67 protein-coding genes, 1 rRNA gene and 1 riboswitch (1 of these 69 running past the window's edge) are annotated in these 54974 nt (G+C 54.0%); of the genes, 61 read left to right on the top strand and 7 right to left on the bottom strand.

The features are described from left to right. The 3 genes from citC to priA form a co-directional block, all read left to right on the top strand. Positions 1-17, top strand: partial view of a [citrate (pro-3S)-lyase] ligase gene (gene citC, locus ACTQY5_RS02680; protein WP_441368776.1) — the 3' end only. It extends 1033 nt beyond the left edge of the window; 17 of the gene's 1050 nt are visible here — the last part of the coding sequence; the start codon falls outside the window, past its left edge; it ends in the stop codon at positions 15-17. 58 nt (positions 18-75) lie between these two features. After that, positions 76-184, top strand: a riboswitch (SAM riboswitch). Between the two features lie 53 nt (positions 185-237). Next, positions 238-1416 (top strand): methionine adenosyltransferase, encoded by a 1179-nt coding sequence (gene metK, locus ACTQY5_RS02675; RefSeq protein ID WP_022487114.1) that lies wholly within the window; start codon positions 238-240, stop codon positions 1414-1416. A 1-nt stretch (position 1417) separates the two neighbouring features. Continuing rightward, on the top strand, positions 1418-3811 hold the full coding sequence (gene priA, locus ACTQY5_RS02670; RefSeq protein ID WP_441368775.1) for a primosomal protein N': 2394 nt from the start codon (positions 1418-1420) through the stop codon (positions 3809-3811). Between the two features lie 141 nt (positions 3812-3952). Here priA and ACTQY5_RS02665 read toward each other — a convergent pair whose 3' ends face one another. The 4 genes from ACTQY5_RS02665 to ACTQY5_RS02650 all read right to left on the bottom strand — a co-directional run bounded on the left by ACTQY5_RS02665 (position 3953) and on the right by ACTQY5_RS02650 (position 6337). Then, positions 3953-5029 (bottom strand): tyrosine-type recombinase/integrase, encoded by a 1077-nt coding sequence (locus ACTQY5_RS02665; protein ID WP_441368774.1) that lies wholly within the window; start codon positions 5027-5029, stop codon positions 3953-3955. Positions 5030-5241: 212 nt separating this feature from the next. After that, positions 5242-5697: a hypothetical protein gene (locus ACTQY5_RS02660; protein ID WP_441368773.1), complete on the bottom strand. Its 456-nt coding sequence runs from the start codon at positions 5695-5697 to the stop codon at positions 5242-5244. A 14-nt stretch (positions 5698-5711) separates the two neighbouring features. Further along, positions 5712-5969: a hypothetical protein gene (locus tag ACTQY5_RS02655; RefSeq protein ID WP_441368772.1), complete on the bottom strand. Its 258-nt coding sequence runs from the start codon at positions 5967-5969 to the stop codon at positions 5712-5714. 5 nt (positions 5970-5974) lie between these two features. Continuing rightward, on the bottom strand, positions 5975-6337 hold the full coding sequence (locus tag ACTQY5_RS02650; protein ID WP_276803789.1) for a helix-turn-helix domain-containing protein: 363 nt from the start codon (positions 6335-6337) through the stop codon (positions 5975-5977). A 143-nt stretch (positions 6338-6480) separates the two neighbouring features. Between ACTQY5_RS02650 and ACTQY5_RS02645 the strand changes: the two genes are divergently transcribed. The 4 genes from ACTQY5_RS02645 to ACTQY5_RS02630 all read left to right on the top strand — a co-directional run bounded on the left by ACTQY5_RS02645 (position 6481) and on the right by ACTQY5_RS02630 (position 8708). Next, the gene (locus tag ACTQY5_RS02645; protein WP_441368771.1) at positions 6481-6678 is read left to right on the top strand and encodes a helix-turn-helix transcriptional regulator; all 198 of its coding nucleotides are present in this window, start codon (positions 6481-6483) and stop codon (positions 6676-6678) included. A gap of 43 nt (positions 6679-6721) precedes the next feature. Beyond that, on the top strand, positions 6722-7540 hold the full coding sequence (locus tag ACTQY5_RS02640; protein WP_441368770.1) for a helix-turn-helix domain-containing protein: 819 nt from the start codon (positions 6722-6724) through the stop codon (positions 7538-7540). 118 nt (positions 7541-7658) lie between these two features. After that, positions 7659-8378: an AAA family ATPase gene (locus ACTQY5_RS02635; protein ID WP_441368769.1), complete on the top strand. Its 720-nt coding sequence runs from the start codon at positions 7659-7661 to the stop codon at positions 8376-8378. Positions 8379-8393: 15 nt separating this feature from the next. After that, entirely contained in the window at positions 8394-8708 is a 315-nt protein-coding gene (locus ACTQY5_RS02630; protein WP_441368768.1) for a hypothetical protein, read from the top strand. Here the strand turns inward: ACTQY5_RS02630 and ACTQY5_RS02625 are convergent. After that, complete coding sequence (locus tag ACTQY5_RS02625) at positions 8668-9219, bottom strand: DUF2441 domain-containing protein (protein ID WP_337543022.1); 552 nt, start codon at positions 9217-9219, stop codon at positions 8668-8670. The two genes, ACTQY5_RS02630 and ACTQY5_RS02625, sit on opposite strands and share 41 nt — an antisense overlap. 175 nt (positions 9220-9394) lie before the next feature. Between ACTQY5_RS02625 and ACTQY5_RS02620 the strand changes: the two genes are divergently transcribed. The 6 genes from ACTQY5_RS02620 to ACTQY5_RS02595 all read left to right on the top strand — a co-directional run bounded on the left by ACTQY5_RS02620 (position 9395) and on the right by ACTQY5_RS02595 (position 11885). Then, the gene (locus ACTQY5_RS02620) at positions 9395-9736 is read left to right on the top strand and encodes a hypothetical protein (RefSeq protein WP_441368767.1); all 342 of its coding nucleotides are present in this window, start codon (positions 9395-9397) and stop codon (positions 9734-9736) included. A 129-nt stretch (positions 9737-9865) separates the two neighbouring features. Then, positions 9866-10108, top strand: a complete 243-nt coding sequence (locus ACTQY5_RS02615; RefSeq protein ID WP_441368766.1) for a hypothetical protein — start codon at positions 9866-9868, stop codon at positions 10106-10108. Continuing rightward, a complete protein-coding gene (locus tag ACTQY5_RS02610; RefSeq protein ID WP_441368765.1) occupies positions 10105-10329 on the top strand; it encodes a hypothetical protein in 225 nt (74 codons plus the stop codon). The genes ACTQY5_RS02615 and ACTQY5_RS02610 overlap by 4 nt, the downstream gene beginning before the upstream one ends. A 178-nt stretch (positions 10330-10507) precedes the next feature. Beyond that, positions 10508-10906, top strand: a complete 399-nt coding sequence (locus tag ACTQY5_RS02605; RefSeq protein ID WP_441368764.1) for a DUF3310 domain-containing protein — start codon at positions 10508-10510, stop codon at positions 10904-10906. Between the two features lie 16 nt (positions 10907-10922). Next, the gene (locus ACTQY5_RS02600; RefSeq protein WP_441368763.1) at positions 10923-11456 is read left to right on the top strand and encodes a hypothetical protein; all 534 of its coding nucleotides are present in this window, start codon (positions 10923-10925) and stop codon (positions 11454-11456) included. Between the two features lie 231 nt (positions 11457-11687). Then, positions 11688-11885 carry a hypothetical protein gene (locus tag ACTQY5_RS02595; protein WP_441368762.1) on the top strand — a complete coding sequence of 66 codons (198 nt, stop codon included), beginning with the start codon at positions 11688-11690 and terminating at the stop codon, positions 11883-11885. On the opposite strand, the gene ACTQY5_RS02590 is transcribed toward ACTQY5_RS02595, so the two are convergent. After that, entirely contained in the window at positions 11848-12228 is a 381-nt protein-coding gene (locus ACTQY5_RS02590; RefSeq protein WP_441368761.1) for a DUF2513 domain-containing protein, read from the bottom strand. The two genes, ACTQY5_RS02595 and ACTQY5_RS02590, sit on opposite strands and share 38 nt — an antisense overlap. A gap of 52 nt (positions 12229-12280) precedes the next feature. Here ACTQY5_RS02590 and ACTQY5_RS02585 point away from each other — a divergent pair, with 52 nt between their 5' ends. From ACTQY5_RS02585 to ACTQY5_RS02465, 25 genes are all read left to right on the top strand, one after another. Then, complete coding sequence (locus ACTQY5_RS02585; protein WP_441368760.1) at positions 12281-12742, top strand: terminase small subunit; 462 nt, start codon at positions 12281-12283, stop codon at positions 12740-12742. Beyond that, positions 12735-13988, top strand: coding sequence for a PBSX family phage terminase large subunit (locus tag ACTQY5_RS02580; RefSeq protein ID WP_281739203.1), 1254 nt, complete (start codon positions 12735-12737; stop codon positions 13986-13988). The genes ACTQY5_RS02585 and ACTQY5_RS02580 overlap by 8 nt, the downstream gene beginning before the upstream one ends. Before the next feature lie 4 nt (positions 13989-13992). Beyond that, complete coding sequence (locus ACTQY5_RS02575; protein ID WP_281739202.1) at positions 13993-15420, top strand: phage portal protein; 1428 nt, start codon at positions 13993-13995, stop codon at positions 15418-15420. Then, positions 15413-15580 (top strand): hypothetical protein, encoded by a 168-nt coding sequence (locus ACTQY5_RS02570; protein WP_441074169.1) that lies wholly within the window; start codon positions 15413-15415, stop codon positions 15578-15580. The genes ACTQY5_RS02575 and ACTQY5_RS02570 overlap by 8 nt, the downstream gene beginning before the upstream one ends. A 56-nt stretch (positions 15581-15636) precedes the next feature. Further along, positions 15637-16257, top strand: coding sequence for a phage scaffolding protein (locus ACTQY5_RS02565; RefSeq protein WP_441368759.1), 621 nt, complete (start codon positions 15637-15639; stop codon positions 16255-16257). Positions 16258-16270: 13 nt separating this feature from the next. Then, the gene (locus ACTQY5_RS02560) at positions 16271-17239 is read left to right on the top strand and encodes a major capsid protein (protein ID WP_441368758.1); all 969 of its coding nucleotides are present in this window, start codon (positions 16271-16273) and stop codon (positions 17237-17239) included. 15 nt (positions 17240-17254) lie between these two features. After that, positions 17255-19054, top strand: a complete 1800-nt coding sequence (locus ACTQY5_RS02555; RefSeq protein ID WP_441368757.1) for a minor capsid protein — start codon at positions 17255-17257, stop codon at positions 19052-19054. Positions 19055-19298: 244 nt separating this feature from the next. Then, positions 19299-19679: a hypothetical protein gene (locus ACTQY5_RS02550; RefSeq protein ID WP_441368756.1), complete on the top strand. Its 381-nt coding sequence runs from the start codon at positions 19299-19301 to the stop codon at positions 19677-19679. Then, entirely contained in the window at positions 19676-20044 is a 369-nt protein-coding gene (locus ACTQY5_RS02545; protein WP_441074179.1) for a hypothetical protein, read from the top strand. The genes ACTQY5_RS02550 and ACTQY5_RS02545 overlap by 4 nt, the downstream gene beginning before the upstream one ends. Next, positions 20045-20419: an HK97 gp10 family phage protein gene (locus tag ACTQY5_RS02540; RefSeq protein ID WP_441074181.1), complete on the top strand. Its 375-nt coding sequence runs from the start codon at positions 20045-20047 to the stop codon at positions 20417-20419. A gap of 5 nt (positions 20420-20424) precedes the next feature. Then, the gene (locus tag ACTQY5_RS02535; protein ID WP_441368755.1) at positions 20425-20898 is read left to right on the top strand and encodes a phage tail terminator family protein; all 474 of its coding nucleotides are present in this window, start codon (positions 20425-20427) and stop codon (positions 20896-20898) included. 13 nt (positions 20899-20911) lie between these two features. Further along, a complete protein-coding gene (locus ACTQY5_RS02530; RefSeq protein ID WP_441368754.1) occupies positions 20912-22042 on the top strand; it encodes a phage tail sheath C-terminal domain-containing protein in 1131 nt (376 codons plus the stop codon). A 14-nt stretch (positions 22043-22056) separates the two neighbouring features. After that, the gene (locus ACTQY5_RS02525; RefSeq protein ID WP_278673884.1) at positions 22057-22512 is read left to right on the top strand and encodes a phage tail tube protein; all 456 of its coding nucleotides are present in this window, start codon (positions 22057-22059) and stop codon (positions 22510-22512) included. Positions 22513-22571: 59 nt separating this feature from the next. Continuing rightward, positions 22572-22934: a phage tail assembly chaperone gene (locus tag ACTQY5_RS02520; RefSeq protein WP_441368753.1), complete on the top strand. Its 363-nt coding sequence runs from the start codon at positions 22572-22574 to the stop codon at positions 22932-22934. Positions 22935-23112: 178 nt separating this feature from the next. Further along, on the top strand, positions 23113-25968 hold the full coding sequence (locus ACTQY5_RS02515; RefSeq protein WP_441368752.1) for a phage tail tape measure protein: 2856 nt from the start codon (positions 23113-23115) through the stop codon (positions 25966-25968). Next, the gene (locus tag ACTQY5_RS02510; protein WP_441368751.1) at positions 25965-26678 is read left to right on the top strand and encodes a hypothetical protein; all 714 of its coding nucleotides are present in this window, start codon (positions 25965-25967) and stop codon (positions 26676-26678) included. The genes ACTQY5_RS02515 and ACTQY5_RS02510 overlap by 4 nt, the downstream gene beginning before the upstream one ends. Continuing rightward, complete coding sequence (locus ACTQY5_RS02505) at positions 26675-27739, top strand: XkdQ/YqbQ family protein (protein WP_441368750.1); 1065 nt, start codon at positions 26675-26677, stop codon at positions 27737-27739. Before ACTQY5_RS02510 ends, ACTQY5_RS02505 begins: the two co-directional genes overlap by 4 nt. A gap of 2 nt (positions 27740-27741) precedes the next feature. Then, positions 27742-28137 (top strand): DUF2577 family protein, encoded by a 396-nt coding sequence (locus ACTQY5_RS02500; protein ID WP_278763245.1) that lies wholly within the window; start codon positions 27742-27744, stop codon positions 28135-28137. 12 nt (positions 28138-28149) lie between these two features. Then, positions 28150-28575, top strand: a complete 426-nt coding sequence (locus tag ACTQY5_RS02495) for a DUF2634 domain-containing protein (RefSeq protein WP_441368749.1) — start codon at positions 28150-28152, stop codon at positions 28573-28575. Further along, entirely contained in the window at positions 28568-29596 is a 1029-nt protein-coding gene (locus tag ACTQY5_RS02490) for a baseplate J/gp47 family protein (RefSeq protein ID WP_441368748.1), read from the top strand. Before ACTQY5_RS02495 ends, ACTQY5_RS02490 begins: the two co-directional genes overlap by 8 nt. Continuing rightward, the gene (locus ACTQY5_RS02485; RefSeq protein WP_441368747.1) at positions 29593-31476 is read left to right on the top strand and encodes a putative phage tail protein; all 1884 of its coding nucleotides are present in this window, start codon (positions 29593-29595) and stop codon (positions 31474-31476) included. The genes ACTQY5_RS02490 and ACTQY5_RS02485 overlap by 4 nt, the downstream gene beginning before the upstream one ends. Positions 31477-31492: 16 nt before the next feature. Continuing rightward, positions 31493-32641, top strand: a complete 1149-nt coding sequence (locus ACTQY5_RS02480) for a phage baseplate protein (RefSeq protein WP_441368746.1) — start codon at positions 31493-31495, stop codon at positions 32639-32641. Positions 32642-32731: 90 nt separating this feature from the next. Continuing rightward, positions 32732-33391 (top strand): hypothetical protein, encoded by a 660-nt coding sequence (locus ACTQY5_RS02475; RefSeq protein WP_441368745.1) that lies wholly within the window; start codon positions 32732-32734, stop codon positions 33389-33391. Further along, positions 33384-33515, top strand: a complete 132-nt coding sequence (locus ACTQY5_RS02470) for a hypothetical protein (protein ID WP_281739270.1) — start codon at positions 33384-33386, stop codon at positions 33513-33515. Before ACTQY5_RS02475 ends, ACTQY5_RS02470 begins: the two co-directional genes overlap by 8 nt. Continuing rightward, a complete protein-coding gene (locus ACTQY5_RS02465; protein WP_441368744.1) occupies positions 33512-34210 on the top strand; it encodes a phage baseplate protein in 699 nt (232 codons plus the stop codon). The genes ACTQY5_RS02470 and ACTQY5_RS02465 overlap by 4 nt, the downstream gene beginning before the upstream one ends. A gap of 825 nt (positions 34211-35035) precedes the next feature. Here ACTQY5_RS02465 and ACTQY5_RS02460 read toward each other — a convergent pair. Further along, the gene (locus ACTQY5_RS02460) at positions 35036-36004 is read right to left on the bottom strand and encodes a tyrosine-type recombinase/integrase (protein WP_441368743.1); all 969 of its coding nucleotides are present in this window, start codon (positions 36002-36004) and stop codon (positions 35036-35038) included. 58 nt (positions 36005-36062) lie between these two features. Here ACTQY5_RS02460 and ACTQY5_RS02455 point away from each other — a divergent pair, with 58 nt between their 5' ends. The 23 genes from ACTQY5_RS02455 to ACTQY5_RS02345 form a co-directional block, all read left to right on the top strand. Further along, positions 36063-36344: a hypothetical protein gene (locus ACTQY5_RS02455; RefSeq protein ID WP_441368742.1), complete on the top strand. Its 282-nt coding sequence runs from the start codon at positions 36063-36065 to the stop codon at positions 36342-36344. Beyond that, positions 36317-36670 (top strand): hypothetical protein, encoded by a 354-nt coding sequence (locus tag ACTQY5_RS02450; protein ID WP_441368741.1) that lies wholly within the window; start codon positions 36317-36319, stop codon positions 36668-36670. Before ACTQY5_RS02455 ends, ACTQY5_RS02450 begins: the two co-directional genes overlap by 28 nt. Continuing rightward, the gene (locus tag ACTQY5_RS02445; protein WP_441368740.1) at positions 36630-37226 is read left to right on the top strand and encodes a peptidoglycan recognition protein family protein; all 597 of its coding nucleotides are present in this window, start codon (positions 36630-36632) and stop codon (positions 37224-37226) included. Before ACTQY5_RS02450 ends, ACTQY5_RS02445 begins: the two co-directional genes overlap by 41 nt. Before the next feature lie 12 nt (positions 37227-37238). Next, positions 37239-37697, top strand: coding sequence for a peptidase M24 (locus ACTQY5_RS02440; protein ID WP_441368739.1), 459 nt, complete (start codon positions 37239-37241; stop codon positions 37695-37697). A 131-nt stretch (positions 37698-37828) separates the two neighbouring features. Next, on the top strand, positions 37829-38032 hold the full coding sequence (locus tag ACTQY5_RS02435) for a hypothetical protein (protein ID WP_441368738.1): 204 nt from the start codon (positions 37829-37831) through the stop codon (positions 38030-38032). A 216-nt stretch (positions 38033-38248) separates the two neighbouring features. Next, positions 38249-38725 (top strand): peptide deformylase, encoded by a 477-nt coding sequence (gene def, locus ACTQY5_RS02430; RefSeq protein WP_154487681.1) that lies wholly within the window; start codon positions 38249-38251, stop codon positions 38723-38725. Beyond that, entirely contained in the window at positions 38722-39660 is a 939-nt protein-coding gene (fmt, locus tag ACTQY5_RS02425; protein ID WP_441368737.1) for a methionyl-tRNA formyltransferase, read from the top strand. Before def ends, fmt begins: the two co-directional genes overlap by 4 nt. A gap of 3 nt (positions 39661-39663) precedes the next feature. Continuing rightward, the gene (locus ACTQY5_RS02420; protein WP_022487118.1) at positions 39664-40437 is read left to right on the top strand and encodes a DUF116 domain-containing protein; all 774 of its coding nucleotides are present in this window, start codon (positions 39664-39666) and stop codon (positions 40435-40437) included. After that, positions 40434-41774, top strand: a complete 1341-nt coding sequence (gene rsmB, locus ACTQY5_RS02415; RefSeq protein ID WP_441368736.1) for a 16S rRNA (cytosine(967)-C(5))-methyltransferase RsmB — start codon at positions 40434-40436, stop codon at positions 41772-41774. Before ACTQY5_RS02420 ends, rsmB begins: the two co-directional genes overlap by 4 nt. Positions 41775-41782: 8 nt before the next feature. Beyond that, positions 41783-42844, top strand: coding sequence for a 23S rRNA (adenine(2503)-C(2))-methyltransferase RlmN (gene rlmN, locus ACTQY5_RS02410; protein ID WP_022487120.1), 1062 nt, complete (start codon positions 41783-41785; stop codon positions 42842-42844). After that, positions 42841-43572, top strand: a complete 732-nt coding sequence (locus ACTQY5_RS02405; RefSeq protein WP_022487121.1) for a Stp1/IreP family PP2C-type Ser/Thr phosphatase — start codon at positions 42841-42843, stop codon at positions 43570-43572. The genes rlmN and ACTQY5_RS02405 overlap by 4 nt, the downstream gene beginning before the upstream one ends. Beyond that, positions 43557-45533: a Stk1 family PASTA domain-containing Ser/Thr kinase gene (gene pknB, locus ACTQY5_RS02400; protein ID WP_022487122.1), complete on the top strand. Its 1977-nt coding sequence runs from the start codon at positions 43557-43559 to the stop codon at positions 45531-45533. The genes ACTQY5_RS02405 and pknB overlap by 16 nt, the downstream gene beginning before the upstream one ends. Then, positions 45530-46417, top strand: a complete 888-nt coding sequence (gene rsgA, locus ACTQY5_RS02395) for a ribosome small subunit-dependent GTPase A (protein WP_308664472.1) — start codon at positions 45530-45532, stop codon at positions 46415-46417. The genes pknB and rsgA overlap by 4 nt, the downstream gene beginning before the upstream one ends. Beyond that, positions 46414-47055, top strand: coding sequence for a ribulose-phosphate 3-epimerase (gene rpe / locus ACTQY5_RS02390; RefSeq protein WP_022487124.1), 642 nt, complete (start codon positions 46414-46416; stop codon positions 47053-47055). Before rsgA ends, rpe begins: the two co-directional genes overlap by 4 nt. A gap of 6 nt (positions 47056-47061) precedes the next feature. Beyond that, positions 47062-48393, top strand: coding sequence for a hypothetical protein (locus tag ACTQY5_RS02385; RefSeq protein ID WP_022487125.1), 1332 nt, complete (start codon positions 47062-47064; stop codon positions 48391-48393). A gap of 56 nt (positions 48394-48449) precedes the next feature. Then, positions 48450-49406, top strand: coding sequence for an ABC transporter substrate-binding protein (locus ACTQY5_RS02380; RefSeq protein WP_441368735.1), 957 nt, complete (start codon positions 48450-48452; stop codon positions 49404-49406). 1 nt (position 49407) lies between these two features. Further along, on the top strand, positions 49408-50235 hold the full coding sequence (locus ACTQY5_RS02375) for an ABC transporter ATP-binding protein (protein ID WP_441368734.1): 828 nt from the start codon (positions 49408-49410) through the stop codon (positions 50233-50235). Positions 50236-50239: 4 nt separating this feature from the next. Next, positions 50240-50878 (top strand): MotA/TolQ/ExbB proton channel family protein, encoded by a 639-nt coding sequence (locus tag ACTQY5_RS02370; protein ID WP_022487128.1) that lies wholly within the window; start codon positions 50240-50242, stop codon positions 50876-50878. Further along, entirely contained in the window at positions 50875-51297 is a 423-nt protein-coding gene (locus ACTQY5_RS02365) for an ExbD/TolR family protein (RefSeq protein WP_022487129.1), read from the top strand. The genes ACTQY5_RS02370 and ACTQY5_RS02365 overlap by 4 nt, the downstream gene beginning before the upstream one ends. Further along, positions 51284-52078 carry an energy transducer TonB gene (locus ACTQY5_RS02360; protein ID WP_441368733.1) on the top strand — a complete coding sequence of 265 codons (795 nt, stop codon included), beginning with the start codon at positions 51284-51286 and terminating at the stop codon, positions 52076-52078. The genes ACTQY5_RS02365 and ACTQY5_RS02360 overlap by 14 nt, the downstream gene beginning before the upstream one ends. Positions 52079-52160: 82 nt before the next feature. Beyond that, positions 52161-52904 (top strand): RsiV family protein, encoded by a 744-nt coding sequence (locus ACTQY5_RS02355; RefSeq protein WP_279127098.1) that lies wholly within the window; start codon positions 52161-52163, stop codon positions 52902-52904. A gap of 18 nt (positions 52905-52922) precedes the next feature. Beyond that, the gene (locus ACTQY5_RS02350; RefSeq protein WP_329777649.1) at positions 52923-54008 is read left to right on the top strand and encodes a M48 family metallopeptidase; all 1086 of its coding nucleotides are present in this window, start codon (positions 52923-52925) and stop codon (positions 54006-54008) included. 484 nt (positions 54009-54492) lie between these two features. Further along, a 16S ribosomal RNA gene (locus ACTQY5_RS02345) occupies positions 54493-54974 on the top strand; the annotation flags it as partial.

Raw genomic sequence — 54974 nt, 5'->3', positions numbered from 1 at the left:
ACGTGGTCCATTACTGAGGACCCGTCTTGTATTTTCCTACTGTATCTGTTATAATTACAAAGCAAAATCGAATACAGCTCATCAAGAGTGGCGGAGGGAATGGCCCTGTGAAGCCACAGCAACCATGGCCCTGGGCCAACGGTGCTAATTCCTGCAATGCGGTTTGTCGATTGTAAGATGAGAGTCCCATAGGTACTCTCATTTTGGGAGTATTTTTTTTTGTGTAAGGAGGAAATAATGAAGAAAGTATTTACGTCTGAATCTGTCACGGAAGGCCATCCTGACAAAATCGCCGATCAGATCTCTGATGCGGTGCTGGATGCCATCCTGGAACAGGACCCGGATGCCCGGGTTGCCTGCGAAACCCTGGTGGCCACCGGCCAGATCCATATTGTGGGGGAAATTTCCACCAGCTGCTATGTGGACATTGCCAAGATTGCCCGGCAGACGGTGATCGACATTGGCTACGACCGGGCCAAATATGGTTTTGACGGAGCCACCTGCGGGGTGCTGATCTCCATCGATGAACAGTCCCCGGACATTGCCCAGGGGGTGGATGAATCCGATGAATCCAAACAGGGCGCCCAGGGAGAAGAAGAAAAAATCGGCGCCGGGGATCAGGGGATGATGTTCGGCTATGCCACCGATGAAACGCCTGAATACATGCCCCTGCCCATTTCCCTGGCCCACAAGCTGTCCCGCCGGCTGGCCCAGGTCCGGAAGGACGGCACCCTGCCTTATCTCCGTCCTGATGGGAAGACCCAGGTCTCCGTGGAATATGATGACGACAAACCGGTACGGGTGGACACCATTGTGGTTTCTGCCCAGCACAGCCCGGAAATCACCATGGAACAGCTGCGGAAGGACATCCTGGAACAGGTGATCCGGCCGGTGGTGCCGGCGGATCTGCTGGATGAAAAGACCATTTACCACATCAACCCCACCGGCCGGTTCGTCATCGGCGGGCCCCAGGGGGATTCCGGCCTCACCGGGCGGAAAATCATCGTGGATACCTACGGGGGCATGGCTCGTCACGGAGGCGGTGCCTTCTCCGGGAAGGATCCCACAAAAGTGGACCGGAGTGCTGCCTATGCGGCCCGGTATGTGGCCAAGAACGTGGTGGCTGCCGGCCTGGCCAGGAAATGCGAAATCCAGCTGGCCTATGCCATCGGGGTGGCCCGTCCGGTGTCCATCAGCGTGAACACCTTTGGCACCGCTGCCATTCCGGAAGAAAAGATCGTGGAACTGATTGAAAAGAACTTCTCCCTGACCCCGGCGGGTATTATCCGGAGCCTGGATCTGCGCCGGCCCATTTACCGCCAGACTGCTGCCTATGGCCATTTCGGCCGGACGGATGTGGATTTGCCCTGGGAACGGCTGGATAAAGTGGATGTGCTGAAAAAAGCACTGGAATAAGATGGAATACGCAAAGGTTGCCATCAATCTGCCTGCCAAAAACATTTTTCGGCAGTTCACCTACCATGTGCCCCAGGCCCTGGATTTCCTGGGCCAGGGCTGGCGGGTGGTGGTGCCTTTCGGCCAGCAGCTGCTGGAAGGTTTCATTGTGGAAGAGGACCGGAGCCCGGATCTGTCCCGGGAACTGAAGGACATTGCCGATGTGGTGGGGACGGAACCCTGGTTCGACAGTGAAATGCTGGCCACCGCCTACTGGCTGTCCCAGTACTACCTGTGCACCCTGGCGGAGGCCCTGCGGCTGTTCATCCCGGGCCGGAAAAGCCTGGCGGCAGTGGGGAAATACGTCCCAGTGCCTGAAGTGGCCGGGCTTACTCCTGAGGAACAGGAACTGTACGATTTCCTGACCCTGAAGGGTCCCCAGTCCCGGCGGGCCATCCGGAATCTCCCGGGAGGAGAGACGGCCCTGAAGGGACTGATCGCCCAAAAGGCGGTGGTCCTTTCCTACGATGTGAAATACAAACTGCGGGAAAAAACAGAGCGGACCTTTACAGCAACACCGGAAGGGTTGGCCGCACGGGAAAACGGAGAGGTCCGGGGCAAAAGCCAGCTGGCTGCCCTGGACTTTTTGCTGTCCGGGAACACCGCCAGCGCCGGGGAGCTGGAAGGAAAAGGCATCTCCTCCGCAGTGCTCCGGAACCTGGTCCAGAAAGGCTGGCTGCTGGAAGGCCGGCGGCGGGTCCTCCGGGACAGCTACCAGGGGCTGGAAGCCCGGAAGGAAACCCTGGAACTGACGGAAGAACAACAGGCGGCCATCCAGGCAGTGGACCGGGCCCGGGAAAACCGGGATCCCCGGACCTTCCTGCTCCAGGGGATCACCGGCAGCGGCAAGACGGAAGTCTATCTCCGGCTCACCGACAGGGCCCTCCGGGCAGGCCAGCAGGTAATGGTGCTGGTGCCGGAAATCGCCCTTACCGGACAGATCGTGAAACGGTTCAAGGCCTGGTTCGGCGCCGGTGTGGCGGTGGCCCACAGCCGGCTTTCCCCCAGCGAGCGGGGAGACGTGTGGAGCCGGATGCGGTCCGGCCAGGCCCGGGTGCTGATCGGGGTCCGGTCGGCGGTGTTCTGTCCCTTTGCAGACCTGGGACTGATCCTGATGGATGAAGAGCATGAAGGGACCTACAAGCAGGAGGAACGGCCCAGCTACCATGCCCGGCTGGTGGCCCAGTACCGGGCCCATTACCGGAAGGTGCCGGTGGTGCTGGGGTCCGCCACCCCGGACCTGGAGTCTTATTATCTGGCGGAACAGGGGGTCTACACCCGTCTCCGGCTTACCCACCGGGCCAAGACCGGCAGCCACCTGCCCCAGGTGTCCATTGTGGACATGCGGGAGGAACTCCGCCAGGGGAACCGGACGGTGCTGTCAGAAGCTCTGCGGAGGAAGCTGGAAGACGTGGTGAAGAACGGGGAGCAGGCCATTGTACTGCTGAACCGCCGGGGGTTTTCCACCTTTGTGCTGTGCCGGGACTGCGGGGAATCCCTCAGCTGTCCCAACTGTGCGGTGTCCCTGGTGTACCATGCCCGGGAGCAGCTGATGGAATGCCATTACTGCGGCCATACGGAACCGGTGCCCACCAAATGTCCCTACTGCGGCAGCCCCCGGATCCGGTTCTTCGGCACCGGCACGGAAAAGGCGGAACGGGAAATCCGGGACCTGTGCCCGGGGGTGCGGCCCCTGCGCATGGACCAGGATTCCACCAGCGGAAAGTTTGCCCATGAGCAGATCCTCCAGGCCTTCCGCCGGGGGGATTACAATGTGCTCCTGGGGACTCAGATGGTGGCCAAGGGCCATGATATCCCCAATGTGACCCTGGTGGGAGTCCTGAGTGCGGATTCCCAGCTGAACCTGCCGGATTTCCGCAGCGGAGAGCGCTGCTTTGCCCTGCTGACCCAGGCCGCCGGCCGGGCAGGACGGGGAGAGAAGCCGGGGCAGGTGATCTTCCAGGCCTATGATGCGGAAAATCCCATTCTCCAGATGGCCGCCCGGCAGGACTATGAAGGGTTTGCCGAAAGGGAGCTGGCCCAGCGGAAGGAACTGGGGTATCCGCCCTTTACCCGGATGCTGAAGGTCACCGTCCATCACAAAAGGGAAGAGGAGGCCCTGGCCACAGCCCAGAAACTGGTGAATGCCCTGGAAGCCTGGCAGCTGGAAACCGGCCATCCCCTGGAGATCCTGGGTCCCTTCCCGGCTATCGTGGCCAAAGTGAACCAGATCTACCGGATCAACGTGCTGCTGAAAAGCCCCCGGATGAAGCCGGTAAAAGATTGGCTCCGCCAGTCCGAATACAGGAATATGGCCAATGTGTATTTCGACGTGGATCCCATGAGTGTGGTGTAGGGCCGCGACCGGGGGTGTGAATTTTTTCACACCCCCCTTTTTTTTATCTCCTATGGTATAATAGAGAGTAAAAAGGTATAAGCCTAGAAGCCACGTGTTTCCGGGCTTTTTCTTCGTGACGGCAAAAATACGGCAAAAAAATTAAAGCAGGCACTCCATTTCTGCCGCCGCTCTGTCCCTGATGTCCTGGGTATAATCCAGGTAGGTCTCTGACACTGTGGCTACCGTATCTCCCAGGACGGCCGCCACCAGGTTAACGTCCCCTGTGGCTTCCAGCAGGAGGGTGGCGAAGGTATGCCGGAAAGAATGGAAAGATCTCCCAGGGAAATCTTTCTGGATGTAGTAGTTGAGCTGGTGAGAAAAATTGTAGGCGTCCAGACCGCCGAAAATCCGGCCGTCTATGCTCAATGACTGCTGTTTTTTCCACGTCCGGAGAGCGGAAAGAATGGTGCTGCTTACATGTATCGTGCGGACGCTGTTCCTCGTTTTGGTTGGCTTTAAAGCGTACTTTCCACGGGCCACGAGGCCCCACTGCTTTGTGACGGAAACGGTCTGGTGGAGGGCGTCCACGTCCGCCCAGGTGAGTCCCATGACTTCGCCATATCTCATCCCGGTTCCAGCAGCTATGAGCGCAGCCAGATAGGCGGCCTGGTTCGGCAGGGCCTTGAGTGCAGCGAGCAGCCTGGCCAGCTCCTCCCGGCTGAATGCCCGAAGCTGGCGGACCCTAGCGTCCTTGATCTGCTTGACGTCCCTGGCCGGGTTGACGCCGATCAAGTGATAGATCACCCGTGCGTGTTCCAGGATGATCTTCAGCACCCTTAGAGAGTAGTTGACCGAAGCCGGAGATGTGGGAATCTGGTGGAGAGCATTGACGATGGCGGCAGGAGTCAGGTCTACGATGGGGATGTCCAGGATGGATTTAAAAGCCAGCAGGCCGGATCTGTATGACTTGATGGTGTTGTACGTAAGATTGCTACGGCGGTCCCGGGCGAACAACTCCCAGAACTGCCGAAGTGTGACTTTCTTTAAATCCGGATCGGCAGGTCCCAGACCGACATCTTCTCTGGCCTGTTCCAGCAGCTCATCCTGGTAGCGTCTGGCTTCCCGCTGCGTTTTGAAGCCCTGCTTCGTCTTCTGCTTCCAGCGGCGGCCGACCTTGTATGAAAGTATCAGGCAGATAGACCCGTTTTTCTCCCGGTACGAAAATCTGTATTCCATAAAATAAGCCTCCTTTTCTGGCAAAGAGGGGGCTGGCATGGTATAATAATCATGCAAACTCCCATTGACCATGTGCGTTTGTAGAGACGTTCGGTGTCCTCAGCACCGGGCGTCTTTTTTTTATTTCTTTTGCAGGACCGGATGGACGAAGATGCCCTTGCCCTGGACGTTGGCCAGGTTGATAGCTGCGACGTTGTCCCAGTTCCATCCCTTCACGATTTCGGCCGGCAGAGTTCCATGGATTCCTTGCCGTTCCGGGTGTCCGTGAGCGACGTCCGGCAGATCGTGGTGACGTTGGTAATCTTGTACGGGCTTCCGCTGGTATAGGCGGCTTTGGCGATGGTTTTAGTCAGCCCCATGCACTCCTGGAGCATGATCTTTGGATCATCGATATGAGCCAGGTCAACGGTCACATTGACGTTGGTGCTTTCACCGGACAGGGATTGAGCCACTTGGATTTCAGAGATGGAGTCATGTCCTGTCTTTAATGCGGCCACGGCATCAGCGATTTTCTGCTGGAGTTTCCCTTCGTCCGTGCTGGTATCGATCTTGATGGACGTGACGGCAGCAGGCTTTGACTCCTGCTTTTTGTCGTCTCCACAGCCGGATACAAGCAGGGAGCAGGCCAGCAGGGCGGACAACAGAATGGTCAGTGCTTTGATTTTCATAATTTTTACTCCTTTCAGTCTTTATAAAATATCTCAATATCGGATGGCATCTGAAATTCTTCTGACTCATGACACAGAAGTTCGGCAACCCCGGCATCTGGACAGACAAAGTCGTTCCTGGAAATGTGCCGGATTTCATGAGCGACGGCCTTCTTCCGTTCTTGATCGTCCAGGGAACGGTTGACGATGATGGTGAAGCTGCCGTCACCATTGGCCACGGCGAGAGAGTTGGTTTTCTTCGGCAGATTTTGATAAGTGACAACGACAGTCATAAGGATCATCTCTTTTCTTTAGCTTTCAGGCCTTCGATGACGGCCATCACGACCTTAATGTCTTCAGGGGAAAGGTCACGTGCGGCGTCAAAAAGGACTCTCTGACCCGGGGTGTCTTTGATTTCCTGGGCGATTCTAGCAGTCTCCGGGTTGAGATAGTAAGTACTGTTTTCGTTCTTTCCTAACAAGTAATTCATATCAACGTTAAAAAAGTCAGCGATCATTTCCAGGACCTCAAAGTTCGGTTCCCGTTTCCCGGACTCGTACATACTGATTGCACTTCTGGTGAGGCCTGTGGCTTTGGCAAAATCATCCTGAGTCAATCCCCGTGATGTTCTCAGTTCTCTCAATCTATCCTTAAATTTCATGGCCATCCCTCCTGTCATGGCTCTATTATATCACGAAACGTGATAGAAAAGTAGAAGAAATAACACGAAACGTGTTGACACAAAACGTGTTATAAGCTATACTATGCTTGTGCCACGAAACGTGGAGAAAGGAGGTGAGTGAAGTGCCGGAACCGAAAGAAATTGGTGAACGCTTACGGAAGCTCCGTGGTGAAATCGACCGTAGTACCGTGGCTCAGGGATGCGGCATTAGCGTTTCTGCTGTGTCCATGTATGAAAATGGGATAAGGGTGCCACGAGACGAAATCAAAGTTAGATTGGCAAAATTTTACGGTAAGACGGTCGAGTCGATTTTTTATTAACCAAATCGGCCACGTAATGTGGCAAACAGAAAGGAGGCCGCTCATGGAAAAGTTAGTTATGAAGGCCGACGAGGCGGCAGAGGTCCTCAACGTGGGGAAATCAACGGTCTATGATCTCTGTGACCGTGGGATTCTTCCCCGGATCAAAAAGCTTCCGGGGCTCCGTTTCCGGGCTCAGGATGTCTATGCTCTGGCCGGGAAGGATTTATCAGAGTACAGCCCATACCAGTGCCGGAATTTGAAATCGGAGCTGGCACAGACGAAGGCGCAGCTGGCCAGAATCAAGGCGGCGGCCATGGCTCTGATTAAGGCCTGCTATCCCAAGTTCACGGACGTGCAGGGGGAAGCCTATGCCCAGCTGACGGCTGACATCCCAGAGGGAGTCCTGGCCCAGGCTGTGAAGAACGTGATCAAGACCAGCCGGTACCAGCCGACGGTAGCGGAAATCCGGGACGAAGCCGCAAGGATCGTCAAGGCAGCCACCGGCACCCGGGCACCCATGGCGGAAGAAGAGTGGGAGAAGGTGCTGCGGGCTGTGGGAAGCGTCGGTCCCTACCGGATCCCTGTCATGAAGGACAAGGAACCCCTGGCAGCCAATGAAGCCCCTGTGTGGGAGAACTGCCTCACAGAAAGCGCCGTGAAGAAAATCGGCTGGATCACCCTGTGCGGAACGGAAACCGCCTCCATGGGTTACCTGCGGGGGCAGTTCATTGCCACCTGGGAGAAGCTGGCTGCACAGGAAAAGGCTCAGCGGCGGATGAAGAACACGCTGCGGGGACAGCGGGGCCGCCAGTTGGTCAGCCATCTTGCGGAACGGTTGACAGCAGCGGCCCCCAGGAGACTGGAAGGAGGAGAAAAATGAGCGAACTGAAGGAAATGCGGGAACGGGTCCGGCTGCGGGCCCGGGCAGATGCCCTGGAAATCCAACTGGACCGCCGAAAAAAAGGTGGGCCCAGAGAGAAGAGGTTCTGAAGCAGCAGGTGGATGACCTGACCCGGCGCTGGGAGGAAGAACATGCCCAGCGGATTCATGCGGAACAGGAGGCCAACCGGCAGCGGCACCTTTACCAGGACATGACCCACATCGCCCAGCAGCTGATGCGGCAACCGGACGAAATGGGAGCCTATGACCGATGGGAACTGAAGCTGAACAAGAAGACCACGGCCCAGACGGCTGCCATCGTCAAGGAATGGGCGGATGCACTGCTGTTCATCAACTACAAGACGGTGGTGGTAGCAGATGATAACGGCAAAAAGAAAGGGGTAGGAGGCAAACGGGTCATGTATACCCAGCATGCCAGCACCTGGGATGCAAAGAACCGATGGGGTCTGCCTATGGAAATGCCGTTTGAATTTGCATCTATTGCAAAATTCATCCCAGGGAACGAAGGTCCGGCGGCTCCGGAACCTGCTGGGGAAATACAGCAGAAAACTCCGAAAATGTCCAACCCGCAGCCGCCCAAGACGGCTACGGCAGAAAAAATGATTGCCTCTGACCCTCGGCAGGCTACCATCCACAAGGTGTTTGACCTGCTGAAGACGGAGGGAGTCACGGAGGACAAAGTCCGGAAGGCTGTGGCGGCCAAAGGCTACTATCCGGAGGATGTCAGCATCATGGACTACGACACGGGCTTCCTGGAAGGAGTCATCCTGGGTGCATGGCCACAGATAAAAGCGTTTATCGACCAAAACAATCAATAACAGGAGGAATGAAAAATGGCTTTTGAAGAAATGGGAACTATTGTAAATCAAAATCAGGAACACGAAACTCAGGAAACAAAACCAACTTTTGGCAATGGGAAAGTTACTTCGCTGGAATTGGAGTCTGGAATTAAAAGAATCAACGGATTGGTATCGGCGAGAAACGATGTTGCTAACGGAAAAGAACTGACAGAAATCCCTACGATGTTGCAAGAAAAATATGATGACCTGAATACCCTTATTACTCAGATCATCATATTGGAAGCTGCTTATATCGGCAGAGAATGTTTCACCTTAACTCCGGATGACTTGAAAATATATCATCCGTAACTGGACCATAATCTTTTATCACGAAAACTTCACCTTGAAAAAGGACTTCTTCGTGGATGCAAGATTTGGAAACCCATTCTCCTGACCAATATTTCACAGCATCTTCCCTGTATGTTGGAAGGAAACCGAACCTTGGCGTTAAAAAGGCATCATCAGCTACATGAATGTTTCCTGTACATGAAAGCTTATAAAGATGCTTCTCGGGTGAAAGTTCTTCCCTCCAATATGTTACTTTGTCCATTAAAGAGTCTGCTCGAAGCAACCAAAGACAGGTCTTCCGAGATGGCAAAGAAGGGAAGCTTGCCAGACGGATATCTTCAAAAATTCGTTCCCTAGCATACAGTTGATATTCTTTTAACAATTCAACACACTGGTTCCATCCTATAGCTCCGGTATATCCGAAGTTATCAAAGCTTTTGAAGAATGGATTCACTTTTTTCCCTATAACTTCTCGTTGTCCTTCTTTAAAAGTTCCAATGTGATAAAAGATTTCGTCTTTTACTTGATCCAAAATATTCACCTCCCTTCTCCTGGTCATTATACCAGAAAGAAAGGTGGAAGGAAGAAAGGAGTGATCTGTATGGAGTGCTTGACATGTTCTGTTAAAGAGGCAGCCAAGATCCTGGGAGTATCGCAAGATTATATCCGGAAACTAAAAATGGTTTACGAAAGGAGGAAGACGCCTAATGGTCAACGGAAAGAAAAAGGGAAAGAACGGGGAACTGGAAGTGGTTCGGCTTTGCCGGGCACAGGGCTATGAAGCCAGGCGCTCTGCTCAGTATTGTGGGAACAACGAAGAGGGCGCAGCTGATGTGGTGGGGTTGCCCGGCATCCACATCGAGGTCAAGCGGGTAGAACACCTGAACCTGGACGATGCTCTGGCCCAGGCTTCCAGAGACGCAGTGAAGACTACTGGAAACATCCCGGCTGTGTTCCACCGGAAAAACGGGACCAGCTGGAAGGTGACTATGGGAGCCGATGACTGGTTCCGGCTCTACCGGGAATGGGAAGCGGGAGGGAAGCCATGAATCAATGCTGGAAATGGATGCCCATAATAGCTGCAGCAGCCGTTGCGCTGCTTGTCCTATGGTTTATCATTATGGACTTTCTGGTCCTTTTCCTTTTGTTTGGCGGAAAATGAAGGAGGCGCTGTCATAATGGAACAGGGAATCAGGATCCCCGGCGTGAGCCGTCAGGAGCTGAAGCGTATCAAGGCCATGAGCCTGCCAGCGTTCCGCTTCTGGCTGCTTGAGTATAGCAGCCAGATCTACAACCTGGGCATCAGTGATTGTCGGGATGCCCTGAGGGCGGAGTTCGGGTTCGGGGACGTCCGGCTTAAGAGAATGACTGACCATATTGCAAAGGTTATGACTGAATTTGCAAAGGAGGAAAATAAATGAATGATACCCTTCTGGAAATCAAAGCCAAATTTCAAAACATCAGCAATGAATTGGGGACTGCGGAAGCAGAGTTTGCCTATCTGTCTATGAAAATCAACCCAACGGCCACCAGGAGCCAGGAACATGACGTGCTAGTCCAGGCACTGGACCGGATCAGTAAGCTGCGGGAACGGTTGAAAAATGAGGAGAATGTCATCTCAAGGGAGTTGAGCTGCTTATGAGTGAAAACCCTTACAAGCTGAGCTATGTGGGTACTTTCCACCAGTGTGCCAACTGCCAATTGACCTACTTCGAAGGTACTACAGGAAAATGGCCCTGGAGGATTTACTACATGCGCCAGGTAAAAAGATTCTGCACCTACCGGTGCATGCGGGATTTTATGAGGAGGAACCATATCCGATGAACACTGAACAGGAACGCTGTATGAAATGTGACTACTGTGACCTTGAAGATTACTTCTGGGACGGCAAGAGGCTCTGCGTACTCTATCGCTGTCGGATTTATCGGGACACCATCCAGAAGGCTGCGGCCAAATGTCCCTACCATCTCAAGATGAAAAAGCCCATGGGAGATTTAATCCGGCACCCGGACCACTACACTTTCAGGGGCAGGGAAGCTATCGAAGCCGTCCGGATCATGACGGGGAAATCTGAAGGCCAGGCTGCCTACCTAGAAGGCTGTGCCGTGAAGTATCTTTACCGGTATCCTCGTAAAAACGGGAAGCAGGATTTGGACAAAGCCATCCAGTGTATCAAGATGCTGCGGGATTATTTGTACGGCAAAGAAGACAAAAAATAGGAGGTGTAATCCCCGGATGGTACAGGAGAAATATCGAAAGAGAATCAAGTATGCCCTGGAATGCAGCTATGAACTGCAGGCCAATCTGGAGATCCTCAAGGAGGAAATCATCCAGGATACGGCTGCACTCCATACTATCCCGGGACCGAAAACAACCAGATATGGCCCTGACAGTGAAAGTGGCGGAGGTTCAAAGGCCAGCCCGGAAGAAGCATTCTGCCTGCGCCAGGAGGAACTGGAAACCCGGCTGGAAGCCAAAAAGGCAAGGTTTTATGATCAGCAGCTACTGATGGAAAGGGTAGACAAAGGGCTACAGCGGATGCCGGGCGACTATGCCAGGATTCTTCGGTGGAAGAGCGGATACAAGACCCGCCGGCTGACCTGGGTACAGATCGCCAACCGGCTGGGGGAAGATGATTCCAGCTACTGCCGGAGAAAGTACAGTAAAGCCCTGGACATTTTAACGGGAATCGTTTACGGGGCAGAGGCTTCTCCCATTCAGGGAGTCTTGGAATTGGATACCAGCGAGGAACAGGGAGAGATTTTGTAGTTCCACATTTCGACAGAAATCGACAGAAATACCACTTTTAACATGGTACAATAGTAGTGTGAAAGTTTGGGGGCAGTAGACTTGAAATCTGCCGAGCTCCTGCACTTCCTACTCAAAGCCTCCTGAGATACCTATCTGGGAGGAAAGGGGCCGCCTCTGGCCCCTTTTCCATATGTTTATTGAAGACGTCCGTCAGGGCGTCTTTTTTATTTCCTTGACGGGAGAGATGGAATGATGGACAAAATGAAAGCAGAGCAATGGCTGACAGCCAAATGCTCCGGTAAACGAATTGGCATTCTGCTGGATATGAGTGAAGCTATAGCCAGATATCCATTGGTTGATGATGAACTGAGGAAACAATACGAGAAACTGCAAACTCTCATCCTGGAAATCATTGAAGCTGAAGGTAAGAAGATAGGGAAGATTTGATGACTGCTTTGGCAACGGTGGAGACAACATCCAGGGCGGCGTTTGTCCCTATCTTGGTCAGAGTATCTTTGGTTTTTAACCATATCGATTTGTCACGGATATCTCCCAGAAAGTCACACCCATTATTGGTCAGCCAATAAATCCGGTATTCCGGCAACATGCTACCCATAACGTCAATCTGGGATGCTTCTATCATTCCTGCCTCATACATGAGATGGAGATTGTAGCGTAATTCTTTTTCATTGTCAGTTAAATCTTTAAAGTCATCTGCATAGAACGAGTCCTTGTCAGAAGCTTCAATCCTGAGCATAATCTGGCGGATGAGATCTAAATTCCTTTTCATAACATGCACATCCTTTCTGTGCCAATTATACCAACACAAAGGTGGTGATGTAATGGCTCATAAGTTAACTGAAAAACAGACCAGATTTGTGGACTATTACATTGAAACCGGTGGGAATGCCACGGAAGCAGCAAGGATGGCAGGGTATTCGAAAAAGACTGCTGAAGCAATTGGATTGGAGAACCTAGGAAAACCTAGGATTAAAGCCGCCATTGACGCCCGCCTGGCCGAATTGAAGAGCCAGCGGACTGCCGACGCTACAGAAGTGCTGGAGTACTTGACTTCCGTCATGAGAGGCCAGCAGGAAGATGAAACCATTGTGGTGGAGGGTGTCGGAGACGGGTGCAGCGAAGCCAGACGTATGAGCATCAAGGTGGCTACCCGAGACCGGAACAAGGCAGCAGAATTGCTGGGCCGGGTCTACGGGATTTATAACGACAAGCTGAAGCTGGAAAACGCTCCTGTGCCAGTGATTGTCGATGATATCGACGAAGGAGGCGGCAGCCATGAGTGAAACCGCGCATGTCAGTCTGTCCAGCCTTCTGGCTCCCTCCTTCTATGGCCTGCATAGGGCAGTGAAACACCATGATTACACCCATTACTGGCTGAAAGGTGGACGTGGCAGCACAAAGTCTTCTTTCATCTCTGTAGAAATCATCCTTCAGATGATGCAGCACCCCAATGTAAACGGAGTGGCGTTCCGGAAGGTGGGAAACACGGCCCGGAACTCCATCTATGAACAGCTGCTCTGGGCCATCCAGCAGCTGGGAGTAGCAGCTTACTGGAAAAAGACCTTTTCACCCTTGGAACTGACCTATCTGCCTACTGGGCAAAAAATCCTGTTCCGGGGCCTGGATGAAGAGAACAAAGGGAAATCCATCAAGTGTTCTAACGGCTATTTCGGCATTGTGTGGTTCGAAGAGCTGGCGGAATTCAACGGGCCTTCGGAAATCGACACCACCCTGCGGTCCCTGCTCCGGGGCGGGCCAGAATACTGGGTTTTCTATAGCTACAACCCGCCAAAATCCAGGGATTCCTGGGTGAACCAGGATGTGCTGATGGATACTCCGGACCGGATTGTCCATACTTCTTCTTACCTGGATGTTCCCAGGGAATGGCTGGGAGAACAGTTCTTCCTGGAAGCGGAAAAGTTAAAGCTGAAGAATGAAACCCTCTACAGGCATGTTTACCTGGGAGAAGTGACCGGTACCGGTGGGGCTGTGTTCGACAATGTGGAAGCCATGACGATGACAGCGGAACAGATCAGCCAGTTTGATCGCCGATATTTCGGCTTGGACTTTGGCTTTGCCGTGGACCCTCTGGCATTCGTGGCCATGCACTACGACGCTAAGCACGAAGATCTGTACATTTTCGATGAAATCTACCAGCAGAAGCTGACCAACCGGAATGCAGCGGAACTGATTAACCGGAAGTACCCTGCTGTGAGAGTCCTGGGAGACTCTGCAGAGCCGAAAAGCATTTATGAGATGCGGGAGTACGGGGCCAATGTAAACGGGGCTAGGAAGGGCCCTGACAGCGTCAGATTCGGTATCAACTGGCTCCAGTCCCGGGCACATATCTATATAGACCGGAACCGCTGTCCCAATGCCTGGCGGGAATTCAGCGGCTATGAATATGAAAGAAACCGGGACGGGCAGTTCATTAATGCCTTTCCGGACAAGAACAACCACGCCATCGATGCGGTGCGTTACGGGCTCCAGCCCTGCATGCCTCATGGCCGGGCCAGGATACTGAGGTGATTCTATGAACATCGAAGCTGCCAAACAGCTCATCAAAAAATATACAGCCGGGCATGCTGCTTTCATTGCCCAGGCTATGACGGCAAGGCGGTATTACCTGGTCAACAACGATATCCTGTATACTCCCAAAAAGAAGAAGCAGGAAGTCAGGAACGGGGAATCAGCCATGGAGAACCCGCTGCGGAATGCGGATAACCGGATTCCTTTTTCTTTTTACCAGCTGCTGGTGAATCAGAAAGCATCTTACATGTTCACGGCACCGCCCCTCTTTGATGTGAAAGACGAAGGGGCCAATGAACAGATTGTTATGGATCTAGGAGATGCTTACAAGAAAAAATGCATGGAACTATGCGTCAACGCCTGCAATGCCGGGATAGGCTGGGTCCACTACTGGAAAGGGCCTGACAGTGAATTCCACTGGGGTGTGGTTCCTTCGGAAGAGGTGATCCCGGTATGGTCTTCTGATTTGGACCATAGTCTGGTTGCCTGTCTGCGAGCTTACCAGGATATTGACGAAGATGGCCACATGTGGGACCTGTACGAAATCTGGGATGACCGGCAGTGCCAGACCTATCGGAAAAGGAATGATGAAGGACTGGACAGTTTAGTCCCCTGGGCACGGTTTGCTACCGGGGCTTTCCTGATCGACCTGCCGGATGGTGATGCCAATGTGTTTAATCACGATCTCGGCCGGGTACCATTTATTCCCTTCCAGAACAACAGCCATGCCACCAGCGACCTGGCCCAGGTCAAAAAGCTGATCGACTGCTATGACCGGGTATTTTCTGGGTTCCTCAATGACCTGGAAGATATCCAGGAAGTGATCTTCGTCTTGACCAATTACGGTGGGGAAGACCTGGGGAAATTCCTGAAAGATCTGAAGTACTACAAAGCCATCAGCCTGGAAGATGGTGGTACTGGTTCCGGTGGCAACGTATCCACCCTGACCATCAATATCCCGGTAGAAGCCCGGGACAAGATGCTGGAAATCACTCGGAAGGCTATCTTCAGCATGGGACAGGGTGTGGATCCGGAGCAGCAGGGCATGGACAAGACTTCCGGCGAGGCTATGAAGTTCCTGTATGCTCTCCTGGAGCTGAAAGCCGGTATGACGGAAACGGAATTCTCTTTGAGCTTCAACGAGCTAATCCGAGCTATCCTCCGGTTCCATGGAAAAGAGAACCTGTCCCGGACCCAGGGCGGGATCATCCAGACCTGGACCCGGACGGCCATCCGGAACGATGCAGAACTGGTGGATATGTGTGCTAAATCAGAAGGAATCGTAAGCCGGAAAACGCTCTTGAAAAACCATCCTTTTGTAGAAGATGTTTCCGATGAAGAAAAAGAGCTGGAAGCTGAAGAGAAAGCCCAGAATGACAAACTGGATCCTTATGATGATTTGAAGGACGAAGGAGGTGATGGAAATGCTTAAACTGCTGCTGGCTTACATTGAGCAATTTGGAGCGGATTTCCCGATTTCCAAAGTCAAGGACCGGAATGAGTATGAAATCTGCCGGATGGTCCAGGAATGCCTGGAAACCAACAAAGCCTATGGAGTGACGGAAACCGCGGCTGCGGAAACCGGAAAATAAGCTGAAATCCCCTCTCGAGGCAGGTGAACCTCGGTAAAAACCGGAAGGAGATATCTATGAACATTGAAGAATTGCTGAGACAGCTGGGCATTGCGGAAGAACAGATGGAAACCGCCAGGGATCATGTGAAAAGCTTCCTGGACGGGGCTTATATCCCAAAGTCCCGTTTCAACGAAGTGAATGAGAAAAATAAAGACCTGGCAGCTCAAATCGCTGACCGGGACAAACAGCTGACCACCCTGAAAAAGGCAGTGGGAGACAACGAACAGCTGAAAGCTCAGATCGAAGAACTCCAGAAAGCCAACAAGGAACAGAAGGAAGCCGCGGACGCGCGGCTCAAGGATCTCCAGATGGACAGTGCCATCAAGCTGGCCCTGGGAGATTCTGCCCAGGATCTGGATATTGTTTCCGGCCTGATCAAACGTGATGCCATCGTCCTGGGAGAAGACGGAAAAGTCTCCGGCCTGAAGGAACAGGTGGAAACCCTCATGAAAGAGAAACCCTTCCTGTTCAAACAGGAAAAAACGAAACCTTACCAGCCCCATGGCGGTACGGGTCCGCAGGTTGACAATCCCTTTGCCAAAGAGACCTTCAACCTGACGAAACAAGGCCAAATGCTGAGAGAAAACCCCGAACAAGCCCGGGAAATGGCCGCCGCGGCCGGGGTAAAGATTTAAGGAGGAATGATTTATGCCTGGTACGACTCTTGCGGACGTTATCGTCCCTGAACTGTTTACCCCTTATGTGATCAACCATACGGCAGAACGCTCTGCCCTGTTCCAGTCCGGTATCATCCAGCGGACTGCGGAATTCGACGCCCTGGCCAGTGAAGCAGCCCGGACTCACAATATGCCTTTCTTCGAAGATCTGAATGGCGATGCCCAGAACATCGTGGAAGGCACGAAAATCGAACAGAACAAAATTACATCCAACAAAGATGTATCCACCACCATCATGCGGCAGAACGCATGGAGCGCCACCAACTTATCCGGCGCCCTGGCTGGATCTGATCCTATGGCAGCTATTGGGAACCTGGTGGCAGATTACTGGGCCCGCCAGTACCAAAAAGAACTGCTGGCTATCCTGGCTGGCGTATTCGCCTCCACTTCCATGAAGAGCCATGTGCTGGATCTGTCTAGCGGTACCGGCAAGGCGGCCAACATCTCTGCTTCTGCCTTTATTGACGGCTTGCAGCTGATGGGAGATGCCCAGGACCGGCTGACGGCGGTAGCCATGCATTCCGCTACCAAAGCCTACCTGAAGAAGCAGAACTTGATCGTAACGGAACGGGATTCCAACTCTGTGGAATTCGATACCTACCAGGACCGTCGGGTGATCGTGGATGATGGCTGCCCTGTGGCAGATGGCGTTTATACTACTTATCTCTTTGGCCAGGGTGCCATTGCTTTCGGGGAAGGGACTCCTGTGGACTTTGTGCAGACGGAAGTGGATCGGGATCCGAACCTGGGCGCTGGCGTCAATATCCTGTACAACCGCCATGCCTTCATCATGCATCCCCGGGGCGTTGCCTGGACCAATAAGGCCCGCGCCGCTGTAGAATCTCCTACCCGGGAAGAACTGGCCAACGGGACCAACTGGAACCTGGTATACGAACCGAAGCAGGTGCGCCTGGCAGCCATTAAACACAAACTGGGCTGATGGGAGTGATTCTGGATGAACAGCGAAAAGTACTGGGCCAGGCGGGCCGATGCAAGGGAACGGGCCTGGCACAAGAAGTCCCAAGAGACCATTGAAAAAGAACTGGCCCGGTACTATGCTAGGTCGCTGGCTGAAATCCAGAAAGATATCCAGGCCCTTTACGGACGATTCGCTGCTGACAATCATCTGAGTCAGGTGGAAGCCAGGAAACTTCTCCAGGGGCAGGAATTCCGGGAATGGCGCTACACTATCCAGGAGTATGTAAAACAGATCAATGCCGGGAATACTGGGCTCCTGAAGGAGCTCAACACTCTGGCCATGCGCAGCCGGATCAGCCGGCTGGACAAACTGTATTCAGATACGGTGATGGAGCTGGACAGCCTGGGCCGGAAAACCAGTGCTTCCATGAGAAAGTTCCTTTCTGACGCCTACAAAGACAACTATTTCCAGAGCTGCTATGAGATCGGCCGGAAGGTGGGATTAAAATCCCCCCGGGTGGTGGTCTCCCGAAAAAGCCTGGAAGATGTGCTGCGAGACCGTTGGAGCGGAAAGAACTATTCGGAGCGGATCTGGAAGAACCAGAAACTGCTGGGGCAGACCCTAAAGCAGGAGATGGTTACTGCCGTGCACCGGGGAGAATCTGTGGAAGCCATTTCCAAACGGATTGCCCAGCGCATGAACGTGGCATCGAAAAACGCCACCAGGCTGGTGCGGACGGAGCTTAACTATGTAGAGAACCGCGCTGCACTGGAAAGCATCAAAGATGCCGGCATGGATTACTACCGGTTCATTGCCACCCTGGACAACCGTACAACGCCGATTTGCCGGGAACATGATGGACGTATCGTGAGCGTGGAAGAAGCCTCTCCTGGGGATAATTTGCCGCCCCTGCACCCCAACTGCCGGTCTACCATAGCTGGCAGCCTGTACGGTCCGGAAGACGGGCACAAACAGGAAGGCAAGCGGATTGCCAGGAACGAAAAAGGCCGGAACTACTATGTGCCTGCGGACATGAATTATAAACAATGGCATGAAAAGTATGTGGTGAAAGCCCAGGCTCTCCCCAAGAATCCTCATGCCGGCAAGGCTGTTCTGGTGGATATCACACCGGAAAGCAATGGCGGAGATACGGTGAAGGTGTATGAAGGGGAGAAGATTCCACATAAGCTGGCTTCTGGCAGTAAACTGAAGGATCCTATTCACTTTAATCTTACTGATCCAAGGTATTTACCTGTGGAAAAACCTGATGACGTTGAACGTGTGAAAAAATACGTGAAAGATGTTATGAAGGTCAATACTTTCGAGGCCAAGGCATTAAAAAATGCTGATGTGATTGAACCTTTCTTGAAATACTTTCAAGAGGTAAATGAATCCTATGGTAATAACGGAGGATTAAATAAGATTAGTGTGTTGGATTTAGGATTTTCTGACTTTGCGGAAGTTAATGGGCGACATTTGATTTTGAATGCTGTTTACTTTAATTCTAAAGGCCTGGCCAATGATGTGATCAAAGCGTTTATACAGCGGGGGATTTTACCACGAAAAGCAAATCTAAAATATATTGCAGCACATGAATGGGCTCATTTAATGACTCAAGATATTATAGATTTTGATCGTAAATCTAAATTTTGGATATTCTATAAACGAAACTTAGACAAAGCTATATGCAGTACATCTATATTAGATGCATATGAGTTTGCTGCTGATGCATTGGCTGCATATGTAACAAGTATTCGTTGTAGTTACAGCATAAAAGTGGTAAGATATTTTCAGGGAAAGGGGGTATTGAAATGTTTCGATTTGCCAAATGTATGACTTGTAAGCATTACCATACAAAAGCAAAATGGAAGAATGACATACCCATTTTTACTTGCGATGCCTTTCCAACAAGAATTCCTTTCGAGATTTTTGCTGAAGAAGTAAGCCATGATAAGCAATATCCTGGTGACCATGGAATTCGGTATGAACCCGCTAATCCAGATGCCAAATAAGACCAAATAAGCAAGCACCTAGCAGAAATGCCTGGTGCTTTTTTCATGCCTGAAATGAGGTGATATTTATGACTACGTTCCTGGAACCAGCCGCTGCGGAAGCAGAAATCCAGAGCAATGTGGCTACCATCCGTGGAAAACCTGCGGAAGGAGCGGATGCCGCCCGGCTGCTGCTGTATGCCAAATATTTTGTGGCGGAAGTCCTGGATTACTGCAACCGGGATGATTTCCCCCAGGCCCTGTGTATGACAGGAGCCGAAATTATCGGCCGGTGGTTGGATGATCTGGAAAACGGGGGCCGTTCTGCGCTGAAATCCATCAAACAGGACGATACGGAATACCAGTTTGCCGTGGCTGATGCTTCTCAGGCCGGCAGTACGCTGGAAAGTGATCTGGCGGCACTGCGTCCCCGACTGAACCTGTATCGTAAACTGAGGTGGCCTCAATGACCCCGCCCTGGTCCCGGTGCCGGAAACTGCTGGCACGGTATATGTATAAGGACCGGGTCACAGTAACCCGGCAGGTGAATGCAGTAGATGAAGACGGGGCTGATACATATGAACTGCAGGACGTCTATAAAGATGTACCCTGCAAGCTGAGCCAGTACGGCAAGGAACTGCAGAGCGGGCAGGAAGCCAGGGCCTTCACCATGAGCAATGATCTGCGGCTGTGCGTGGATCCGGATATCAAGATCCTGCCAAACGACATTCTGACCATTACCCATGAGGGAGACCAGTTCCAGCTGAATGCGGCAAAGCCTTTCCCTTACCCTGACCATGTGGAAATCAGCGCAAGGCGGAAGGAGGAAACCTGAATGGGAATCCATTTTTCCAGCTTCGACAAATTCAGCGACAAACTGGAAACCATCACGAACCAGGGTCTGGATGTGGTAAATCGCTTCCTGGACCAGGAGGCAGAGGTCATCAAGGGCCGGGTGCAGGACAATACACCGGTAAGAAAAGTGAATGGGGGCCATCTTCGTGCTGGCTGGCATCATACGCCAGCTTCTGGCGGGCAGTGCCAGATCTATAACAATGTGGACTATGCAGCCCATGTGGAATATGGCCACCGGACCCGGAATGGAGGATTTGTGAAAGGCAGAAAAATGCTCCACCGGGGCATGCTTCAATCCGGAAAAGCTTTTGAAGCTGACTGCGCTGCCATTTATAAGAAACTGCTGGGAGGCTGATGCCTTTGATTGCTCTGCGATCCATCAAGGCCGCCATAACGGCCAAACTGAAAACCAAATATCCCAACTGTGAGGTGCGTTTCGACAATGTGGAAAAGTCGGATAATGTACCTTATTTTTATGTGGAATTCACCACCAGTATTCACCAAACACTGGACGAAACCTACACGGACAGGACCATCCAGGTGGATGTGACTTACATCCATCCCAAGGATGCCAAAGGCCGGGTGAACCGTTCAGCAGTATTTGATGTGGGGGATGATCTGGACACTCTGTTCCGGCCCGTACTTCAGGTGGGAGACCGGTACATTACCATCCTGTCCGCAGAAAGAACCATGGTGGATGATGTGCTGCATTATATCTTTGACCTGCAGTTTACAGATGCCTGGACTGACGAAGAGGTTGGAAAAATCCGTGGTGAACTGATGCAGTCCCTGGAGCTTCAGCTAAACAGGGCTGATCTGACTGAACGAGAATAAAGGAGGAATGACAATGGCGAATGAAGCCGAAGTATTTGGCCTGCCGCAGGTCATTATCAATTTTCGCACCAAGGCTACTACGGCCATCAAGCGGTCTGCCCGTGGCATTGTAGCCATGATCCTGCACAATGAAAGTGCAGACGAAATCAAGAATTATGTAATCCGGGATGTGTCTGACATTCCGGAATCCGGACTGACTCCGGAAAACGTGGATCTGATCAAGAAATGTCTGCTGGGGACTCCTCTTCGGATCCTGGTTTATACCCTGCCCCTGACCTCTGTGGATGGAGCCAAGAACACCCAGGCCAATGTTCTGAAGATCCTGGCCAGCATCAAATGGAATTGGCTGTGCGCGCCTACGGCAACTACTCAGGAACAGCAGGACCTGGCCAGCTGGATCAAGACCCAGCGGACCAACAAGCGGAAGACCTTCAAAGCTGTCCTGAGTGACCAGGCTGCCGACCATGAAGGTATCGTGAACTTCTGCACCAACAATATCAAAGTTCAGACCGATACCGATTCCAGCGGGAAGGCTGTCTATACGACTTACACGGCTCTCCAGTATACGGCACGGATTGCCGGCATCCTGGCCGGCCTGGCACTGGACCGCAGCGCCACCTATTTCAAGCTGACTGAAGTGGAAAGCGTAGAAGTCTACGAAGATATCGACTCTCTGATCGACAAAGGGGAACTGCTGCTCCTGGATGAACAGGATGGGGACGGCGTCAAGATTGCCCGGGGCTGCACCTCCCTGGTGACTTTCACTACGGATAAGAACGAAGATTACCGGTACATCAAGATCATCGAAGCCCTGGATATGATGACTGATGACCTCCGGGATACCTTCAAGAAGTACTATGTGGGCAAGTACATCAACGACTATGACCACAAGATGCTGTTCATCGCAGCAAGCAAGGTCTACTTTGAAGGCATCAAGGGCAATGTGCTGGACAAGAACTGGAACAACACCGTGGACATTGACGAAGAATTCCAGTCCAATTATGCAAAACTCCATGGGGATGATCCTACCCAGATGACCAAGATGCAGATCCGCCAGTACAACACCGGAACCAAACTGGCTCTGATCGGGAATGTGAAACCGGTGAATGCCATGGAAGATCTGACCATCAACTTTACGTTCTGAGGAGGTCCTGAAGGATGAACAGAAGCGAATATGATGTGAAATACAGAGGCCGCCGGCGCTGGAACGGATCTTATGGGAAGGTCTGGTGCAACGGTGAACTAATCTTTGAAATCCAGAAGTACGAATGCAAAGTAACGGCCAACCGGGAAGATGTGACCTGTGACATCTCCGAAGACTCCAAGATTGTGAGCCTGAAAGGGGAAGGTTCCATGACCATCAAGAGCGTCATCAACCGGAACGTGGCTGCTGTCCTGGAAGAATGGAAGAACGGCCATGATCCCCGGTTCCAGATGACCGGGCTGATTGATGATCCGGATGCCATTGACGGACAGAAGGAACGGGTCAGCATCGACAATGTGTGGTTCAACGAACTGCTGCTGATGGGCTTCGAAAAGGGCAAAGTCGTGGAAAAGGAATTTCCCTTTGGCTTTACCCCGCAGGATGCCCAGTTCCTGGAAACTGTGGAATGAATATCATACTGAGCCGGCTGTTCTGCTGGCTCAGTTCTTTTTGACTAGGAGGATGAATCATGGCTGTATCCATTGAAGAACTGATTGCCCGCAGGGAAGAAATCGAAAAGAAAAAGGAAGAACGGTATGATCTGGCAACTTCCATCGGGACTATTACCGTCAAAAAGCCTACCAAAGCATTTGTGGCGGAGGCATTTGATCTGGAAACCGGATCTGACGAATATACGCTGTACAACCTGTGCGTGGCTCCGTCTCTGAAAGACCATTCCCTGCAGCAGGCTTATGGCTGCGTGGAGCCTACGGATATCGTGGACAAACTCTTTGAACCCGGTGAAGTGGTGGCAATCGTGAAATCCATCATGGCCAAAGCGGGCTATGGAGAAAAGATTGAAGCAGTCATCCATGAAGAAGTAAAAAACTGATCAGAGAGGACTGGGAGGCAGCAGCTGCTGCTTATCTGGTCCTCCATGGTCACCCTTTGGACTATTTCTTTTCCCTGTCTAAAACAGAAAAACTGTTTTGTTGGGCCGCTGTAGAACAGGAAAAGAAGGAACAGAGAGAAAGAACAATGGCGATTGCAGAAGGGAGGATGCCTCGCTTATGGCCGACTACAAGTTAAGCGCCACACTGGAACTGAAGGATAAATTCACCGCGGTAGTAGATAAAGCCAAAAGCGGCATGAAATCCTTTGCCAGCACACTGGAAGGCGCCAGTGGATCTGTCGATAAAACCGGCAGCGCCATGGAAAAGATGGGGCGGTCTGCTCTTTCGGCAGCCGCCAAAGCAGATAAGGCAAAAAAATCCCTGGAAGGCCTGAAGGGGACTTACACAGCGACCATCAAGACCAATGATTCCGCTACCGGCACTGTGAAAAAGGTGGCCAATGAAATCAAGGCATTGACCACCAAAACACACAGCATCCGGGTGGGTATCCAGCAGCAGATTCCCGGCCCGCTGGGGAACATTAAAGGCAAACTGTCCAATGCGACTTCCGGGTTCCTGTCCGGGCTGCCGACTCAGCTGGTAGGATTCGCCGGCATCGGGTATGGCGTAGCCGATACTCTGCGGGTTTATACGGATTTTACTCACCAGATGAGCCGGGTAAAGGCTATTGCCGGAGCCACTGACGATGAATTTGCCAGATTGACGGCAAAAGCCAAAGAACAGGGCATGATGACTCAGTTCACGGCAACAGAATCCGGGAAAGCCATGGAATACATGGCTATGGCTGGGTGGAAAACTGAAGATATGCTGAACGGCATTTCCGGGATCATGTCTCTGGCTGCGGCTTCCGGAGAAGATCTGGGGCAGGTATCCGACATTGTGACGGATGCTTTGAGCGCTTTCAAACTCCAGGCGAAAGATGCCGGGCATTTTGCTGATGTACTGGCACAGGCAGCCACCAACTCAAATACCAATGTGGGCATGATGGGCTATACCTTCAAGTATGTGGCCCCGTTGGCCGGTACTTTAGGTTTCAACATCGAAGACACGGCTCTGGCTATCGGGCTCATGGCAAACAGCGGCATCAAGGCAGAAAAGGCCGGAACTGCTCTGCGATCCATGTTTACCCGTATGGCTGCACCCACCAAAGAATCCAGCTCTGCCATGGCGGAACTGGGCTTTTCTATGACGGATTCTGCCGGAAAGGTGAAAAGCCTGCGGTCCATCATGAAAGAGCTGCGGAAAGACTTCAAGGGGCTCAGCAAAATGGATCAGACCAGGCTGGCCAAACAACTGGCTGGAGAAGATGCCATTTCCGGGTTCCTGGCTATCATGAATGCCAATGAATCAGATTGGAAGAAACTGGAGACAGCCATTGATCATTCCCAGGGCGCAGCAAAAAATATGAAAAACATTTCCACATCCAATCTCTGGGGATCCATTAAAGGGCTGCAGTCTGCCTGGGAAGCGGTGCAGCTGGGCATTATGAGCCAGGGACCCGGCAGCGGAATGAAAGAATTCGTGGATGCGGCTACTATCGACCTGCGAAAATTCACCAAAAGCCTGGAAGATGGATTCCAATTCAGAGATTTGGTGGATGTGGCCAAAAACGCTGTGCAGCAGCTCATTGACAAATTCGTCCAGCTGGATGGGATGGGTTCTGTGCTGGCTGGTGGCACGCTGGCTTTTGGATTGGTGAAACTAATTGGGCTGCTGAAGAAGTTCAATGGCTTGTTCAAAAATACTGGTACGGCAGGGGGAGCTTCCGGTACAGGTGTTGGCATGAATGACATGGTGGTCAACGCCCGGAATGTGGTGGTCAATGGTACTGTTTCCGGTTCTGCCGGAGGGGGCACCGTGCCGGTCCCCGGCGGCGGAAAGAAATCTGGTGGGGCTGCAGCGGCTGCCACTTTTGTCCGATATCTTCCGGCCATCCTGACCGGAGTGAAAACGGCCTATGATGTAGTCAAGACAGAAGGCAAAGACGCAAAGACCCGGGTGGGAATTGGTGGTGCTGTGCAAACGGGGGCGGTTGCCCTGGGTACGGCTATCGGTGGCCCGGCGGGCACTGTTGTGGGCTTCGCTGTAGGTGATGCTATCAACCAGGCCATCCAGGACCCGGCATGGTCTTCTCAGCGGAGTTCTGCTGGTTCTGAAATGTACCTGCAGCCATCCTATGATGACCGGCTGGGCACGAACGGTGGCGTCAATGGTGACACCATGGGCAATGGTCAAGATATAGCCTCCCGGTTCCAAACCGATACGGCCAACTTCAAGAACTGGCTGTTCAACAGTGACGCACCCAGTGCTATGGATGACTGGGGGAATTCCATGGACGGTATGGCAGACCGGTTTAACCAGGACTGGGAAAATATGAAGCAGACTGCTCAGCAGAAGCTGTCCGGCATTGGAACCGCCATGGGGGAACTGGGCGAAAGCATTGGTACCCAGGCCAGCGAAATGCAGACATCCATGAGCAATGCCTGGGAGAATATTGCTCAGTCCGTATCTGAAACCACCAGCGAATGGGGCGGTTATGTAGATGATGCCATTGGTACCATCGAAGGCGCTCTGGACGGACTGAAAAGCAGAGCTGCTGGCATCTGGGCAGATATTAAAAATTCGGCTGCCAGTGCCTGGGCCGATATCGGAGCCAAAGCTTCCGGTGCTTTGTCCGGTGCTCAGAGCTGGTTTGCAGGGACGTCCCTGGGCAAATGGTGGGACCATAATGCTACCGGATCTGAGTACTATGCCGGCGGCTTGACGGAAGTCAACGAACACGGGGGGGAAATAATCGACCTGCCAGGCGGCTCCCGGATATACCCCCATGCCACAACGGAAAGGATGCTGGAAAAACAGTTTTCCAAAGCCACCCCTACCGGAGCACCTACTGTAACCATCAGTGGAAATACTTTTATTGTCCGGCAGGAAAGCGATATTCAGCAGATTGCCTATGAACTGGCTCAGCTGATCATGCAGGGCCAGCAGAATTATGGAGGTGGATACGCATGACCACATTCGGAACAGCCCTTAATGTGTTGTCTGCCTTCTTCAACGGAATGAATTTCGTCAATACCAGGAGGCAGATCCTGGTGAAGTCGGAACAGTTCGGAGAAGTCATCATTCCGGTTACGCCAGAAAAGTACCAGATGAGTGGGGGACAGAAAAACAAGGTAGTGGATATCACCCGTGTGGGGGAAGCCATTATCTTCGGGATGCCCAAAGCCAGGACACTGACGTTTTCCAGCTTTTTTCCGGATCTGACCCATGGATACCCCTTTACGGTGGATGATACCAAAAGCCCTGGTGAACTGGTGGAATACTTCACCAAAGTGAAGGAAGCCCGGAAGCCGGTCCGGGTGATCATCACAGACAGCCCCGTCAATTTGATGATGGGGCTGATGTCTTTCAACTATTTTGAAAAGGATGGCACCCGGGATATCTACTATGAACTGAGCTTTACCGAATACAAGGATTTGAATATCCCCAGCGCAAACAACAATAAACCGGTGGACGAAAAGACCGGTCTAAAAAAACGCCCGGAAGGGGATACGCCGAAAAAAGTGACCTGGCAGAAGAAGGCAGGGGATTTTTTGGACGCCACCAAGAAAGCCTATGGGGATTACAACCACTGGCGAAGGGTAGCCAAAAGCAATAATCTGGGTTCCCTGGTTATCAATAATGCAGGGCGGATTGGCCGAATGGTAGGGAAGAAACTATGATTATCAAGCATAAATCCGTCAAGACGGAGACCACTACGGACCGGAACGGGAAAAAGACAACGAAAACGACGGAATCCATGGATGATCTGTCCACCCTGACCATGGGGAAAATCACCTGGGAAGGATCCCGGCTGCAGGTTGCCCGGCGGTTGCAGTTCACCTACGCTCAAGATGCCCGGGACCCCAATCTGCCCAACTATGTCATCAACTGTGGAGAAACAATCTATGGTTATGACGAAGAAGGAAACCTGCAGTTCCAGGGAAATGTGTATAGTGTCGAAAAAAATGTCCAGGCTTCTTCCGTCAGAGTCCTGTGCTACGACAATCTGTTCATCCTGACCCGATCCAGGACCACCCGCAAGTTTTCCAATATCAAAGCAGAAGACATTGCCCGTTCTGTATGCCAGGAAATGGGCATCAAGGTCGGGAATCTGGCCGAAACAGGAGTTTCTGTTTCTTTCATTGCTCAAAATAAAACTGGGTACCAGATTATCATGATGGCTTATACGGAAGCCGCGGCCAAAATGAATGCCAACAAAGGAAAAGATGATCCGGATGCTGTCTTCCAGGCAATCATGAATAGAGACAAACTGGATGTTATCCGGAAGGGTGCACTCATTGAGAATTTCGAAGCTAACCAGTACGCCAACATTATGAACAGCCGATACAAAGAGTCCATCGAAAAAGTCGTGAACAAAATCATGCTCACAGACCAACAGGGGAATGTGATAGGCTACGAATCAAAGGATGATTCCATCCAGAAATATTCCATGGTTCAGGCTGTCTATAAGCAGAATCCCAACAAGGCCATGAAAGACCAGCTGACTAAAATTTTCCATGGTCCTGATCGGACTGGCATACTGGAAATGCTGGGAGACTACCGGGCAAAGGCGTCCTACTCCATCAAGATCAGCGATATCCTGCCGGAAATGGCTGGAAAGTTCTGGATCAAGTCGGACAGCCATACCTTTGAAAATGGTATCCACACCATGAAGCTGGAAATCGAATTTGAAAACCTGATGGATAAACAGGAACTGTCTGACGGGGAAAGGAAGGTGTAACCATGACTGAAATCCCATCTGCCGCCCAATCCATGGCCCAGGTTGTTGATGTGATGCATGGAATTGCTGACGGTGCGCAGCCCATGGGGACCCAGGTGGGCATTGTAGTTACTCCGCCGCCCAATCTAACAGTCCGCATGAACAATATCCTCCTGGAGTCGAAGGACCTGTACATAAGCCGGTATCTGCTGCCGAATTACACCCGGCATGTGGTTGGTGAAACCAGCTACAAAGGAGGCGGATCCGGTATGCCAGCCTACGAAAGTCACAATCACCCTATTGATAATGATGAAACCTGGACGGATACCCTGCAGCCGGGAACCCTGGTGGCGGTAATTCCGGTAGACGGACAAGAAAACCAGCTGTACATCATAGCGGACAGCCTGGTGAAACTGTAGGAGGTGACAATCATGAGTGACGAATATCCTTTTACGGGAACCAGTGCAGAAACGGATTTTGAAGAAAATTTGGATGTACCCAGGGAAATGGATTATGACTTTGAAAAGCACGATTTTAGGTACGACAGAAATGGGCAACACATCATCGTTACCGGCAATGATGCTTTGAAAATCTGGATCTATAAGGCACTGAGTACAGAGCGTTTCCGGTATCTGGCATACAGTTGGCAGTATGGACTGGAAATCCGGCCTTTCATCGGCAAGGTCATGGGTGTACAGGAACGATACAGTGAAATGAAGCGGATCATCATCGAATGTCTAATGGTGAATCCCTATATTAAAAGCATCGACAGCATTGAATTCACCCCAAGCCGGGAGAAGCTAACGGTGGATATCAATCTGACAACGATTTATGGGGAGGTGAGTATGAATGTATGAAGCGGAAAGTCAGGATACTATCCTGAAGCGGCTGCAGCAGAATACCGGCAGTCAGGTCAGTACCTATGAAGGTACTTTCGCTTATGATGTCCTGGCATCCAATTCTATTGAATTTGCCAAACAGGAAGTGGAACGGGAAGAAATGTACAAAGCGGCCTTTGCAGAGACGGCTTCTGGGGATTACCTGACCCTGATTGCAGAAGATCATGGAATCATCCGCAAAGAAGCAACGGCTGCGGTTGGCAATGTGGTCGTCAAAGGTAATGGCACAATTCCCATTGGAACCTTGTTTCAGACGGAAACAGGGATATCATTTGCCGCTACTGCTACTATCGCAGTTAAAAACGAAGCCACCATTCCTGTAAAATGCACAGAAGCTGGAGTATTGGGAAATGTAAGCGCCGGCACTGTTGCGGTCATTCCTATCAGTATCCCGGGGATTACTGCAGTAACCAACCCTGATCCGATGGCAGATGGCTTTGACCGGGAAAATGACGATGATCTATATGACCGGTTCCATTTCCACGTGACCCAGCCGGCCATCAGCGGGAATGTAAATGACTATATTGAATGGGCCTCCAGCATCCCCGGAGTTGGTCATGTAAAAGTGCTGCCCATCTGGAAAGGCCCAGGGACGGTAAAAGTTCTGGTAACAGACGCCAATGGGGAACCGGCTTCCATGAATCTGCTGAATCAGGTGATTGCTAAAATTGAAAGCGTACGGCCCATCGGTCCAGAAGTGACGGTGGTATCGCCCAGCCTGCTCGACCTTACCATTAAGTTAACTGTAACCAGCGGCAGCGGAGATGCAGACTACATCAAGACCATGCTGAACAAGTATTTCGTGAGCCGGAACTTCACCGGAATTACGATTTCCTACGCCAAGGTGGGCAACATGATCCTGACGGACAGCAAGACCGGTGTGGATGATTACAGTGGGCTTCTGATCAACGACAGTAACGAGAACATCAGTATTACGGATGACCAGATTCCTCATGTGAAAGAGGTGGTGTTCCTGTGAAAACACCAGATTTCCAATTCTTGAGAACGGACCCGGTAAACCTGAAAAGGTATCTGCCGGTTTTCCTATATCTGAGCCCGGAATTCAAAGCCATCCAGGACAGTTTGCAGAAAGAGCACGAACGTCAGCGGCTGGCCCAGATTGACGTAGCCAAACAGTTCCACGCGGAAACGGCTACCTGGGGCATGGCGGCCTGGGAGCGTATGCTGGGCATCAATGTGAATACCAGTGTGGACCTGGAGACCAGACGGGCATCCGTACTGGCCAAAATGGGGAAGCCGCCAACGGTGACTCCCGCTTTCCTGACCAGGATGATTAACCTGTTCACCACAGTGGCTGCCACGCAGATTGTGGAACATCCATCCGAGTATACGGTGGATATTTATTTACCTGATAGCGGAACGCACGATTTCACGAAAATAGACGAGGCTGTGAATACCTACCTGCCGGCCCACCTGGGCCACACCTACCACTTCAAGACCCATCTGGATGCTTCCGAGTACATCGGTACGGTAATTCGAATGGCGTCCAGGGGCGTGGAGTGCGGCCTGCTGGCCAACGACGAAGTGCTGCAGACGGCTGTTCTGTGGTCCGTGGATACGCCGGTATTCGAGATAAAAGACGATGCCATCCACCTGACAGAGCTTGGACTCAAGGCGAACCCGGTATGGAACGCCAATACCAGCACAGTGTCTCCCGCTGCTGCAGCCCCAGTGGGTGCTACGGACGGGATTTTCTACGTCAGCGGAGATGGTAGCGTCAAACAGCAAGTCGGCGCCCCCGCCACCTTCACCCGTGCTTCCACTGCTGCCCTGGGGGGGCGGACATATCAAGTCAATGAGCCACGGTTCATGGACAACGGACTGCTGTGCGAGCCGACCACCACGAATCTGGCGGCATCTGTGATTGATGTGACGAACGGGTCGCTGGATTACTGGTTTAATTGCGTTGGCAGTGGAACTTTTGAGTTGTCTTCGAAGGAAACGTACAACCATAGCAATAGCATCCATTTGAAAGATGGCACCTCTCTACAGCTAGTGGAGTTCGATATTAAACCGAAATTTAATTCCATCTATACATTCTCCTGTATGGCTTTTGTGGTAAGCGGGAAATGCCACCTTAGACTCGAAGAAGGTACGAAGCCATGGCCCGGGTTAAACAGCCAGCCAACGTCAGAAACAGGCAAGTGGATAAAATTGTCAGTAACGTACAAGACCACTGTAAAAGACAGCACACTTCTGCATTGCCGAATTTACGTAGGAGAGGGGGATGACGTCTATATCGACGACATCCAACTGGAAGCCCGCCCCTACGCCACTAGCTTCACCCCGACCTCCCGTGATGCCGCCGACCGTCTGACCATTTCAGAATGGGTGGTCAACAAGACAAAGTGTACGTGTGAATTTGATTTGACTGTAAACGATAAACAGACTCTTGAATGGCCTATGCTGTTCGCACGTGCTGGATGGCTCAAAAACCCAGGTGGGAAAATGTTCAGATTTGAGACTAATGAAGCTAAAAAAGGCTTGAGAGGGGGATACTTATCGCCAATTTGGGCTGATGATGCTACCACTGATAAGCCCCAACGTTTCGCCGTAACATTTGAAAACAGCGTTGCTGCGCTGTACTTCAACGGAAATCTTATTGGTTCAAATCATGATGCCAGCTCCAAAGATGTTCTCTCAGCTATCTGGATGGGCGACTGTATTGCCAACCCATTCAACGGCTGCATCAAGAATTTCCGCTTTTCCAGCACCGTCCACACGGCAGAAAAGATAGCCGCCGACAGCAAGCTGGACGCACTGCCGGTGGAGGATGATACAGTGCTGTACATGCCACTCAAGGAGGATTTGAGCATGTACGGCCATTACAACGATTAAAAAAAGGAGTGAGACAATGGCTGAATTTCATCAATGCGTTACCACGAAACAGGGGCTCAACCTGATCGCCCTGTCCAGGGTGAATAAATGTCCTCTGGTATTTACGAAAATGGCCATCGGCGACAGCAGGCCGACGGACACCAGCACCATCAGTGCCATGACGGCCCTGGTCGACGAGAAGCTAACCAGCGACATCACTAGCCTGAAGAAAATCAAGAATACAGACACAACGGAAGGCCGGTATGCAGCGTTCGGAAAATTCTCGAACAGTACGCTGGCCACCGGGTTCCACATCTCTGAAGTAGGGCTGTGGGCGAAAGTGGAATCCTCCTACTACACCGGGGACAGCTGGGACGGGTATACCGGGGATGCTGTCCTGTTCTGTTACGGCTATGCCGATGAAGGAAAAACGGACTGGCTGCCCAGCAAGGATACCCCCATGACGCCCCAGGAAGTCGGTATCTACACCAGCGTGGGTGACGCTGAAACCGTATCCGTCCATGTATCAGATACCCAGACGGTAGGGGAAGCAGAGTTCCAGGCCCACCTGACGGACGTCAACGCCCACAGCGACTTCAAGGGCTGCACGTCGACCGCCAACGGGCAGCGGGGATTTGTTCCCCGTCCCATGGCCGGCCAGGACAACGAGTACTATCTGAACGCTGACGGAACCTGGAAGCAGGTCAAGCAGCGGTCCGTCAAGGACATCATCGACATCATCTATCCGGTAGGATTTGTCATCACCACCACTGGGAGTCAGAACCCCAACCAGCTGTGGGCAGGGACTACATGGGAACGGTATGCAGCTGGCCGGGTGCTGATGGGCGCAGGGACGTACATTGAAAACGGCGTGACCTACACTTACACCAACGGAGCCACAGGCGGCGAAGTCAAGCACCCACTCTCTGCTGATGAAATGCCAGCCCATATCCATTCGGCATCCTGTTCCACGGATGGGAATCATACTCACACATTCTATCTTGCGGCTGACGGAAACCCGGACAACGGGAAGAAAGGTGCGAACACCGGTCATGCTTCAACGGGGACAACAAGCTATGCGGGCAGTCACTCTCATACAATCACAATCTCTTCTACGGGTGGCAACGGAAGCCACGAAAACAGACAGCCTTATACCGTAGTGAATTTCTGGCGGCGTACAGCTTGATTATGCGGTCCTACGCCAGAAGTTGACCACCGTGTAGGGCTGACGGTTCTCATGCCCACCGTTACCTCCGGTGGCACCGATGGTCACCGTATGGCTATGATTGCCGTCAGTACTCGTGCGGCCAGTTGGGTTGTTCCAGTCGGCCCCGGACGAACCGGCGTGGTTTTCGGCAGAATCGTAGATGCCGTAGGGGTTTTTTCCGTTGTCGCCAAAGCATCCATGGTAGTGCGCTCCAGCGGTCGAGCAGGATGCACTGTGCCCGTGACTGGGCATTTCATCAGCAGAGAAAGGAATGAAATAATGAGTGTTTTCCAGATTTTAAAAAACAAAGTTTTGATCATCGACGGTGAAAAGCAGTACAGCGATACCGTCGATAATTTTTTACTCGACGCAGGGGCTGTATCCGTCCCGGAATCCGTCATCTATGACGATGCACAGGAGTGCTGCGTGGTGGATGGAGATTTCCGAGATTATCCCAACGGCACCTACAGCGGTTACTGTGACCGCATCCAGGACCTGCTGGATGCCCAGGCTAAGCGTACCTATGTGCCACCGGCTGAACCGACGGAAGAAGAGCGACAAGAAGACCAGAAAGCAGCCCTCAAAGCCGACTATGACAGTGCGGTCAAGGAACTGAGCAACTCCATGGCCGTGGCTCTCCTGACCGGCGACACGGACGCACAGGAAAGTATCCGGGCAGATTTTAAAGACCTGCAAAAAGCATACAAGGAGGCGGTCGAAAATGTTTAAGCTCCCGAAGCGTTGCGAATACTGTGCTCATAAGCTGGTGGACGGCAAGTGCGTTAACCCGGCCTGCATTGCTTATAAACCGGAACAGCAAGCTGCTGAAAAGAAGGATGGTGACAGCAAATGACAACAAGAGCAATCGTACCCAATGGCGATGGGGAAGGCTCCCTGGGTACCTCTACGGCTAAATGGGGAGCGGTTTATTCGTCCGACCCGGCCAGAGGGGAAAACTCCGGGCAGGTACCTACAACGGCGTGGGTCCAAAAACTCCTGGCTGATGCCCTGGCTAAGCAGAAAACGGCCTACGAGCAAGCCATCAGCACGGCAGTTTCGGCCGCCCAGACGAAAGCAAAGCTGGACGCCCACCCTGTCGGGAGCTACTACTGGAGCAACGACAGCACGAGCCCGGCTACCCTTTTCGGGGGTACGTGGGAGGCTCTGCCAGCAGGGTACACGCTGATTGCACAGGGATCTGGGAGCGACTCCTTCGGTAGCTACACCTATACTGCTGGCCAAAAATACGGCGAACGGAAACATCAGCTCACCACCGATGAACTCGCATCCCATGGGCACATGGTAAGAACCTGGAACAATGTAGCAAGCGGCGCCCCGCAGCTATACAGGGACGGGAAATGGGAACGCTATACACAGGGGGCTTTTAAGGTGTCTGGTGAATGGAACGAAAATGCCGGAACTACAGCAAATTCCCCGCAAGGCGGTCTGGGTGACCCTGCTGGCACTACCGACGGAACTGGCGGCAATGCAGCTCATAACAACATCCAGCCATCTATAGCGGCCTACTGCTGGAAACGCACGGCCTAGGCGGTCCTGCACCAGCCATACGAGGCGATGGACGGGGACAGGTTGTTGTGGGGTACGCTTTTACCAGTGGCATCCGTAGACCGGCTTTTTCCGGTCGCTTGCTCGCCGATTGTACCGGCATCGACGAACCAACTGCCATTATTTTGCGACGTACCCTTTTTAGTCGTATCGAGCGTGTAGGTATGGCTGTGACTAGCCAGTTCATCGGTGGCTATGCAGTACGACGCCAAACGTATGCCGCCATACTAGGTTGGACATTTGCATGAGGGGCATTTTTACCAAATGACAGTTTGGCTGTATGGTAAGTAACCCAGGATTCAGTGCCGTTTCCGTAGACTTGATATGTCCGTCCCGTATCTGCGTCCTGGTACGAAAAGACGCCGGTTGCAGGCCGTTCAAAAATCCCGCCTTGATTCCCTGCACGGCTTCCGACCGTGCCAGAGATAGCCGGAAGCTCATCGGTGGCTATGCCGTACGTTTCCAACAAAACGCCGCTACCATCGGGGGCAGGTTTTCATGAGGAACATTTTTCCCAGAATAGGCCCCATCTTTAGGACTGTAGCTTGTGGATGGTGTAGCGGCTTTATTAATCAAAACGTGCCCCCACGTATAACTTCCATCCCCACTATTTTCTCCCCAAGAAAAATCCATTCTATGGGCATGTCTAGGCATTTCATCGGTGGATACCTGGGAAAGCAATTTTATGCCATTTCACCCCACTTTATGCCATTGACAAAGACCCACTAAAGCCATACTAAGCACAGTCCTACATCAAGACACAGAGAGGCTTTAGCTCTGCATTCCTAGGTCATTGCTACAACCATACTAAACCCTGTCTATGGCCTTCCGCAGGTCTGACAGGGTCTTGTGTGTGTAGGCCCCTTTTGTGATACCCGGTCTGGCGTGTCCCAGAATCATCCGGATGGTTGTCTCACTGACCTCCGCACGGTCAAGGAGCGTGGCCAGGGTGTGGCGGCACTCATGAGGTGTGTGCTTCATCCCGACCGCCTCCATGGCCTTGTCCCAGAGCCTACGGAAACTGTCGTAGGTCTGACACGGGCAGATGATGCCGGACGCTTTCCTTTCTGTGAGTATCCCCAGGATACGGTGATGTATGGGGATTTTGCGGATACCGGCGGCCGTCTTTGACTGCTTGATGTCTATGTATCTCTGACGGACGTTGATGTCTCCCGGCCGCAGGGAGATGAATTCTCCGGCCCTCATACCTGTGTAAATGAGGATAAGAGCATCGGCAACGCCTGGAACATCCAGTGACCGCCATAGCTTGCCAATCTGCCTGGCTGTGAACGGCTTCTTCTTGTAGACGACGGTGTGCTTCGGGAGCTCAACAAATGGGCTCAGATCGTGGTCAACGATGCCATTTTTTATGGCGTACTTATACATCTGGCTCAGCAGGACACGGCATTTTTTACGGGTGCAGTACCCAGCGGGGACAGCATCCAAGGCACTCTGCAGATCGGGATAGGCGATGGACGAAAACGGCATGGCATGGAGCGGACTCAGATGCCTGTAGCTGATGGAGTAGGCCGACCGGCTGGATGCCGATACATCCGGGAAATGCCTCTGGCTCCATGCGGCATAGACGGCGGAAAACGTGACTTGATGGGTGGGTGTGCAGTGATTAATCTCAACAAGATACTCAAAGGCCTCTTGATACGACTCAAAATATCCCAGGGCTCTCTGCCGTCCATCGATGGTCTTCTTGACGACGTAAGGGCGCCGCCGATTTCCTGCCAGCTTATAAACGGAACCATAACCATTTGGCAATCTCATATCAAAACATCTCCTTATATCTCATATAGGGAGCATTATACAAAAAAGGAGGCGGCTTATGGATGTATCACTAGGCGACATTGTAGCTGTTCTGACTCTCCTGGGCGGAGCCCTCGTGTGGGTAATCCATGTGATCATCAGCCCGCTCAAGGTCCTGCTGGACCGGGTAGTACAAAGCCTGGACAAGCTGGATGAAACACTCAGCAAGGAGCGTGCCAGGCGGGAACAGATTGAAATCCGACTAGAAGCCATCGAGGCCAGAGGAAAAAGCAACACTCACCGCATTGACGGATTGGAGGAGCAGCAGAAAAAATGCTTGAGCAAATCTCTCGTAAATTGAAGAACCTGAAACAGCTGCGCTTTACCATCCAATCCGTGTGGCTGTTCCGTTTTATCGTGTTCATAGGGCTGGCGCCTTTTACGCTGGCCCTTTTTCTGTGGGTCTTTGCCCTAGCGACAGGGCTCCACGAGGAATGGCTTTTTAAGATGATCGACGCAGCGCTGAGGATTGGGAACCAGGTCTTGGGGCCTGCCGTGGTCTCCGGGCTGCTGAACATCGTGCCCCGGGTGACCGACTCCAATAAAGACGGGATACCTGATATAGACGAAAAGGAGGAAAAATCTGATGAAAAAAGTGACACTGGAAGACATCCGGACGCTGGCTGAGAAGGCTCGACCTCAGCTCTGGAAAGACGCCAAAGCACTGGGGAGGGATGTTAAAATCTACCTGCATTGGACAGCGGGCCGCTATGGCCAGTTTTTTGACGACTATCATATCAGTATCGACCAGGACGGCACCATCTATGCCAGCACGGACGACTTGAGCGGGACCCTTACTCACACATGGGCTCGCAACACAGGCTCCGTAGGCGTGACTCTGTGCTGCTGCTATGGAGCCGATACGGCAGACCTGGGCGACTACCCACCCACGGCTGCCCAGATCGAGACCATGGCCCAGGTGGTAGCCGTGCTGGCTAAAGCCCTGTGGCTGACCATCGACCGTGATCGAGTGCTGACCCATGCAGAGGCGGCTGACAACGTGGACGGTCTCTTGCCTGTGGGCGACGAGTATGGCCCAGGTACCACCTGCGAGCGGTGGGATCTGCAGTATCTGGGCACAGATGAGAGCCCAGAGTGGACGATCGACTATGATGATCCTCGGACCGGGGGGAACGTGCTGAGGGGGAAGGCAAATTGGTACAGAAACGAATGGAGAAAGTAAGGGGGAAACTCAATGGAATCAAGACGCAGATTGACCGTATCCCTCATTGGGTTCTTATTACTCTGCTTGCTGCTGTGTGCTTCGGCACAGGTTACGCTTGCGGCCTCCGCAACGCCGGCCGAACCGACGTATACGATCACGGAAACGGAGCTGACACAGTTACAGACCAACTTGAACGAGCTGAAGACAATCAACGAGGCATTACGGACGGCCTGCAGCGGGCAGCAGATCAAAGCGGCAGAATTACAAGTGAAATTGACGAAAGCAGAGGAATTGTCCAGGACATTACAGAGTCAGCTGACAGAGCTGCAGGCCAAATCGACCAGGCAGGAAGCCTTATTGACTCAAGCCAACGAATCCTTGAAAGAGTACGCCAGAGAGGAAAAGCGGACCAGGCTGCGCATTAAGGCGCAACGCAATACGTGGGAAGCGGTAGCCACAGGGCTCTTACTTGCCTGGGCAGCGAAATGAAGAAAAACCCGTAGAGTCAGGAAACACCTGGCTTTACGGGTATTTTTTGTTTAAAAGCATAGAAGAAAATGGGAAAAGTAGCCTTAACTATCATCCTACTGTCCTATTACTAGTGAAGGAGGATGATAACCATGAAGAAAATCCAAAGTCAACTCGTCGACAGCATGCACAACACAGCAAAGGTCATGGAAACCTTTGCCAACGACTACGAGAAGGCCAAAACCAAAGAAGAACAGGGGGAAATCCTGCGATTTGAGGCTCTATACCTTACTGACCGTGCAAAACATCTGGAAGAAGTAGCTCAGTACCTCGATGCCGTTGCCGACTTCCAGTAATCCCTATCCCCGTGCCTTATGGTGCGGGGATCTCCCTGACCCCAAAACGGCAAAAATTCGGCAAAAATTCGCCGGAAAATATCGTTTTTCATGGAAACATTTAATCCGATTTTAACTCATTCATATCGATTCCATGCGGCTCCTGGAAACCATGGACGAAAAGACCCATATGGGCTTATAATAGAGAGTAAAAATTGCGATAGGAGTCGATGATATATGGCAATCTATGACATTGTAAAAGTGGGGGCGCCCATCCTTCGGGAAAAGGCGGTTCCTGTTACCAAATTCGATAAAAAACTGGGCCGGCTGCTGAAGGATATGGCGGAGACCATGTATGCGGCCAACGGCTGCGGACTGGCGGCCCCCCAGATCGGCCTCAGCAAACGGCTGGTGGTCATTGACGCCGGCGACGGGGCTGGCATCCGGGAATTCGTGAACCCGGTGCTTACGGACCCGGTGGGAGAAGCAGTGGATTCGGAAGGGTGCCTCAGCGTCCCCGACTACGAAGGGGAAGTGAAGCGGGCCGCCCAGATCACCGTCCATTTCCAGGACCGGAAAGGGGACCATTACCGGCTTACCGCCGACGGGCTCCTGGCCCGTGCCCTCCAGCACGAATGTGACCATCTGGAAGGGGTCCTGTTCATTGACAAGGCTATCAGCCTTTCTGCCAAACCGAGGGAAGGTCAAGAATGAAGATCGTATTTATGGGAACCCCGGAATTTGCCGCGGCCAGCCTGAAGGCCCTGGTGGAATCCGGACAGTATGAAATCGCAGCGGTGGTCACCCAGCCGGACCGTCCCAAAGGACGGGGCCACAAGGTGATGATGAGCGCCGTGAAGGAATATGCCCTGACCCGGGATCTGCCGGTGCTCCAGCCGGAACGGGTGAAGACTCCGGAATTCCAGGCAGAGATGGAAAAAATCTGTCCGGATCTGATCGTGGTGGCGGCTTTTGGCCAGTTCCTGCCCAAAGTCCTGCTGGATCTGCCCCAATACGGCTGCATCAACGTCCACGCTTCCCTGCTGCCCCGGTACCGGGGAGCAGCCCCCATCCATTACGCCATCCTGAAAGGGGAAAAGGAAGCGGGGGTCACCATTATGCAGATGGACGTGGGGATGGATACCGGCGCCATGCTCAGCAAGGTGGCGGTGCCGGTGGGACCGGAAATGACCCAGGGAGAACTCCATGACATCCTGAAGGAAAAAGGCGCACGGCTGCTGATGGACACCATTCCTCAGCTGGCGGCTGGGACCCTCCAGCCGGTACCTCAGCCGGAAGAAGAGGCCACCTATGCCTCTCTCATTACCCGGGACATGGAAAAGGCGGACTGGACCAAAACGGCGGAAGCCCTCCACAACCAGTTCCGGGCCTTTGACCCCTGGCCCGGTTCCTTTACCCTGCTGCCGGACGGGAAGCGGCTGAAGCTCTGGAAGAGCCGGATCTTCACGCCGGAAGGCACCCAGGGTGCTCCGGGCACCGTGCTCCAGGCGGACGGAAAGGGTTTCCGGGTAGCCTGCGGACAGGGTACCCTGGAGATCCTGGAATGTCAGCCGGAAGGAAAAAAAAGGATGCCGGCAGCCTCCTTTGTAAACGGGGGCCATGTGAAACAGGGAGACAGACTGGAATAGATTATGAACATGGGATTTCGGCCGAAGAAACGGCTTTTCATGGCACTGGCCTCTCTGGCGGTGCTGCTGGCGGCGGCAGCGGCTTATGGGCTATGGCAGCTGCTGGTGCCGGGACTGGCGCAGATCCATCCCTGGCTGCCCCAGGTGGTGGGCTGGATCGTCCTGGTGGTGATCCTGGCTCTTTTTTCCGGAGTGGTGGGCATCGTCCTGGCCATTTTGGGCTTTCCCACCATCCGGTTCTTTTATTTCTGGGCCTGGCACATCATCAACCTGCTCTATCCCCTGGCCCTGTTCCTGGGGAAACTTATGGGGATTTCCAAACGGCGGGTGGAGCAGTCCTTTATTGAAGTCAGCAACCATCTGGTCCGGAACCAGCATATCCGGGTCCCGGCCAACCGGCTGCTGATCCTGACACCTCACTGCATCCAGCTGGATACCTGCCCCTATAAGGTGACCCGGGACATCAGCAACTGCCACCAGTGCGGCCGCTGTGGAGTGGGCCAGCTGCTGGCCCTGTCCCAAAAGTACGGGGTCCATGTGGCCATTGCCACCGGAGGGACCCTGGCCCGGCAGGCGGTGAAGAAAGCCCGGCCCAAAGCCATCCTGGCGGTGGCCTGTGAACGGGATCTTACCAGCGGGATCCAGGACGTGTTCCCCCTGCCGGTAATCGGGGTGCTCAACGAGCGGCCCAACGGACCCTGCTTCAACACCCGGGCGGACATGGGGAAAATCGAAGAGGCCATACGGTCATTTATTCTGGAAGAGGACGAACAATGAGAAGAATCGGCAAGAATCCGCGGGAAGCGGCATTACAGATACTGGAACAAATCTTTCTCAAGGGAGCCTATGCAAACCTGGCTCTGGCTCAGGGGCTGCGTGGGGCTCCTTTGTCGCCCCTTGACCGGAGCCTGACCACGGAACTGGTCTATGGCACCGTAAAGACCATGGGGACCCTGGACTGGTATCTGTCAAAGGTGGTGAACCGGCCCCTGCGGAAGCTGGATCCCCTGGTGCTGGTGATTTTGCGGCTGGGAGCCTACCAGCTGCTGTACCTGGACCGGATCCCGGTTTCCGCCGCCTGCAACGAAAGTGTGAAACTGGCCAAGAAATGGGTCCATGAGGGAGCGGCAGGACTGGTGAACGGCGCTCTGCGCCAGCTGGCCCGGACCCGGAAACAATGGAAATTCCCCCAGGGACCGGATCATGAGCTGGAACGGATCGCTTTGGAATATTACCATCCGGAATGGCTGGTCCGGAGGTGGAAATTCCGCTATGGACTGGAAGATGCGGTGAAGCTCTGTGCCTATGACAACGCCCGGCCCACTTTTTCCTTCCGGGTGAATACCCTGAAAATGAACCGGGAGGCGCTCCAGGCCCGCCTGGCTGCCCAGGGCATCGAAACCCATCCTTCCCGGTGGTCCCCGGACGGGCTGATCTGTGACAGCCTGCCTTCCCTGGAGACCCTGGTGGACCGGTTCGGAGAGGACATCTATATCCAGGACGAAAGCTCCATGCTGGATGCGGCGGTGCTGGATCCCCAGCCCGGAGAACGGGTGATGGACCTGTGCAGCGCCCCGGGAGGGAAGACCACCCATCTGGCCCAGAAAATGGAGGACCGGGGAGAGATCCTGGCCCTGGATCTGTATGACCACAAACTGGCCCTGGTCCGGGAGAATGCCCGGCGGCTGGGCATCCACTGCATCCAGACGGAAAAACGGGACGGGACAACCTTTGTGCCGGAATGGGAAAACACGGCTGACCGGGTGCTGGTGGACGCTCCCTGCAGCGGCCTGGGGGTGCTGAACCGGCGGGCAGAATCCCGGTGGACCAAAGAGGAACGGACCCTCAGCCAGTTCCCCCCGCTCCAGAAAAAGATCCTGGACAACGGAGCCCGGTATGTGAAGCCAGGGGGCCGGCTGCTGTACAGTACCTGTACCCTGGAACAGGATGAAAATACCCGGGTGCGGAAATGGTTCCTGGAAAACCATCCGGATTTTGTTTCTGTTCCCTTTGCCCATCCCCTGACCGGAGAAAAAGTGGAGGAACTCCAGCTTCTGCCCCAGCGGGACGGAATCAACGGATTCTATCTCTGTCTTTTTGAAAAACGAAAGTGAGATCTGCCATGTGCAAAAAAGAAATCATGGGTCTGACCCTGGAAGAACTCCAGACAGAACTGGCGGGACTGGGCATGAAGAAGTTCCGGGCGGAACAGGTGTTCCGCTGGCTGTATGAAAAGGCGGCCACGGACTTTTCCCAGATGAGCAACCTGAGCAAGGAAGCCCGGCAGCAGCTGGAAGAGCGGTACACCATTGCCACCAGCCAGGTGAAGGTCCTGAAGGAATACAAATCCCGGGACGGGCTGACCCACAAGGTGCTCCTGGAGCTGACGGACGGAGCCACGGTGGAAACGGTGCTCATGCACCACGACTATGGCTACAGCGTCTGTCTTTCTTCCCAGGTGGGCTGCGCCATGAACTGCGCCTTCTGTGCCAGCGGCCTCCACGGTTTCGTCCGGAACCTGACGGCGGCGGAAATCCTGGCTCAGCTGTATTTCTTCCAGAGCGGGCTCCAGCCCCGGGGAGAACGGGTGAGCCGGATCGTGGTCATGGGCAGTGGGGAACCCATGCTGAACCTGGACCATGTGCTCAAGGCTCTGGACATTCTCCACAGCGACCGGGGCCAGTGCATCGGCTACCGGAACATGACCGTTTCCACCTGCGGGGTGGTGCCGGGCATTGAAGAACTGACCGCCCAGGGCCGGAATATCAACCTGGCCATTTCCCTCCACGGGGCTTCCATGGAACTGCGGAACCGGCTGATGCCCATCAACCGGAAGTATCCTTTCCCGGAAGTAATCCAGGCGGCGGATGCCTATGAAAAAAGCAATGGCCGTCAGGTGATGTACGAATACATCCTGCTGGCCGGCATCAACGACCGGCCGGAAGATGCCCGGAACCTGGCGGATGCCCTGGAACACAAAGAATGTGTGATCAACCTGATCCCGGCCAACCCGGTGCCGGAAAAGGGCTTTGAACGGCCCAGCGACCGGGCGGTGGACCATTTCTTCCAGCTGCTGAAGAAACGGCATCTGAACGTGACGGTCCGGAAGGAAATGGGGAAGGACATCAATGCGGCCTGCGGCCAGCTGCGGGCCAGCGCATTAAAGGAGGCGCAGAACCAATGATAGCAGTGAGCCGGACCAACCGGGGCATGGTGCGTCCCAACAATGAGGACAGCATCCTGGTACGGGAACCGGATCTGTATGCCATTGCCGACGGCATGGGCGGTGCGGATGCGGGAGAAGTGGCCAGCTATGAAGCGGTTCATCAGCTGAGCCGTCTGGACCTGTCCGGACTTTCCAGAAAGGAAATCCTCCCATTTTTGGAACGGAGCATCCAGAATATCAACAAGAAAATCTGGGAACTTTCCCAGGAAAAAGCAGGATTCACCGGCATGGGCACCACCCTGACGGCGGTGTACCTGCCCAATCCCCACAGCGCTTTTGTGGCCCATGTGGGAGACAGCCGGATCTATGTGTGGCAGGAAGGGATCCTGCGCCAGGTGACCAGCGACCACAGCTATGTGGCGGAACTGGTCCGGCAGAAACAGATGACCCAGGAGGAAGCGGAAGCCTCCGCCCAGAAGCACATGATCACCCGGGCCATCGGGGTGGATCCCCAGGTCCAGGTGGACACCTTTGAAATCCTCCTGGACGGAGCCCAGAAGCTGCTGGTTTGCTCCGACGGTCTCACCAACATGATCTCAGAAGCGGAAATCGAACGGATTCTGGGAGACCGGAACCTGGAACGGCTGGCGGACGGCCTGATGAACGGGGCCATGACCGCCGGCGGCGACGACAACATTTCTTTTATTGTCATTGATCTGGAGGCTGCAGAATGGAAGGAAGAATAACGCTCAATGGCCGCTATGAAATCATTGACAAAATCGGCGGAGGCGGCATGGCCGAGGTGTTCCACGGCTATGATACGGTGCTCCACCGGGATGTGGGAATCAAGATCCTCCGGGATCAGTTCATCCAGGACAAGCAGTTTGTGGCCCGTTTCCGCCAGGAAGCCTGCAATGCCGCCTGTCTGTCCCATCCCAACATTGTCAATATTTACGACAGCGGCAATGAAAATGACATTTACTATATTGTGATGGAATATGTGGTGGGCCGGTCCCTGAAGGAAGTGATCCAGGAAAATGGCGCCCTGGACTACAAAACGGCAGTCCGGTATGCCATCGGCATTGCTTCAGCCCTGAAACAGGCCCATGACCATTCCATCGTTCACTGCGATGTAAAGAGCCAGAACATCCTCATCGACACCAAAGGGGTGCCCAAGATTACGGATTTCGGCATTGCCCGGGCCTTCGGCCAGCCCAGCAACGGGACGGACAAGAATGTGATCGGCTCCGTGTACTATCTGTCTCCGGAACAGGCGGCCGGCCAGCCGGTGACCCCCCAGTCGGACCTGTATTCCCTGGGTGTGGTGCTTTTCGAGATGCTCACCGGGAAGCTGCCCTATGACGGGGATACCCCACTGGAAGTGGCCCGGATGCATCTGGAATCCTCCACTCCATCCGCCCGCCGGTACGATCCGGACATTCCCTACTACCTGGACAACATCATCACCAAGGCCCTGGCCAAGAATCCCCGGCTCCGGTATGCCACCGCCGATGATTTTCTTACGGATCTGAAGCGTGCCCAGACCCATCTCCTGGGAGATATGGGCGGGGAAGAAGAGACCTGGAACGATGCCCGGAAGCACCCGGTCAGCGACGAGACCATGGTGATCAGCAAAAGCGACATGCTGGACGGGCTGCTGAAGCCCCAGACTGCAGAAGCGGCTGAAAAGAGCCCGGCAGCGGGACCGGAGAAACCGGATCCGAAGAAAAAAGAAGAGCCGGAAACCCTCCTGGAAAAATACGGGAAAAAGAAGCTTCTGGCCTTTTTCATGGCGGCCATTGTGCTCCTGTCCGGGGTCATCTATGCCATCCTCAGCTACACCAGCGGGGATGTGACGGTACCGGACCTGAAGGGCAAGACCATTGTAGAGGCGGAAGCCATCCTGACCAAGGACAAACTGGGGTATACCCTGACGGAAGCCTATGATGCCACTGCCACTCCGGGGGTGATCATCAAGCAGAATCCGGCGGCTCACAGCCGGGTGAAGGCCGGACGGAAGATCCAGCTGGTGGTCAGCAAGGGACCGGAACCGGGGGTGGTGCCGGACCTGAAAAAGAAGACCCTGGCGGAAGCCACCACCATGCTGGAAAAAGCCAAGCTGAAGGTGGGCACCGTGACTGTGAAGTATGAGGCGGGGGCCGGGAAAGGAACCGTCCTGTCCCAGAGCATCGCCCCCAAACAGAAAGTCAGCGAAGGGACCAGTGTGGACCTGGTGGTGAACATCAGCGGCAACCAGACGGTAGTGCCCGGCCTGGCCGGCATGAGCCTGGCAGAAGCCCGGAACCAGCTGAGCAGCGTGGGACTCACCATCGGCAGCATCCAGACCCAGGAAAGCGACCAGGCCAAGGATACGGTCCTGTCCAGTGATCCCGGCAGCGGCTCCGTCATGGACCGGGGCGGCGCGGTGAGCCTGGTGGTATCCGCCGGCAAAAAAGAAGAAAAGAAGAGCCGGAGCAGCTCCGGCAGCAGCGGCGGGGGCAGCACCCGGACCATCGGGTACACGGTTCCCGGCAGCGGCAGCGCCAAGAATGTGAAGATCATCGTTTCCGATGACAGCAGTACCCGGACCATCTTCTCCGATTCGGTGGCTCCCGGTACCCGGATCACCCGGACCGTAAATGTGGGGTCCGGGGCCAGCGTCCAGATTTACGTGAACGGAGAACTGGCGGAGGATAAATCTCTGTGAGCAATCCCATTGGAAGAATCATCAAGACCTACAACGGCTACTACTATGTGGCCGGAGAAGACGGCATCCTGTACACCTGCAAGGTGAAGGGCCGGATGAAGCAGAAACGGTTCACCATGGCTGCCGGGGACCGGGTGGAACTGGAAGCCCAGGGCACCGAAGGGATGATCCGGCAGGTGCTGCCCCGGAAGAATCTGCTCCAGCGGCCTCTGGTGGCCAATCTGGACTGCCTTATGGCGGTCTTCGCCTGCAGTGACCCGGATCCCAGTTTCCTGCTGGTGGACAAGCTGCTGGCCCTGGCGGAAGCGGCCGGGATCCCGGCCGCTCTGGTACTGAACAAACGGGACCTGGCGCCGGAAGGGCTGGTGGAACGGTTCCAGGCGGTCTACCAGCCCCTGGGCTATCCGGTGTATCCGGTGGAAGCCCGGGAGGGAATGGGGATGGAACCCATCCTGGAACAGGTCTGGGGCCACATTGTGGCCTTCGGGGGACCTTCCGGGGCCGGGAAATCCACCCTGCTGAACCATCTGGATCCTTCCCTGACCCTGAAAACCGGCCATGTAAGCAGTAAAATCGGCCGGGGCCGGCATACCACCCGGTTTGCCCAGCTGCTGCCCTTTGGAGGCGGCTACATTGTGGATACCCCCGGCTTCGGGAACATCGACCTGTCGGAACTCCAGATGGAGGATGCCGCCGACGGGTTCCGGGAAATCCGGCAGCGGGAAGGCTGCTGCCGCTTCACCGGCTGCACCCATACCCATGAACCGGACTGTGAAGTCAAGGCGGCCCTGGAACGGGGCGAAATCGCTCCCAGCCGTTATGCTTCCTATTGCACGATCCGTCAGGAATTGGCGGAACCAAAGAAAAGAGGAAAAAAATCATGACCATCATCGCTCCTTCCATTTTGTCTTCCGATTTTTCCTGTTTGGCCGAAGAAGTGGCCCGCATCCAGGATGCGGGTGCCGACTGGTGCCACATCGATGTGATGGACGGCCAGTTCGTTCCCAACCTGACCTTCGGGGCTCCGGTGGTGAAATGTCTCCGGAAACGGACGGACATGTTCTTTGACTGCCATCTGATGGTGGAGAATCCGGAAAATTATGTGGACAGCTTTGCTGCTGCCGGCGCGGACCTGATCTGTGTCCATGCGGAAGCCACCCATCATCTCCACCGGCTGCTCCAGTCCATCCACAGCAAGGGCATCCAGGCCGGGGTGGCCCTGAATCCGGCCACGCCCCTGTGCCAGATCGAGGAAATCCTTCCCTATGCGGACATGATCCTGATCATGAGCGTGAACCCGGGGTTCGGGGGGCAGAAATTCATCCCCACCAGCGTGGACAAGATCCGCCGGCTGAAGGCCATGATCCGGGAACGGAATCTGAAGGTGCTCATCGAAGTGGACGGCGGGGTCAACGGGGAAACCGCCAAAGCCTGCCGGGACGCCGGGGCTGACGTGCTGGTGGCCGGGTCCTTCGTCTTTGGGGCTCCGGATATGCAGGAAGCGGTCTCTGCCCTGCGGTAATCAGCCATGAAAAGGTTGAAAGGGTTTCTCCAGAAGCACCGCCGGAAAATCAAATGGATCCTGCTGAGCTTCCTGGCCAGTCTGCTGGTGCTGGTGTGGCTGGCCTACATTGCCAGTGTCCATGCGGCCCAGATTTTCAACCGGGAAATGGCCAAACAGCATTTCTTTGACGGGACCATTACCGTGGAGCGGCTGACGGCTACCCCCATGGGCCATGTGCGGTTCGAAAACCTGGAATGGAAGGGCAGCCATGACGGGAACCGGGTCTTCATCCCCAGCGGCTCCTTCCAGGTACGGCCTCTGGACATTGTGCTGAAACGGATCAGCACCCGGACCATCCAGGAACTGGAGCTCAATGAGGCGGAAATCCAGCTGACCTTTACGGAGAACATGCATATCCGGGGGATCCGGGCGGCAGAAGTACCCAAACCGGCTGAGCAGAAGGGCCGGAAGAAAAAATTCGACATCAAGCTGAAAAACGTGGATGCCCATGTGAAGCTGAACCACTGCAAACTGACTGCCTGCTACAAACAGCGGATTCACGCCTTCCAGGATGTGAATGCGGACCTGCGGTACAACAGCAGCGACAAGCTGACCATTGATTTTTCCACCGGGGAACTGGGAGGGACCCTGGAAGGCAAGGGAGTGGACATCCAGGGCAGTGTGGACCTGAAACCCCAGGTTTCCACCTACGACCTGAAACTGGGGATCAAGGAGCTGAATCCTTCCTCCCTGGGCACCGGCCTGGACATCAAGGAACGGGTTACCGCCAGCGCCACCGTAACCGGGGAACTGCCGGATCCGGTGATCGTGGGGGAACTGTATATGCCCAAGCTGAACCTGCCGGGACTGCGGTTCACCAATGTGAAAGGGAACTTCAAGTATGCGGACGGGTACATCGATGCCCAGAACGTGACGGCGGATGTGTTTGAAGGGACCTGCGACGCCCGGGGCGGGTTCAACATCGATACCAAAGCCTACAATGTAAGCGTCATGGGCCATGATCTCCACAGTGAGGATGCCACCAACATTCCCTACTTCCGGACGCTGGTCCAGCTGGACCTGAAAATGCTCTGCGACGGGAACAGCCGGTCCACCCTCACCTACGGATCCTTTTATTCCGGCAAGGGCATTTACGCCATCATCAAATTCAATTCCATCAAGGGGACTTTTTCCAACCAGTACAAACAGCTGAAATTCAGCGATGTGGAAATCAAATCCGACGGGGGCGACATTGTGGCTCCCCAGTTTGAACTGATTGACGGGAAGCTCCGGATGGGGAATCTGTATTATGTGGCTCCGGGAGGCAACCGGGCCCGTATCCATTTCTTCAGTTGAACCAGGGGCTGCTGCATGGGCAACAGCCCCATCTTTTTTTGCAAAGGAGAAGATCTATGAAACTGCTGCGGATCCTGGGGATCCTGTTTCTGCTCCTGACGGCCGGCTGCGGCCCTGCCGCTCCGGAACAGGGAGGCTATACGGTGGAGGATGTACGGGGAAAGACGGTCCGTCTGGCCCGGCCTCCCCAAAAGATCCTGACGGATTCCCTCCATCTGGATGAGACCCTGCTGACCCTGGTGCCGGCAGACCATCTGGCCGGGGTTTATTACCAGGACCGGGAACCAGGGATTTCCTTCATTGCCGAAGAAACCCGTGACATGGAACCGGTGCTCCGGCAGGTGACTCCGGAAACCGTAGCCCGGACCAAACCGGATCTGTTCCTGGCTTCCACCTGGTCCGATCCCGGGCTGATCCAGAAAGTGGAGGAAATGGGGATCCCTGTGGTGGTCTGCCGGGGTCCGGTGACTGTGGAGGAAATCCGTGACAATGTGGGGCTCATGGCCCGGGTTCTGGACCGGCCGGAAGCCGGGAAACAGGTCCTGGCACGGATGGACGGAGAACTGGAAGAGACGGAACGGGTCCTGAAGAATCTGCAGGGCCCGGAACCGGTGGGCCTGCTGGTTTCCCTTATGAGCCGGTACGGAGGCTCCGGGTCCCTGTATGACGACCTGTGCCGCCGGGCCCATGTGGGGAACGGCCTCAGCCGGGCCGGGCTGAAAAACGGCCAGCCCCTGACCCGGGAAGCCATTCTCCAGGCGGATCCGGACTTTTTCCTGGTAGCCCTGCCCTATGGAGAGGAAAAGGCGGACTATGAAAAATTCCAGCAGCAGTTCTTCGCCGATCCGGCCCTCCAGGGGCTGAAAGGCCTGGAACGGCGGGTGGCCCTGCCGGACCGGTACGTGTACGATGCTTCTCCCATGGCGGTGTACGGCATCCGGGCCCTGGCCAACGGGGCCTATGGGAAGGTCCTGTTCCCTCAGGGGCAGGAACCTCTGCTGAAAGGATACTGATATGGAATTTGCAATGGAAAAGGGCAGCCTGGGCTATGGCCGGGAACCGGTGCTGACGGGATTGGATTTCACCCTGGAAGCGGGAGAGTGCGTAGGGCTCATCGGCCCCAACGGGGCAGGGAAGAGTACCCTGCTGAAGACCCTGGCCGGGATCCAGCCCCTCCAGTCCGGGACCCTGGAACTGGAAGGAAAACCTCTGGAATCCTGGAACCGGCAGGCTCTGAGCCGAAAGGTCAGCTATCTGCCCCAGGAACGGGAACTGCCCTTTGCCTATACGGCGGAACAGGTGGTGCTCATGGGCCGGTATCCCTATCTGGACTGGCACCAGCAGGAAGGCGGCCGGGAAAGAGCTCTGGCCCGGGACTGTTTGGAGGTCTTCGGTCTGGGGAATATGCAGGAGCGGCCAGTGACGGATCTTTCCGGGGGACAGCGGCAGCGGGTGCTGCTGTCCCGGATCCTGATCCAGCAGACCCCGGTGATCCTGCTGGATGAACCTACCGCAGAGCTGGATCTGGTGTATGAAAACACCGTGCTGGAACTGAGCCGGCACCTGGCCCGGGCAGGGCGGACCGTGGTCCTGTCCCTCCATGACATCGGCCAGGCGGCCCGGTACTGCACCCGGCTGCTGCTGTTGGGACAGAGAAAGCTGCTGGCCCAGGGGACACCGGAACAGGTGCTCCGGAAGGAAAATCTGGAAGCGGCCTACCAGGTTCCCTTCCAGGTCCGGCAGGGAGAAGAGGGACTGGAAATCCGGATCTGTCCGGATCCGGAACAGCAAAAAAGAGAGCTGGCAAGACTCAATACAATACTGGAAAACAGGGAGGCATAATTAGATGATTGGTTGGCTGCAGCATGGGTGGACATTTTTTCTCCGGGGCGGGGTGGTCATGTGGCCCCTTCTGCTCTGTTCTCTGGCATCCCTGACTATTATCCTGGAACGGCTGGCTTTTTACCGCCGGGAAGATTCCGGAAGAGCCTATGCCCGGACCTTCTGCCGGCAGGTCCGGCAAGGAAAATGGCAGGAACTGCTGGACGGGACCTGGGAAACACCGGGAGCCCAGGCGGCACTGGGCAAAAAACTCCTGACGGCGCCATCTGCCGTCCGGGAAAAGGAAAGTTATATCCTGGGGGAGAGCCAGCAGCTGGTGAACCAGTTTGAAAAAGGGCTGAACTACTTGTCCGTCATCGTGACCCTGGCCCCCATCCTGGGGCTCCTGGGGACCATTACCGGCATGATGTCCTCCTTCCAGGCTCTGGGAGACCGGTGGGAAAATCCTCTGGGAGTGACCGCCGGGGTGGCGGAAGCCATGATCACCACAGTGTTCGGACTGCTCATTGCCATTGCCACCATCTGTTTCCACACCTATTTCTCCCAGAAGGTGAATACGGTGATGGAGGAAGTGGAGCAGATGGACAACGCCTTTATGGAAAATGCCGGGAAAATGCCCGGCCAGGGAGGGCAGGGGGCATGATCCATCTCCATCGTTCCGGAGGGGACAAAAAGCCCTCCATCCAAATTTCTCCCATGATCGACATGGTGTTCCTGCTGCTGATCTTTTTCATTGTGTGCACCATGTACATGACCCAGCAGAAAGGGGTGCCGGTGGAACTGCCGGAAGGCCGGGGACAGCTCCAGCAGAAGGCTCAGGTGGAAGTGACCCTGCCCCGGGACGGGACCATCTGGTTCCAGGACCATCAGGTGACCCTGGAGGAACTGCTCCGGGAAGGAGCGGCTGCGGCCCGGGAAAATCCCAGACAGACGGTGAATCTCCGGGCGGACAAGGAAGTGAGCTACGGCCGGGTCATGGGCATTATGGGAGAACTGAAACGGGCGGGCCTGGAAGATTTCTCCCTGTCCGTCTCCACAGGAGAAGACCATGGGAAAGCCTGAGTGGAGCCGGTATGTCCGGCTGTCCCTGGTGATCCACCTGGTCCTGCTGTCCGCCGGAGGAGCCCTGCTCTATGCTCATCGTTCCCTGCCGGACAAAGGGGCGGAACCCATCCGGGTCCATCTGGCAGAGCCGGGGCCGGCTGGAGGAAACTCCGGAAAGACCCGGGGGACGGGAAACGGAAACCAGGGCGTTCTCGGGGAACCAGTTGGCGGGGGAACACCGGCATCCCGGGAATCTGGGGAAACAGCCAGGGAGGCTCTGTTGGAACAGCTGCTGGAAGCCCCCAGCCAGGTCAGTGACCAGGGAGAAGTCCAGGCACCGGCCGGTTCCTCCAGGGAAACGGCGGACAGCACCCTGTCCGGGAGCGGCTCGTCCCAGGGGAGCGGCGGAGAAGTTCCGGGAACAGGAACAACCGGAGGCAGCGGCAATGGAGAGAGCGCTTCGGAAGGCGGAACCGGAACCTCCGGCGGGGGCGGAGAAGGAGAGGGAGAAGAGGCCGGCGACCGGAGCCGGGATGCCAGCCTCACCGGCTACAGCAAAATCTATCCCCAGGCCTCCCGGGCTTCCGGGGAAGAAGGGACTGCCCTGGTGGGGGTGGCGGTAAGCGCCGGGGGAGAAGTGACCTCCGCCTGGCTGGAAGGGAGCTCCGGGTATGACCGGCTGGACCGGGCAGCCCTGAAAAGCGCCTGGCAGTGGAGTTTTTCCCCGGCCCTGGATGCCTCCGGGCGGCCAGTACCTACCCGGAAAACCGTCCATGTGGTCTATTCCCTCAACGAGTAGCTCTTTTGGCGATGCGTCTTGCACCAGGGGAAGAGTCTTTGTATAATACAGTCGATGGAGAAAAGGGAAAGGAAGATGTACGATGGATCAGAAAAAAATCCGTGCCTTTGCCGGCACTGCTCTGTTGGCAGGGGTCATAGCCTTTATGGGAACAGGAGCCGTCCAGGCTCAGTCGGTCACTCCTTCCGAAGCGGCTCACCATGTGATTGAACAGGAACTCCAGAGCCATGTACCAGGCCAGGCAGTCTATGCCCAGAACGGTGTGGTGATCCGTAGCGGGATCATCCGGGAGAAAGATCTGCTGATCCATTATCCTCAGGTGAGGGTCATGGGCAAACCGGAAGTGTCCCGGAGAATTACCCGGTATTTTGAAAAACAGGCGGAAATTTCCCGGGAGAATTACAACAAGGCCAATACCATGGAGGAAAAACTCACTTCCCGGGTGGATTTTGCAGTCAGCTACCATGGAGAACGGTATCTCTCCTTCCAGACCTACGGCTATGATTTTGTGGAAAGGGCAGCCCATCCCACCAGTTGGGAACTGGGGAAGACCTTTGATCTGGAAACCGGAAAGCTGGTTCCCTGGCAGAAGGTCCTGACACCGGCCGTGAGAGGGAACTTTACCCTGGACAAGATCAACAAGGCCCTGTGGAATACAGATTACGGAAAAGGACACTATTTCTTCCAGGATTTCAAGGGCTTGGAAAAATTGCCGGAAAACTATTATCTGGACCAGGAAGGACATATCCATTTTGTCTTCGGACAGTATGAAATTGCCCCTTATGCTGTGGGGATCATCGACCTGAATATGGATCAGGGAGTGTAACAAAGGAGTGGATATGAGATGAAACTGTGGAAGAATCGCTTGATGGGGTGTGCTCTGGCCGGAATGCTGAGCCTGGGCGCTGTTTCCGGAACTGTGGTTCCCGCCAGATCGGCAGAAGCCGGCGGGGTGCTGGTGGACGTACTGGGTACCGCCATTGCCGGCACCATGTACAGGGACAAGGTGATGGGGGTCTACAAGACCTACAACAATACGGACAAGGGCCGTCAGGAATGGTTCGAACAAATGAAGAAGGAAGAAGGGGTGGATGAAGATGAGTATCTGAACAGCCGGCTGGATACCATTATGAGCAATGTGACCGCCGGAATCGCAGCTGTGGATCCTACGGTGTACAAGAAACCCTACAACTACTTCATCAGCCCCAATGATGATGCCAATGCCTACTGCACCATTGGGCACAATGTGAATGTGTACCGGGGCATCTTCAATCTGATGCCCATGGATGATGAAATTGCTGTGGTCATCGGCCATGAACTGGGCCATGGGCAGAAAGACCATCCTCTCCAGGGTGTCAAGAAGTCTCTGAATGCTGCAGTGCTGGCGGAAATGGCCAATGCGGCAACCGGAGGGATTGCCAGCGGGGCAATCGGTCAGCTGTATACCTATACCCGGAATGTCCATCTGTCCAAACCCATGGAATGGGAAGCGGACAACCTGGCCTTTGATTACATCACCCACACCAATTACAACCCAGGAGCTACGGCTGCCGTATGGCAGCGGTTCCTGGAAAAGTACGGGGATATGAACATCCATTGGAGCGACCATCCTACTTGTACGGAACGGCGGGAAAACTACGTAAAGAAGCTGAACGCCTGGAGCAACAAACATGTGGATGACAAAGATGGGGTGGTCTATGTGAACAAGAAAGAGTTCCTGACACCCAGCGCCACCGGATCCATGTCCAGCAAAGAGCGGTCCTATTTTGTCATGGGGAATCTGGCTGCGGTGTATCACAACAACAAGACCGCGCCGGAAGCCTATGCCAGTGGAGATACAGTGATGATGGGACAGCAGCCTATTATCACCAGCACCGGGGACGATCCCTCTGCGGAAGAACTGGCAGCCAAGTTAAATAAAATCAAATGATTGGATAAAAGAAATAAAAGAACGTTTAATTGTCCGAACCGTATCGAACAATTAAACGTTCTTTTATAAATGAAACGAATTAAAATAAAAAATGGAGGTAAAGAATGTAAAAAACAGGTATAAAAGTAAAATATACGTAAATAAACTTAAATAACGAAATAATAAACTTAAATACAGAATTTGAAGGTTTTGTATAAGTATGGTATTATAATGAAGCGTTCTCGAGAGAGAATGATATCGGGAAATCTTCCCAGCAACCGAATATTTTCGAAAGAAAATAAAAAAGTTGTTGACAAGAATGAAGATTCCTGATAGAATAAACAAGCTGTCGCAAGACAGCGAGACGAACTTTGAGAACTGAATATTGTTGACAGATGTGCGGGTCAAGTCACTTTTAGTGATGAGATCGAGTCACCTGGATGACAACCAGGTTAAAAAATCAAAGCTAGTTTTTCGAGAGCCATGAGGCTCTTCAAAATACTCTATTTTGGAGAGTTTGATCCTGGCTCAGGACGAACGCTGGCGGCGTGCTTAACACATGCAAGTCGAACGGAGAACTTTCTTCGGAATGTTCTTAGTGGCGAACGGGTGAGTAACGCGTAGGCAACCTGCCCTCTGGTTGGGGACAACATTCCGAAAGGGATGCTAATACCGAATGTGATCCTCTTTCCGCATGGAGAGAGGATGAAAGATGGCCTCTACTTGTAAGCTATCGCCAGAAGATGGGCCTGCGTCTGATTAGCTGGTAGGTGGGGTAACGGCTCACCTAGGCGATGATCAGTAGCCGGTCTGAGAGGATGAACGGCCACATTGGGACTGAGACACGGCCCAAACTCCTACGGGAGGCAGCAGTGGGGAATCTTCCGCAATGGACGAAAGTCTGACGGAGCAACGCCGCGTGAGTGATGAAGGTCTTCGGATTGTAAAACTCTGTTGTCAGGGACGAATGCACCGATCTATAATACA

Source organism: Acidaminococcus sp. HCP3S3_H5, assembly GCF_052122235.1.
In the GTDB taxonomy this organism is placed as follows: Bacteria; Bacillota; Negativicutes; order Acidaminococcales; family Acidaminococcaceae; genus Acidaminococcus.
Note: the sequence above shows the minus strand (reverse complement) of the source record. Positions and strands in the feature narration are given on the sequence as shown.

Bases quoted from the DNA above. Each gene is read 5' to 3' on its own strand.
- ACTQY5_RS02450 (WP_441368741.1), top strand. From the start codon at position 36,317: ATGCTTGAGCAAATCTCTCGTAAATTGAAGAACCTGAAACAGCTGCGC.
- ACTQY5_RS02640 (WP_441368770.1), top strand. From the start codon at position 6,722: ATGGAAAAGTTAGTTATGAAGGCCGACGAGGCGGCAGAGGTCCTCAAC.
- ACTQY5_RS02445 (WP_441368740.1), top strand. From the start codon at position 36,630: ATGAAAAAAGTGACACTGGAAGACATCCGGACGCTGGCTGAGAAGGCT.
- ACTQY5_RS02540 (WP_441074181.1), top strand. From the start codon at position 20,045: ATGGGAATCCATTTTTCCAGCTTCGACAAATTCAGCGACAAACTGGAA.
- ACTQY5_RS02475 (WP_441368745.1), top strand. From the start codon at position 32,732: ATGGCTATGATTGCCGTCAGTACTCGTGCGGCCAGTTGGGTTGTTCCA.
- metK (WP_022487114.1), top strand. From the start codon at position 238: ATGAAGAAAGTATTTACGTCTGAATCTGTCACGGAAGGCCATCCTGAC.
- ACTQY5_RS02650 (WP_276803789.1), bottom strand. From the start codon at position 6,337: ATGAAATTTAAGGATAGATTGAGAGAACTGAGAACATCACGGGGATTG.
- pknB (WP_022487122.1), top strand. From the start codon at position 43,557: ATGGAAGGAAGAATAACGCTCAATGGCCGCTATGAAATCATTGACAAA.
- ACTQY5_RS02350 (WP_329777649.1), top strand. From the start codon at position 52,923: ATGAAACTGTGGAAGAATCGCTTGATGGGGTGTGCTCTGGCCGGAATG.
- rlmN (WP_022487120.1), top strand. From the start codon at position 41,783: ATGTGCAAAAAAGAAATCATGGGTCTGACCCTGGAAGAACTCCAGACA.
- ACTQY5_RS02520 (WP_441368753.1), top strand. From the start codon at position 22,572: ATGGCTGTATCCATTGAAGAACTGATTGCCCGCAGGGAAGAAATCGAA.
- ACTQY5_RS02585 (WP_441368760.1), top strand. From the start codon at position 12,281: ATGGCTCATAAGTTAACTGAAAAACAGACCAGATTTGTGGACTATTAC.
- ACTQY5_RS02515 (WP_441368752.1), top strand. From the start codon at position 23,113: ATGGCCGACTACAAGTTAAGCGCCACACTGGAACTGAAGGATAAATTC.
- priA (WP_441368775.1), top strand. From the start codon at position 1,418: ATGGAATACGCAAAGGTTGCCATCAATCTGCCTGCCAAAAACATTTTT.
- ACTQY5_RS02405 (WP_022487121.1), top strand. From the start codon at position 42,841: ATGATAGCAGTGAGCCGGACCAACCGGGGCATGGTGCGTCCCAACAAT.
- ACTQY5_RS02620 (WP_441368767.1), top strand. From the start codon at position 9,395: ATGGTCAACGGAAAGAAAAAGGGAAAGAACGGGGAACTGGAAGTGGTT.
- ACTQY5_RS02380 (WP_441368735.1), top strand. From the start codon at position 48,450: ATGAAACTGCTGCGGATCCTGGGGATCCTGTTTCTGCTCCTGACGGCC.
- ACTQY5_RS02435 (WP_441368738.1), top strand. From the start codon at position 37,829: ATGAAGAAAATCCAAAGTCAACTCGTCGACAGCATGCACAACACAGCA.
- fmt (WP_441368737.1), top strand. From the start codon at position 38,722: ATGAAGATCGTATTTATGGGAACCCCGGAATTTGCCGCGGCCAGCCTG.
- ACTQY5_RS02370 (WP_022487128.1), top strand. From the start codon at position 50,240: ATGATTGGTTGGCTGCAGCATGGGTGGACATTTTTTCTCCGGGGCGGG.
- ACTQY5_RS02565 (WP_441368759.1), top strand. From the start codon at position 15,637: ATGAACATTGAAGAATTGCTGAGACAGCTGGGCATTGCGGAAGAACAG.
- ACTQY5_RS02530 (WP_441368754.1), top strand. From the start codon at position 20,912: ATGGCGAATGAAGCCGAAGTATTTGGCCTGCCGCAGGTCATTATCAAT.
- ACTQY5_RS02560 (WP_441368758.1), top strand. From the start codon at position 16,271: ATGCCTGGTACGACTCTTGCGGACGTTATCGTCCCTGAACTGTTTACC.
- ACTQY5_RS02505 (WP_441368750.1), top strand. From the start codon at position 26,675: ATGATTATCAAGCATAAATCCGTCAAGACGGAGACCACTACGGACCGG.
- rpe (WP_022487124.1), top strand. From the start codon at position 46,414: ATGACCATCATCGCTCCTTCCATTTTGTCTTCCGATTTTTCCTGTTTG.
- ACTQY5_RS02385 (WP_022487125.1), top strand. From the start codon at position 47,062: ATGAAAAGGTTGAAAGGGTTTCTCCAGAAGCACCGCCGGAAAATCAAA.
- ACTQY5_RS02595 (WP_441368762.1), top strand. From the start codon at position 11,688: ATGATGGACAAAATGAAAGCAGAGCAATGGCTGACAGCCAAATGCTCC.
- ACTQY5_RS02630 (WP_441368768.1), top strand. From the start codon at position 8,394: ATGGCTTTTGAAGAAATGGGAACTATTGTAAATCAAAATCAGGAACAC.
- ACTQY5_RS02555 (WP_441368757.1), top strand. From the start codon at position 17,255: ATGAACAGCGAAAAGTACTGGGCCAGGCGGGCCGATGCAAGGGAACGG.
- ACTQY5_RS02440 (WP_441368739.1), top strand. From the start codon at position 37,239: ATGGAATCAAGACGCAGATTGACCGTATCCCTCATTGGGTTCTTATTA.
- ACTQY5_RS02360 (WP_441368733.1), top strand. From the start codon at position 51,284: ATGGGAAAGCCTGAGTGGAGCCGGTATGTCCGGCTGTCCCTGGTGATC.
- ACTQY5_RS02615 (WP_441368766.1), top strand. From the start codon at position 9,866: ATGGAACAGGGAATCAGGATCCCCGGCGTGAGCCGTCAGGAGCTGAAG.
- ACTQY5_RS02665 (WP_441368774.1), bottom strand. From the start codon at position 5,029: ATGGAATACAGATTTTCGTACCGGGAGAAAAACGGGTCTATCTGCCTG.
- ACTQY5_RS02605 (WP_441368764.1), top strand. From the start codon at position 10,508: ATGAACACTGAACAGGAACGCTGTATGAAATGTGACTACTGTGACCTT.
- ACTQY5_RS02490 (WP_441368748.1), top strand. From the start codon at position 28,568: ATGTATGAAGCGGAAAGTCAGGATACTATCCTGAAGCGGCTGCAGCAG.
- ACTQY5_RS02580 (WP_281739203.1), top strand. From the start codon at position 12,735: ATGAGTGAAACCGCGCATGTCAGTCTGTCCAGCCTTCTGGCTCCCTCC.
- ACTQY5_RS02525 (WP_278673884.1), top strand. From the start codon at position 22,057: ATGAACAGAAGCGAATATGATGTGAAATACAGAGGCCGCCGGCGCTGG.
- ACTQY5_RS02660 (WP_441368773.1), bottom strand. From the start codon at position 5,697: ATGAAAATCAAAGCACTGACCATTCTGTTGTCCGCCCTGCTGGCCTGC.
- ACTQY5_RS02545 (WP_441074179.1), top strand. From the start codon at position 19,676: ATGACCCCGCCCTGGTCCCGGTGCCGGAAACTGCTGGCACGGTATATG.
- ACTQY5_RS02480 (WP_441368746.1), top strand. From the start codon at position 31,493: ATGGCTGAATTTCATCAATGCGTTACCACGAAACAGGGGCTCAACCTG.
- ACTQY5_RS02470 (WP_281739270.1), top strand. From the start codon at position 33,384: ATGTTTAAGCTCCCGAAGCGTTGCGAATACTGTGCTCATAAGCTGGTG.
- def (WP_154487681.1), top strand. From the start codon at position 38,249: ATGGCAATCTATGACATTGTAAAAGTGGGGGCGCCCATCCTTCGGGAA.
- ACTQY5_RS02375 (WP_441368734.1), top strand. From the start codon at position 49,408: ATGGAATTTGCAATGGAAAAGGGCAGCCTGGGCTATGGCCGGGAACCG.
- ACTQY5_RS02495 (WP_441368749.1), top strand. From the start codon at position 28,150: ATGAGTGACGAATATCCTTTTACGGGAACCAGTGCAGAAACGGATTTT.
- ACTQY5_RS02460 (WP_441368743.1), bottom strand. From the start codon at position 36,004: ATGAGATTGCCAAATGGTTATGGTTCCGTTTATAAGCTGGCAGGAAAT.
- ACTQY5_RS02500 (WP_278763245.1), top strand. From the start codon at position 27,742: ATGACTGAAATCCCATCTGCCGCCCAATCCATGGCCCAGGTTGTTGAT.
- ACTQY5_RS02455 (WP_441368742.1), top strand. From the start codon at position 36,063: ATGGATGTATCACTAGGCGACATTGTAGCTGTTCTGACTCTCCTGGGC.
- ACTQY5_RS02465 (WP_441368744.1), top strand. From the start codon at position 33,512: ATGACAACAAGAGCAATCGTACCCAATGGCGATGGGGAAGGCTCCCTG.
- ACTQY5_RS02365 (WP_022487129.1), top strand. From the start codon at position 50,875: ATGATCCATCTCCATCGTTCCGGAGGGGACAAAAAGCCCTCCATCCAA.
- ACTQY5_RS02590 (WP_441368761.1), bottom strand. From the start codon at position 12,228: ATGAAAAGGAATTTAGATCTCATCCGCCAGATTATGCTCAGGATTGAA.
- ACTQY5_RS02610 (WP_441368765.1), top strand. From the start codon at position 10,105: ATGAATGATACCCTTCTGGAAATCAAAGCCAAATTTCAAAACATCAGC.
- ACTQY5_RS02550 (WP_441368756.1), top strand. From the start codon at position 19,299: ATGACTACGTTCCTGGAACCAGCCGCTGCGGAAGCAGAAATCCAGAGC.
- ACTQY5_RS02600 (WP_441368763.1), top strand. From the start codon at position 10,923: ATGGTACAGGAGAAATATCGAAAGAGAATCAAGTATGCCCTGGAATGC.
- ACTQY5_RS02575 (WP_281739202.1), top strand. From the start codon at position 13,993: ATGAACATCGAAGCTGCCAAACAGCTCATCAAAAAATATACAGCCGGG.
- ACTQY5_RS02510 (WP_441368751.1), top strand. From the start codon at position 25,965: ATGACCACATTCGGAACAGCCCTTAATGTGTTGTCTGCCTTCTTCAAC.
- rsmB (WP_441368736.1), top strand. From the start codon at position 40,434: ATGAGAAGAATCGGCAAGAATCCGCGGGAAGCGGCATTACAGATACTG.
- ACTQY5_RS02655 (WP_441368772.1), bottom strand. From the start codon at position 5,969: ATGACTGTCGTTGTCACTTATCAAAATCTGCCGAAGAAAACCAACTCT.
- ACTQY5_RS02355 (WP_279127098.1), top strand. From the start codon at position 52,161: ATGGATCAGAAAAAAATCCGTGCCTTTGCCGGCACTGCTCTGTTGGCA.
- ACTQY5_RS02420 (WP_022487118.1), top strand. From the start codon at position 39,664: ATGAACATGGGATTTCGGCCGAAGAAACGGCTTTTCATGGCACTGGCC.
- ACTQY5_RS02570 (WP_441074169.1), top strand. From the start codon at position 15,413: ATGCTTAAACTGCTGCTGGCTTACATTGAGCAATTTGGAGCGGATTTC.